At 46.8% G+C, this 57,671-nt stretch carries 44 protein-coding genes (1 of these 44 only partly in view); 26 read left to right on the top strand and 18 right to left on the bottom strand.

Annotated features, from left to right (window positions below; all coding sequences use genetic code 11):
• The 3 genes from EK374_RS12075 to EK374_RS12065 form a co-directional block, all read left to right on the top strand.
• Positions 1-738 carry the 3' portion of an ATP-NAD kinase family protein gene (locus tag EK374_RS12075; RefSeq protein ID WP_206099193.1) on the top strand. The gene continues 420 nt to the left of window position 1, outside the view, so the window shows 738 of its 1,158 coding nt (coding positions 421-1,158); the start codon falls outside the window, past its left edge; its stop codon occupies positions 736-738.
• 2 nt (positions 739-740) lie between these two features.
• Complete coding sequence (locus EK374_RS12070) at positions 741-1,019, top strand: YfcL family protein (RefSeq protein ID WP_127023819.1); 279 nt, start codon at positions 741-743, stop codon at positions 1,017-1,019.
• 87 nt (positions 1,020-1,106) lie between these two features.
• On the top strand, positions 1,107-1,727 hold the full coding sequence (locus tag EK374_RS12065) for an FKBP-type peptidyl-prolyl cis-trans isomerase (protein ID WP_127023816.1): 621 nt from the start codon (positions 1,107-1,109) through the stop codon (positions 1,725-1,727).
• Positions 1,728-1,787: 60 nt separating this feature from the next.
• On the opposite strand, the gene dsbB is transcribed toward EK374_RS12065, so the two are convergent.
• Positions 1,788-2,321, bottom strand: a complete 534-nt coding sequence (dsbB, locus tag EK374_RS12060; RefSeq protein WP_127023813.1) for a disulfide bond formation protein DsbB — start codon at positions 2,319-2,321, stop codon at positions 1,788-1,790.
• Positions 2,322-2,503: 182 nt separating this feature from the next.
• Here dsbB and fadR point away from each other — a divergent pair, with 182 nt between their 5' ends.
• Together fadR and EK374_RS12050 are read left to right on the top strand one after the other, a co-directional pair.
• Entirely contained in the window at positions 2,504-3,223 is a 720-nt protein-coding gene (gene fadR, locus EK374_RS12055; protein ID WP_127023810.1) for a fatty acid metabolism transcriptional regulator FadR, read from the top strand.
• 198 nt (positions 3,224-3,421) lie between these two features.
• Complete coding sequence (locus EK374_RS12050; protein ID WP_127023806.1) at positions 3,422-5,668, top strand: aminotransferase class V-fold PLP-dependent enzyme; 2,247 nt, start codon at positions 3,422-3,424, stop codon at positions 5,666-5,668.
• Between the two features lie 70 nt (positions 5,669-5,738).
• Here EK374_RS12050 and EK374_RS12045 read toward each other — a convergent pair whose 3' ends face one another.
• Positions 5,739-6,407, bottom strand: coding sequence for a ChrR family anti-sigma-E factor (locus EK374_RS12045; protein WP_127023802.1), 669 nt, complete (start codon positions 6,405-6,407; stop codon positions 5,739-5,741).
• Positions 6,391-7,041, bottom strand: a complete 651-nt coding sequence (locus tag EK374_RS12040; protein WP_206099191.1) for a sigma-70 family RNA polymerase sigma factor — start codon at positions 7,039-7,041, stop codon at positions 6,391-6,393. Before EK374_RS12040 ends, EK374_RS12045 begins: the two co-directional genes overlap by 17 nt.
• A 163-nt stretch (positions 7,042-7,204) precedes the next feature.
• On the opposite strand from EK374_RS12040, the gene EK374_RS12035 reads away from it, so the two are divergent.
• The 3 genes from EK374_RS12035 to EK374_RS12025 all read left to right on the top strand — a co-directional run bounded on the left by EK374_RS12035 (position 7,205) and on the right by EK374_RS12025 (position 13,034).
• Entirely contained in the window at positions 7,205-7,810 is a 606-nt protein-coding gene (locus EK374_RS12035; RefSeq protein ID WP_127023799.1) for an FMN-dependent NADH-azoreductase, read from the top strand.
• 423 nt (positions 7,811-8,233) lie between these two features.
• Positions 8,234-10,411, top strand: a complete 2,178-nt coding sequence (locus EK374_RS12030; protein WP_127023796.1) for a hypothetical protein — start codon at positions 8,234-8,236, stop codon at positions 10,409-10,411.
• 169 nt (positions 10,412-10,580) lie between these two features.
• Positions 10,581-13,034 carry a S9 family peptidase gene (locus tag EK374_RS12025; RefSeq protein ID WP_127023793.1) on the top strand — a complete coding sequence of 818 codons (2,454 nt, stop codon included), beginning with the start codon at positions 10,581-10,583 and terminating at the stop codon, positions 13,032-13,034.
• Between the two features lie 31 nt (positions 13,035-13,065).
• Here the strand turns inward: EK374_RS12025 and EK374_RS12020 are convergent, their stop codons facing one another.
• Positions 13,066-13,725 carry an RluA family pseudouridine synthase gene (locus tag EK374_RS12020; protein ID WP_127023790.1) on the bottom strand — a complete coding sequence of 220 codons (660 nt, stop codon included), beginning with the start codon at positions 13,723-13,725 and terminating at the stop codon, positions 13,066-13,068.
• A gap of 119 nt (positions 13,726-13,844) precedes the next feature.
• On the opposite strand from EK374_RS12020, the gene EK374_RS12015 reads away from it, so the two are divergent.
• Entirely contained in the window at positions 13,845-14,531 is a 687-nt protein-coding gene (locus EK374_RS12015) for an RluA family pseudouridine synthase (protein ID WP_127023787.1), read from the top strand.
• Here the strand turns inward: EK374_RS12015 and rrtA are convergent.
• Positions 14,494-15,138: a rhombosortase gene (rrtA, locus tag EK374_RS12010; RefSeq protein ID WP_233280240.1), complete on the bottom strand. Its 645-nt coding sequence runs from the start codon at positions 15,136-15,138 to the stop codon at positions 14,494-14,496. The two genes, EK374_RS12015 and rrtA, sit on opposite strands and share 38 nt — an antisense overlap.
• A gap of 103 nt (positions 15,139-15,241) precedes the next feature.
• Here rrtA and ggt point away from each other — a divergent pair, with 103 nt between their 5' ends.
• Both ggt and EK374_RS12000 read left to right on the top strand, forming a co-directional pair.
• Positions 15,242-16,978 (top strand): gamma-glutamyltransferase, encoded by a 1,737-nt coding sequence (ggt, locus tag EK374_RS12005; protein ID WP_206099190.1) that lies wholly within the window; start codon positions 15,242-15,244, stop codon positions 16,976-16,978.
• 23 nt (positions 16,979-17,001) lie between these two features.
• Complete coding sequence (locus EK374_RS12000) at positions 17,002-17,733, top strand: enoyl-CoA hydratase (RefSeq protein ID WP_127023784.1); 732 nt, start codon at positions 17,002-17,004, stop codon at positions 17,731-17,733.
• 53 nt (positions 17,734-17,786) lie between these two features.
• Here the strand turns inward: EK374_RS12000 and EK374_RS11995 are convergent, their stop codons facing one another.
• A complete protein-coding gene (locus tag EK374_RS11995) occupies positions 17,787-18,233 on the bottom strand; it encodes a hypothetical protein (RefSeq protein WP_127023781.1) in 447 nt (148 codons plus the stop codon).
• Positions 18,234-18,379: 146 nt separating this feature from the next.
• Entirely contained in the window at positions 18,380-19,312 is a 933-nt protein-coding gene (locus EK374_RS11990; RefSeq protein WP_127023778.1) for a GlxA family transcriptional regulator, read from the bottom strand.
• 131 nt (positions 19,313-19,443) lie between these two features.
• On the opposite strand from EK374_RS11990, the gene EK374_RS11985 reads away from it, so the two are divergent.
• A complete protein-coding gene (locus EK374_RS11985; RefSeq protein ID WP_127023775.1) occupies positions 19,444-20,001 on the top strand; it encodes a cysteine hydrolase family protein in 558 nt (185 codons plus the stop codon).
• Between the two features lie 60 nt (positions 20,002-20,061).
• Here EK374_RS11985 and cysK read toward each other — a convergent pair whose 3' ends face one another.
• Positions 20,062-21,033 carry a cysteine synthase A gene (gene cysK / locus EK374_RS11980; RefSeq protein ID WP_127023772.1) on the bottom strand — a complete coding sequence of 324 codons (972 nt, stop codon included), beginning with the start codon at positions 21,031-21,033 and terminating at the stop codon, positions 20,062-20,064.
• Positions 21,034-21,148: 115 nt separating this feature from the next.
• Here cysK and EK374_RS11975 point away from each other — a divergent pair, with 115 nt between their 5' ends.
• From EK374_RS11975 to EK374_RS11960, 4 genes are all read left to right on the top strand, one after another.
• Positions 21,149-21,994, top strand: a complete 846-nt coding sequence (locus EK374_RS11975) for an AAA family ATPase (RefSeq protein ID WP_127023769.1) — start codon at positions 21,149-21,151, stop codon at positions 21,992-21,994.
• A 1-nt stretch (position 21,995) separates the two neighbouring features.
• Positions 21,996-23,174, top strand: a complete 1,179-nt coding sequence (locus tag EK374_RS11970) for a vWA domain-containing protein (protein ID WP_127023767.1) — start codon at positions 21,996-21,998, stop codon at positions 23,172-23,174.
• Positions 23,175-23,231: 57 nt separating this feature from the next.
• Positions 23,232-24,281: an RDD family protein gene (locus EK374_RS11965; protein ID WP_127023765.1), complete on the top strand. Its 1,050-nt coding sequence runs from the start codon at positions 23,232-23,234 to the stop codon at positions 24,279-24,281.
• A gap of 93 nt (positions 24,282-24,374) precedes the next feature.
• Positions 24,375-25,493 (top strand): beta-ketoacyl-ACP synthase III, encoded by a 1,119-nt coding sequence (locus tag EK374_RS11960; protein ID WP_127023762.1) that lies wholly within the window; start codon positions 24,375-24,377, stop codon positions 25,491-25,493.
• A gap of 41 nt (positions 25,494-25,534) precedes the next feature.
• Here EK374_RS11960 and EK374_RS11955 read toward each other — a convergent pair whose 3' ends face one another.
• Entirely contained in the window at positions 25,535-25,843 is a 309-nt protein-coding gene (locus EK374_RS11955) for an isoamylase early set domain-containing protein (protein WP_127023758.1), read from the bottom strand.
• 431 nt (positions 25,844-26,274) lie between these two features.
• Here EK374_RS11955 and EK374_RS11950 point away from each other — a divergent pair, with 431 nt between their 5' ends.
• Complete coding sequence (locus EK374_RS11950; protein ID WP_127023755.1) at positions 26,275-27,495, top strand: efflux RND transporter periplasmic adaptor subunit; 1,221 nt, start codon at positions 26,275-26,277, stop codon at positions 27,493-27,495.
• Positions 27,495-30,683, top strand: coding sequence for an efflux RND transporter permease subunit (locus EK374_RS11945; RefSeq protein ID WP_127023752.1), 3,189 nt, complete (start codon positions 27,495-27,497; stop codon positions 30,681-30,683). The genes EK374_RS11950 and EK374_RS11945 overlap by 1 nt, the downstream gene beginning before the upstream one ends.
• Before the next feature lie 88 nt (positions 30,684-30,771).
• Here EK374_RS11945 and EK374_RS11940 read toward each other — a convergent pair whose 3' ends face one another.
• From EK374_RS11940 to pabB, 3 genes are all read right to left on the bottom strand, one after another.
• Entirely contained in the window at positions 30,772-32,151 is a 1,380-nt protein-coding gene (locus tag EK374_RS11940) for an L-serine ammonia-lyase (RefSeq protein WP_127023749.1), read from the bottom strand.
• A gap of 274 nt (positions 32,152-32,425) precedes the next feature.
• Positions 32,426-32,989 carry an NUDIX hydrolase gene (locus EK374_RS11935; RefSeq protein ID WP_127023746.1) on the bottom strand — a complete coding sequence of 188 codons (564 nt, stop codon included), beginning with the start codon at positions 32,987-32,989 and terminating at the stop codon, positions 32,426-32,428.
• A 4-nt stretch (positions 32,990-32,993) separates the two neighbouring features.
• On the bottom strand, positions 32,994-34,385 hold the full coding sequence (pabB, locus tag EK374_RS11930; protein ID WP_127023743.1) for an aminodeoxychorismate synthase component I: 1,392 nt from the start codon (positions 34,383-34,385) through the stop codon (positions 32,994-32,996).
• Positions 34,386-34,696: 311 nt separating this feature from the next.
• Between pabB and EK374_RS11925 the strand changes: the two genes are divergently transcribed.
• The 4 genes from EK374_RS11925 to EK374_RS11910 all read left to right on the top strand — a co-directional run bounded on the left by EK374_RS11925 (position 34,697) and on the right by EK374_RS11910 (position 43,340).
• Positions 34,697-36,217, top strand: a complete 1,521-nt coding sequence (locus tag EK374_RS11925; protein WP_127023740.1) for a fumarate hydratase — start codon at positions 34,697-34,699, stop codon at positions 36,215-36,217.
• 52 nt (positions 36,218-36,269) lie between these two features.
• Complete coding sequence (locus EK374_RS11920) at positions 36,270-38,291, top strand: S9 family peptidase (RefSeq protein ID WP_127023737.1); 2,022 nt, start codon at positions 36,270-36,272, stop codon at positions 38,289-38,291.
• Positions 38,292-38,402: 111 nt separating this feature from the next.
• Positions 38,403-38,759, top strand: coding sequence for an MmcQ/YjbR family DNA-binding protein (locus tag EK374_RS11915; protein ID WP_127023734.1), 357 nt, complete (start codon positions 38,403-38,405; stop codon positions 38,757-38,759).
• A 27-nt stretch (positions 38,760-38,786) separates the two neighbouring features.
• Positions 38,787-43,340: an EAL domain-containing protein gene (locus EK374_RS11910; protein ID WP_127023729.1), complete on the top strand. Its 4,554-nt coding sequence runs from the start codon at positions 38,787-38,789 to the stop codon at positions 43,338-43,340.
• 21 nt (positions 43,341-43,361) lie between these two features.
• On the opposite strand, the gene EK374_RS11905 is transcribed toward EK374_RS11910, so the two are convergent.
• The 3 genes from EK374_RS11905 to EK374_RS11895 form a co-directional block, all read right to left on the bottom strand.
• Entirely contained in the window at positions 43,362-45,239 is a 1,878-nt protein-coding gene (locus tag EK374_RS11905) for a M48 family metallopeptidase (RefSeq protein ID WP_127023726.1), read from the bottom strand.
• 139 nt (positions 45,240-45,378) lie between these two features.
• Complete coding sequence (locus EK374_RS11900) at positions 45,379-45,969, bottom strand: LemA family protein (protein ID WP_127023723.1); 591 nt, start codon at positions 45,967-45,969, stop codon at positions 45,379-45,381.
• 269 nt (positions 45,970-46,238) lie between these two features.
• Entirely contained in the window at positions 46,239-46,700 is a 462-nt protein-coding gene (locus tag EK374_RS11895; RefSeq protein ID WP_127023719.1) for a hypothetical protein, read from the bottom strand.
• 333 nt (positions 46,701-47,033) lie between these two features.
• Between EK374_RS11895 and EK374_RS11890 the strand changes: the two genes are divergently transcribed.
• Together EK374_RS11890 and EK374_RS11885 are read left to right on the top strand one after the other, a co-directional pair.
• A complete protein-coding gene (locus EK374_RS11890; RefSeq protein WP_127023716.1) occupies positions 47,034-47,729 on the top strand; it encodes a pirin family protein in 696 nt (231 codons plus the stop codon).
• 299 nt (positions 47,730-48,028) lie between these two features.
• On the top strand, positions 48,029-51,028 hold the full coding sequence (locus tag EK374_RS11885; RefSeq protein WP_233280239.1) for a di-heme oxidoredictase family protein: 3,000 nt from the start codon (positions 48,029-48,031) through the stop codon (positions 51,026-51,028).
• A 78-nt stretch (positions 51,029-51,106) separates the two neighbouring features.
• Here the strand turns inward: EK374_RS11885 and EK374_RS11880 are convergent, their stop codons facing one another.
• Positions 51,107-51,481 carry an IS1096 element passenger TnpR family protein gene (locus EK374_RS11880; RefSeq protein ID WP_127023713.1) on the bottom strand — a complete coding sequence of 125 codons (375 nt, stop codon included), beginning with the start codon at positions 51,479-51,481 and terminating at the stop codon, positions 51,107-51,109.
• Between the two features lie 574 nt (positions 51,482-52,055).
• On the opposite strand from EK374_RS11880, the gene EK374_RS11875 reads away from it, so the two are divergent.
• Entirely contained in the window at positions 52,056-54,068 is a 2,013-nt protein-coding gene (locus EK374_RS11875) for a GGDEF domain-containing protein (RefSeq protein WP_164731868.1), read from the top strand.
• Positions 54,069-54,208: 140 nt separating this feature from the next.
• Positions 54,209-55,000 (top strand): polysaccharide lyase, encoded by a 792-nt coding sequence (locus EK374_RS11870; RefSeq protein WP_127023707.1) that lies wholly within the window; start codon positions 54,209-54,211, stop codon positions 54,998-55,000.
• Between the two features lie 58 nt (positions 55,001-55,058).
• Here the strand turns inward: EK374_RS11870 and EK374_RS11865 are convergent, their stop codons facing one another.
• Both EK374_RS11865 and EK374_RS11860 read right to left on the bottom strand, forming a co-directional pair.
• A complete protein-coding gene (locus EK374_RS11865; RefSeq protein WP_127023705.1) occupies positions 55,059-55,307 on the bottom strand; it encodes a VF530 family protein in 249 nt (82 codons plus the stop codon).
• Entirely contained in the window at positions 55,270-57,288 is a 2,019-nt protein-coding gene (locus tag EK374_RS11860) for a hypothetical protein (protein WP_127023702.1), read from the bottom strand. Before EK374_RS11860 ends, EK374_RS11865 begins: the two co-directional genes overlap by 38 nt.
• Positions 57,289-57,671 lie beyond the last annotated feature (383 nt).

Below are 57,671 nucleotides of genomic sequence, written 5' to 3'. Positions count from 1 at the left end.
GAACGCTCCACTGTGCTTGGTGTACCGGCCGGTTGTAAAATTCATTCTGGTGTGTATGCCATCAGCCCTTCTGCTGCGGGTAAAGTTATAGCTCAATTGGTCAAAGGCGAATTAGTCACCTTAACCGAAGCCGCTGTGATGGATATAGACGAAACCGCTTTTCGCCAGGGCATAGTACGCGCCAAACGTTTTGGGGAAATGCGTATCCCGGCAGAGCTTAGGTATATCCAAAGTGTAAAAAACGGTGGCAAAGAGTCAGAAGAACTGGTGTTGGACGACTTAGCAGCCTATATCGCCAGCAACATGGAAGATGATGTGCGTTATGTGATGGGCTCTGGCTCCACAGTAGCCGCTGTGATGAAAGAATTAGGTCTGCCTAATACCTTGTTGGGCGTGGATGTAGTTGAAAATGGTAAGCTGATTGCGTCCGATGTCACAGCTACAGAGTTGCTGGCACTGGTGCAGGACTATCCAAGCAAGCTGGTGATCACGTTAATAGGCGGGCAGGGCCATGTATTTGGCCGGGGCAATCAGCAGTTAAGCCCTGCTGTTATTCGTGCTGTGGGCCGCGCTAATATTTGTTTAGTGGCCACTAAAACTAAATTACAGCAGCTTGAAGGCCGGCCTTTATTAGCCGATACCGGTGATACGAGCCTTGATCAGCAGTTACAGGGTCTGATCCCTGTGCTGGTCGGTTACAACGATTTTGTGATGTACAGACTAGGTCTGGAGGAGTAAAAATGCAGGATGTTCAGGCCTATATTCAACAGGTTGCACAGTTTTTTGATGCCATGGTGCAAAAAGCCAGTGATGACGAATTATTTGCCGGTGGTTATTTACGTGGCCACTTTGATTTAGCTGTGGGCCGTTTAGAGCTCACGGAGCAGCCATTTGAGCGGGCAGAACTGACCGACACTGTGCAACAAAGTCTGGAGTCAGCAATAGCAGGCGGAGAACTGACGGAGCAGGATCAGCATTTAGTGCTGGGCTTATGGCAGCAACTCCAACAACTTTCGTGATCTGATGATGCATCAGGTTGAAACTGAAGCCGAATTTGATTTGCGCTTCTACAACGCGCTTCGTGCGCCAAACTACAAGTGAACTTTATGTCTACTAAATTTACCAGCTTAGAGCAACACGCCAGTTATGGCATAGGTCTGCAAATGGGTCAGCAACTGGCTGACAACCCATTTGACGGTTTGGATATTCTGGCGGTTGCTGCAGGTTTAGCGGCGGCCTTCCAGGGTGACGAGCCAGAAGTATCTGAACAGCAGATTGGTGCTGCATTCCAGGTGATCAGCCAACGTATGCAGGAACAACAGGAAGAACAAGCCAAAGCTTTAGCTGGCGCTGGTGAAGCTTTCCTGGCTGAAAATGCGAAAAAACCAGGCGTGACTGTGACTGCCTCTGGTTTACAGTACGAAGTATTAGTGCAAGGTGAAGGCGAGAAGCCAACGAAAGCTTCTACAGTGCGTACGCATTACCACGGCACTTTGATTGACGGTACTGTGTTTGACAGTTCCTATGACCGTGGTCAGCCTGCTGAATTCCCTGTCTCTGGCGTGATCGCTGGCTGGACTGAAGCGCTGCAACTGATGCCTGTTGGCACTAAATTACGTTTAACTATCCCACACAACCTGGCTTACGGTGAGCGTGGCGCTGGTGGCAAAATTGCTCCATTCAGCACTTTAGTTTTTGATGTAGAACTGTTAGCTATCGTTAGCTAATCTGTTGTTTTGAAAAAGAAAAAGGAGCCTTCGGCTCCTTTTTCCTTTTAGGTTTAATTTTTAGTCGTATGGATTGTATTTTTTCTTCTTAAACTGGCTGAAAATTAACATCAGTGACAGCAGGGTATAGACCACAAAAATAACGCGAGTCCAGACTGGCATGGACAGATCCATAAAGCGCCAGGCTATATCTCCACACATACCTGTTGGATTAAAGATTTCCGGAAACCATTTATCTAAAGGTAAACCCAGTGGAAACTCAGGAAACAAACTGCAGGTATATAAGCCGCCGGATTGCACCAGTTCCTCTACACCTATGTGTTCCTGGGTGATCATAAAACCCCAGACAGAACTTGCCGCAAAAGTGAATAAAGCTATCCAGCGCAATAAACCGTTGGTTGGAGAGATCAACGCTATCAGGGCTGCCAAAATCACACCTGTTAATGCGGCTCTGGCGTAAACACATAACATGCAAGGTTGTAAATTCATCTGATATTGAAAGTACAACGCCAGACCTAACAACACCGTGGCTGACAGCGCTAACACAAGCCATGCCGATCGTTGTTTTGACCATTTTGCCAGACTGGATAACATTCGGATCCCTTTGTTTGATAAAACAAAACTATAAGTCGGTCAATCTAAGGCAAAAACAGCTGAAAGACAACCCACAGCACGTCGAACAGCTATTTTTAATCCATAGCTTGTTAACTGCTTTGTCTCTGGTACAATCAGTGCCATTTATCTGACATTATAATAATGACAACGGGCCCCTCCGCATGACTATGAATTTAATTAAAGCGCAAAGCCCAGCTGGTTTTGCAGAAGAATATATTGTTGAATCCATCTGGAATGGTAAATTTGCTCCAGGTTCCATTCTGCCAGCTGAGCGTGAACTGTCAGAGCTGATTGGGGTCACCCGTACGACTTTGCGTGAAGTATTACAACGTTTAGCCCGTGATGGCTGGCTGACTATTCAGCATGGCAAACCGACCAAAGTAAATAATTTCTGGGAAACCTCAGGTTTAAATATTCTCGAAACTTTGGCTCGTTTAGATGAAGAGCGTATGCCGGAACTGGTAGACGAACTGCTGTCAGCCCGCACCAATATCAGCGCCATTTATATTCGTGGTGCCATTAAAACTCATAAAGACCAGGTGATTGCGTCCTTTGCCGGCGCTGAAGATTTAGCGGACACGGCCGAAGCTTTTGCTGCTTTTGACTACAACCTGAATCATGAAATGGCACTGCACTCGTCCAATCGCATTTATGTGCTGATTTTAAATGGTTTCCGTGGTCTGTATAACAAAATTGCCCGTTTCTACTTCTCCTCGCCTGAAGCCCGCGAACTGGCACGTCAATATTACAATCAACTGAAGCAATATGCTGAAGCTGGTAAACATGACGAAGTAGTGTTTGCAGTGCGTAAGTACGGTAAAGAGAGTGGAAAAATTTGGGCAGGTTTACGCTCACAAATTCCAAAAGATTTAATTGAATAATCTGAAACCGCCGAAAGGCGGTTTTTATTTTTTGCATCCATGCAAAAAACTCCTGCGGAGCCTGCTCAAGCAGTCCAAAAACATTCCAGATGTTTTTGTATTCGCTTCCATTTAACAAAGCATAACCTTGTCACAGGGGGTGGGGCTGGTTATTATATTGCCATATATAATATAACCTTTAGTTATATGAGGCGAACTATGCAAAATCCTGCTACCCGGCCACAAGAAATTTATCTGGATAATAATGCTACCACTGCGGTATTAAGCTGTGCGGCAGAAGCTGTGCAACATACTATGCAGCAGTGTTTTGGTAATCCGAGCAGTAGTCACAGCACAGGTATTAAAGCCAAAGTCGAGCTGGAAACTACCAGACAATTGGCGCGCCAGCTGATTGGTGCAGGCTCTGGTGATATCGTCTTTACCTCTGGTGCCACTGAAGGTATTCAGAGTTCTATTTTCTCCGCTTTGTTGCATGCCCGGGTCGAAGGAAAAACCGGACCAGCTTTTAGCTTGCTGTACGGCGCTACTGAACACAAAGCCGTGCCTCAGAGTCTTGAACACTGGAACCATGTATTACAGCTGGGCGCCACTATTAAAGCTATTCCAGTCGATCAACATGGTCTGCTGGATTTTGATTTTATTCGCCAAGAATTGCCCAACACCCTATTGATATGCACTATGGCTGCGAATAATGAAACCGGTGTAAAGCAGGATTTAGCCGCTTTGCAGCAGCTTATTCGCAGCTTCGCGCCGCAGATTCTGTGGATGGTTGACTGCGTACAGGCGCTTGGAAAAATGCCATTGCAGCTTGAACAGATGACCATAGACTACGCACCATTTAGCGGCCATAAACTGTATGCGCCAAAAGGTATTGGTTTTTTGTATGTACGTAAGGGCACTCCTTATCAGCCTCTGTTGGCTGGTGGCGGACAGGAAAGTGGCTTACGTTCCGGCACTGAGAATCTACCCGGTATTGCAGCGTTGCAGGCTATTTTCAGGCAATTGAAATTAAAGGAAGGATCGGTATTTCAGTCTGAGCAACAACTTTGGACTTACCGTGATCAACTGCTGTGCGCATTACGTCAGGTTTTTCCTGATTTAGTACTCAATAGCGACCAACCTTATATAGTACCTACCACTATCAACTTTTCTGTGCCGGGTTTTGCCAGCAAAGACATTATGGATTTATTTGATGCAGCTGGTATTCGTGTCAGTTCGGGTTCGGCCTGCAGCTCTAAAATTCCGACCAGCTTTGTGCTCAATGCGATGGGCTTGCCGTTGTGGCGCAGCCAGGGCGCTATCCGTTTATCCTTTGGCCCTGCGATGACAACAGCTGAATGTCAGCAGGCTTGTCAGGCTATTCTGGCGTTAAAAACAGTAGTGAATTCCTGTTGTCTGGTATTGAGTGACGCCAGTAGTACGGAGCTTCAGCCAGTAAATGGTTTAGTGCAATTAAAACACGAAGATTTATGCAGTTATTTGCTGGTGTCTGCGGATACGTCAGAAGTTATCATTATTGATGCTGTGTTGCCTCTGGCCAGCCGTATAGCGCAGTTAGTGCAAGGGCACCAATTTAAAGTACGGGCTATCCTGGATACGCATTTACATAAAGATCATCCGTCAGCACGGCCTGAGCTTGTTACTTTGTTGGCTGATTTAATGGACTCTGCACATACGGATATGCTGGGTTGGCCTTCGCAGAACATTAGCTTACAAATGGGAGCATATCAGCTGGAAAGGCTCGCCACATCTGGCCATAGCCCTGAAGCTGTCACTATTCTGGTCAAACAACAGCAACAGCTAAAATTCGCTTTTGTTGGTGATTTTATTCTGCCAGGTGGCACAGGGCGGCTCGATTTACCAGGTGGCGATAGTCAAGAGTTCCGCCACAGTTTACGAGCCTTAGGTCAGCAACTTACACCTCAGACCTTATTGTTATCCAGCCATGACTATGCTCAGCGTTTTTTCACCCGCTGGGATCTAATGCTGCAGGAACAACCTGCACTGCAGCAGGTGCTCCATACAGAAGATACACCAGAGCTATGGCTGAGCGAATTGCAACGTCAGACTGACTGGCTGCAACAGCAATCTGGGCATTTTTGTGGTGTAGTTGAGGTTTGTGCCTCAGATGCGACTGCTGTGATTGATAAACATCAGATCGCCACTTTGATACAACAGCACCCACACTTACAAATCTGGGATGTACGTGAACCCCATGAACAAGCGGCTGGCGCCTTGTCTGTGTATTTACCCGACTTAGTCTGTAAAGAAGTTCCTCTGTCTGCACTGGTGCAGCAGGTTGCTGATCAACAAACAACAACGCCTCAACCTCTGTTGCTGGTCTGCCGTTCAGGTAATCGCAGTTTGCTGGCAGCAAAGGTGCTGAACAGGGCTGGGTTTGAGTTAGTATTTAATTTAAAAGGTGGAGTCGCGCTTTTAGCCTGATTACCCTTCGTGCTTAGCTGCGACGAAGAGACTGGCGACCATAAAGGTCGCCTCTACAGTCTGTGCTTGTTTAGTAAAACAGATGCTGCAATGGGTTTAATAAACGCGTTAAGCCTTTTTTAAACTTCAGCGGGGCGGTTAATACCGACAAACACAAACAATCTTCACTCATGGTGCGTGGCGTGTGTGTGTGGTCCGGCGTATTAATCAATAAATCTCCTTCACCATAACACCCTGATTCATCATAAATTTTACCTTTAAGTACTAAGGTGATTTCCAGACCAAGGTGAGTGTGCTGTGGCACTTCACTGTCTTTGCGGATATAAAGCAAAGAAACATTGTGCTGATCTTCACCAGCAAGCTTGGCTGTGCTGATCCCACCTAAATTGAACCACTTTAGCTTATTTTGCAGCAATGGTTTTAGTGAGGCTGGTAATAAGATTTCGCTGTTCTGAATCTGCAATGCAAAAGGTTGGCGCTTTTCCACCTTTGCTGCAATTTCTGGCTGAGCCGTAATAAAGTCCAACATTTGCTGCCAATCTGTTTCAGCAGTTTGCGCTTCAGGTAAGCTTGCCAATGCAGTTCCGGCTTCAGCTTCCAAATCCATTTTTATGCGCTGACAATGTGGGCACAGATCCAGGTGCGCAGCTATCGCCAGACTCAATTCTGGGGCGAGACTGGCTTCAATATATTGTTCCAGCAATTCCAGCGCCGGGTGGTGTTTAACTGCGTGGATCATCAATGGCCTCTCTTAATCTGTCCAGCGCCAAACGAATACGGGATTTTACTGTACCCAACGGGATAGACAGCTCTTCCGATACTTCCTGGTGCGATTTCTCTTCTAAATACACTTTTTCCATCACATCTCGTTGCGCCGCAGGCAATTTGGCAAAATGGGGCGCTACCTTTTCTGCCATTAACCACAGATCCCACTCGTTACTGTCTGTGCCTTCCTGCTCCGGATAATCACCATCGAAAAACAGGTCATCTGCACTTAATTCGTCTTTGCGACTTTGTTTTTTACGTAACATATCAAAGCGTACGTTACGGGCTATGGTAAAAATCCAGGTAGAGGCGCAGCCGCGGCTGGCGTCGAACAACCGGGCTTTTTGCCAGACATTGAGCATGGTGTCCTGCACCATCTCCATGGCTTGTTGCTCGTTACCGAACATTTTTAGACCAAAAGCTTTCAGGCGTGGAGCAAAATAACTAAACAATTGAGAATAAGCATGTTTATCGCGGTCCACTGCAATAAAAGTTAAAACTTGTTCCCACTGCGCATTGTCTGTTGGCTGAGCTGACATAGATCCCTGAATACCGAGCCTTTGATAATTGCTGACATCATGCCTTTGAACTGATGTTGGATCCAACATTATTCCATTCCTGCCTGTATCGTTTGTGAGATGGAAAGATTTACGCTGCAGTTCAGGTTTTGGATTGGCACAAAAAATAGAAAGGTTTGTTTGATTTATTCTGATTTATTATCTAAAAAATTAACGTTATTCTGTCATGACTAACTCGACAGGAGAAACTACCATGGCACATGTATTAGTAATTAATAGTTCTTTAAGCGGCGACAAAGGTCAATCGACTCAGTTAAGCCAACAGTTTTTAGCTTCTTTGCCAGCAGGTTTCACGACTGAAACTCTGGATCTGGTACAGGAAAGCTACCCACATTTAACTATGTCAGAAATTGGCGCCTGGATGACTCCAGAATCAGACCGTTCTGACGAGCAAAAAGCTTTAGCAGCTTTGTCAGACGATGCCATTGCTCAAATTCAAAAGGCTGACGCTGTAGTGATTGGCGTCCCAATGTACAACTTCGGTGTACCAAGCCAGTTAAAAGCTTACTTTGACCGCCTGGCGCGTGCCGGTATCACGTTCAAATACACTGAAAACGGCGCAGTAGGTTTGTTAGAGGATAAACCAGTATTTATTTTTGCAACCCGTGGTGGTTTATACCAGGGCACGTCAGCAGATTCACAAACTCCGTTTGTCAGTGCTTTCCTGAACTTCGTTGGTTTGAAAGATTTAAACTTTATCTACGCTGAAGGCTTAAACATGGGCCCGGAAAGCGCAGAAAAAGCCTTAACTGCTGCGAAAGCCCGTATTGCTGAATTAGCGCCAGCTGTAGCTGCCTGATAGCAAAACCGCGTTTTTCTCCGAAGGCATCCTCCTTCCTGCAAGCTTTGGCCACTTTATCAAGTGGCCTTTTTTATGTTTTACATCCTTGTAAAACACCCTCCGGGCCATCGTCGCTGCGCTCCAATGTTAAAAATCGCTCCGGGCGATTTTTTATGTTTTACATCCTTGTAAACAGTCCGGCTAGTGGGCAGAGCCACTGGCGCTTCGCCGGACATAGCCAAACTATTGGCAATGTTTTAACCGGCTTCGCCCTCCGGGCCATCATCGCTGCGGACCATTTTGGAGCCTTATGCCAGTGTGGAGCTACTTTTGTCTCCTGGTTGCGTTCATTTCGCCCATACTTTTTTGCTGTTATTTGAATACTTTATCAACTTAAGATTTGGTATCTGCTCTGCCTCTGAATTATGCTAGGTAAAACTTATGCCTCAGGGAGAGCAAGCTTTGGCAACTATTCAGTCTCAACATAAATGGCGTTTTTTCCGGTCCGGCGGTTTTGATCAGGTGGCTTTGGATTCTGCAGCAGATTTGCAGCATCTGCATGAACTGGATCCAAAACTCTGGACTGTGCTGAATTGTCCTACCACAGGCCTTGAATTTGATCATCGGACTGCAGCTTTATTAGATGCAGACAACGATGGTCAAATCCGCGTGCCAGAAATTCTTGCCGCTGTGCGCTGGTGCTGCGAGCGTTTGCAAGACGCGGAAATTATGTTTCAAGCACCGGGTTTACCACTAGCCGCTATTCGCGATCAAGACGCTGAAGGGGCAAACCTCAAGGCTGCGGCGCTTCGGGTGTTGGAAATTACCGGTAAAACCGAAACCGACTCACTACAGGTTGCCGATTTAGCTGATATGACGCTGCTGTTTTCTCCGCATCATTTTAACGGTGACGGCGTAGTGATGGCCGAGCTGACCTCTGATGCTGAATTGGCACAACTGATTTCTGAAATTATTCAGACTCAAGGTAGCCAACCGGATCGCAGCGGTGGCGAAGGTATTCACAGCGACAGCCTGGAAGCCTTTTATCAGCAAGCCGCAGCAGTGGTGGAGTGGCATGCCGCTGGGGGCACTGCTGATCTGGTGTTTAGTCCTCTGGGTGATAAAACCGCACAAGCTGTCGCTGCATTTGATGCAGTGAAAGCCAAAGTTGATGACTTTTTTGTGCGTTGTCAGTTGGCTGCATTTGACAATCGTGCCACAGACGCACTCAATCCAGCAGTTGCTGTGTATGACGTCTTAAGTAATAAAGCCATCAGTAGCAGCGATATGGATGTGGCCGCTTTACCTTTAGCTGCTATTGCGGCCGGACAGTCGTTGCCACTGGGTGATGGCGTCAATCCGGCCTGGGCTGAAGCCATTGCAGAGTTTAAACAAGCAGTGCTGGAGCCTTTATTGGGAGTCAAAGGCAAACAAAAGGCCGCGCATTTGACAGCAGAGCAGTGGCAGCAGATTTGTGAACAGTTAGAACCATGGCGTTTGTGGCAAGCAGCTAAACCTGATACCAAGCTGCATCAACTGGAGCTGGAGCGTTTGCAGGCTATTGTCGCAGGTGATGGCAAAGAACGACTGGAAGCGCTGATTGCTCAGGACATTGCGGCCTCTACTTTTGCTGATAATGTGGATGCTGTGGAACGCTTGGTCAGATATCAGCGTGATTTAGTTACTTTGCTGCGTAACTTTGTATCTTTAAGTGATTTTTACCAACGTAAGCACAAAGCTATTTTCCAAATAGGTACCTTGTATCTGGATCAACGCAGCTGCGAGCTGGTGCTGAAAGTTTCAGATATGGCGCGTCACGCTACTATGGCGCCTTTTAGTGGTTGTTATCTGGTGTATTGCACCTGTGAGCGTCAGGGCGAAGCTCCGTTACAGATAGTGGCAGCTCTTACCGCAGGCGATGTGGACGAGCTGATGGTGCCAGGTAGAAACGGTGTGTTTTACGACCGTCAAGGCCGCGACTGGCGCGCTATGGTGACCAAAGTGGTGGTTCAGCCAGTCAGTATCGGTCAGGCATTCTGGTCTCCTTATAAAAGAGTGGCGGCTTTTATTGAAGCTCAGCTGCAAAAGTTTGCAGCCTCGCGTGATAAAGATATTGAGGCAAAAACAACCACTGGAGTCACTTCAGCGACTTTGCCAATTCCGGCTACAACTCCAGGGGCAACAGCGGCCGCAGCTGGTTTTGATATAGCTAAATTTGCCGGTATTTTTGCCGCTTTAGGTTTAGCACTAGGCGCTATTGGTACTGCGTTGGCTGCGGTGATGGCCGGGCTTTTTTCGTTAGCCTGGTGGCAAATTCCGTTGGTTATTGTTGGGGTGTTGCTGCTTATTTCAGGACCTTCAATGCTGATGGCATTTTTGACCCTGCGTCGACGTAACCTCGGACCATTGCTGGATGCCAATGGCTGGGCCGTCAATACCAGAGCGAAAATTAATGTACCTTTTGGTGCTGCTTTAACTGGCTTAGCCCGTCTGCCTGCAGGAGCAAAACGCAGTTTGGCTGACCCTTTTGCGGAGAAAAAACGGCCATGGGGCAGCCTGCTGATTTTGTTGCTGGTTTTAATTGGCGCCGCACTATTCTGGTGGTTCAGACTGAACTAAAAGCCTGTTGATACTAAGCCTGCGACGTTAGTTCGCAGGCTTTTTTTTCACAACCTATCCGCTTATCGCCTGTCAGCAACCGTTAAACCTAAGCAGTGATCAGAGCTCTTGGTCTTTTGCGGATTTCTTTGTATAAAGAGCTTACAACCACCACTAAAAAAGAACATCAATGAAAACAAAACCATGGTTAGTAGCGGCTTTTGTCGCGGCAAGTTTTATCGGTTCTGCTGTTGCAGTTGAGCCTCAAACCTATCAGCTGAACTCTGTCAGCGTGAAAGCTCCGGAAAATGCGGCCCATGCGCCTTTTACTATGGAGCAGATTATGGCGCATCCGGATTGGTTAGGCCGTCCGGCAGAAGGTGCTTACTGGGCAGATAACAACAGTCAGTTGTACTTTCAGCAAAAACGTCAGGGTTCAGAAATTCGTGACTGGTATAGCTTAAAGGCAGAGCAGGGCGCTGTTGCAACCACTGTACCTATGGCGGACTGGCATTTAATGGGCTCAGCCCAAACGGTTTATAGTCAGGATGGCAAATCGCTGGCTTATCTGTTTGAAGGCAATGTGTTTGTTAAACATCAGGGCAAATTAACCCAGGTGACCCGCAGCTCGACCCGTTATGACGAAGTGCAGTTTTTAGCCGATGGTCGTCTGGTGTTCCGCTCTGGCTGGACTTATCAGGTGCTGGATTTAAATAGCGGCGCTGTGACTGAACTGGTCAGTTTAAAAAATGCCGATAAGCCTGCAGCAGCTAAAGTGGCTGACACTTATATGGCGCAGGAACAACACAAGCTGATTCAGTTTGTGGCCCTGACGCATAAAAACAAAACAGAGCGATTTGAACAACAAGAGCTACTTGCAGCGCAAAACCCTGCATTGGCAACGGCTGCTGTCTATCTGGATAAAACCAAGCGTATAGCCTCGGCCAGTTTGTCACCCAAAGGCGATATGCTACTGGTTGCTTTAGCGGATAAGAGCGAATGGCGTGATGAAACTGACATTATGCCGAACTACATCACAGCCTCAGGCAATATAGCTGCTGAAGAAGTGCGTCGTCGTGTTGCCGATCAAAAGCCAACGTCACAGCAGTTGTTTTTAGTGGATGTAAAAACCCAACAAGCAACAGAGCTGAAATATGACTCTTTGCCTGGTTTTGATGAAGATGTTTTGGCTAGCGTAAAAGCTGAAAATGCCAAAGCTCAAGGTAAAACCTATCAGTCGAAAAAGGCGCCTCGCGCTATCGAATTAATTAACGACTGGAGCTGGAACCAGTCTGCTATTCAGTGGCACAACTCTGGTTCACAGGTTGCTGTGATGCTCAAAGCCTGGGACAACAAAGACCGTTGGCTGGCGACAGTAGATTTTGCTAAAAAGCGTCTGGTCAGTCAGCACCGCTTGCATGACGATGCCTGGATCAACTACAGCTTCAACGACTTTGGCTGGTTAAGCAAAACAGACAGCTTGTATTATCTGTCCGAAGAGTCTGGATATGCCCATTTGTATGTCAAGCCATTAAAAGGCGAAGCGAAAAAACTGACGGCTGGTACTTTTGAAGTCAGCAACCCTCATTTGAGCAAAAACGATCAGTATCTGTATTTTAAAGGCAACGTCAGCCACCCAGGTATTTACGAAATTTACCGTGTGGCTTTAAGCTCAGGTCAACTGGAGCAAATGACTGCCTTAAAAGGCTCGGCTGATTACCAGTTATCACCGGATGAAAATAAACTGCTGCTAACCTGGTCCAACTGCGTGACTCCTCCTGAGTTATACCTGATGGACAATAAGCCAAAAGCGAAAGTAAGCCGGTTAACTCATACCGTATCAGCTGAATTGACAGCGTTAAATCTGGCAGCGCCACAAGTGATAGCTGTGCCTAGCAGTCATGGTAAACAGCCGGTTTTTGCTAAGTTGTATTTGCCAAAAGATTATCAACAAGGTGAAAAACGCCGCGCTGTTATTTTTAACCATGGTGCCGGTTATCTGCAAAACAGTGATTTAGGCTGGTCTGGTTATTTCCGTGAGTATCTGTTCCATAACCTGCTGATCCAAAAAGGTTATGTAGTACTGGATATGGATTACCGTGCATCAAAAGGTTACGGCCGTGATTGGCGTACCGCGATTTACCGCCAAATGGGCACGCCAGAAACTCAGGATTTAGTGGATGGTGTTAAATACCTGGTAGCCAATGCGCATGTGGATGAAAAGCGGGTAGGAACTTATGGTGGTTCTTACGGTGGCTTTATGACCTTTATGGCACTGTTCACTGAACCTGATTTATTCCAGGCTGGTGCTGCGCTGCGTCCTGTGGGTGATTGGGCTTATTACAACCATGGCTATACCTCAAATATTCTGAATACGCCTGATGTAGATCCTATCGCCTATCGTCGCAGCTCGCCGATTTACTTTACAGAAGGCTTAAAAGGCAAGCTGTTGATTAATGCACCTATGGTCGATGACAACGTCTTCTTCCAGGATACAGTGCGGGTGGTACAGCGGTTAATTGAGCATGAAAATGCCAATTTCGAAACTGCAATTTATCCGGTTGAACCACATGGTTTCCGTCAGCCAAGCAGCTGGCTGGATGAATACAAACGTATCTTCCGTTTATTCGAACAAGAGTTGTAACAGCATCAGGGTCAGAGCTTTTGCTCTGACCCTACTCAAAATCCGGTTCAAGCTCAAAGCGTAGTAATTGCGACGAGTAGGGCTGGTACACTTCTAAACACAAAGCCTGCAACAATAAACGTGGTGCTGCTGCATAAGCGTCATCATGGGCGTAAAAGGCATCACCTAAAATAGGATGTCCCAGACTTTGCATATGCACCCGCAACTGATGCGAACGTCCGGTCACAGGCCTAAGCTCTACTAAACTGCTTTGACCATCAAAACTTAAACGCTGAAAATAAGTCAGCGCCGCTTTGCCGGTTTTCAGACAGATTTTTTGCAGTGGAGGCTGAGTACTATCGGCAATCAATGGCGCATTGACCATACCTTGTTCGGCAATTTCTCCCCAGACCCGGGCGCGATAGATTTTTTTGACTGAGCGCGAGGCAAACTGTTGTTTTAACGCAGCTTCTGCCTTACGACGCAGGGCAAATACCACTAAACCTGAGGTGCTCATATCCAACCGATGCACCAACTGAGCTAACGGAAATTGTTGCTGCACCCGACTTAATAGGCAATCCTGCATATCTTCACTTCGGCCCGGATTGGTTAATAAGCCACTGGGCTTATTCACCACCAGAATGTCTTTATCCAGATACAAAATATCCAGCAAGGGATCTGCTGGTGGGTTATATACAAAAGGCCTTTGCATCCACTTACTCTTAGTTAGTTCAATTAGCTAGTACAAATGGTCAGTACAGATATAGCTACTGCAGTTATAGCTGCAATTCTGGCATACTAGCGCCAACTTTGTATCTAGTTATTTAGGCCATGAAAACTGCGATTGATGATTTGGCGATTTTGCCCGCCACAAAAGAGGCTTGGACTTTGGTGTATCAGGACGAATTCCTGCTGGTGGTGAATAAACCTGCGCATTTACTTACTGTACCTGGCCGCCATCCGGAGAATCAGGATTGCCTGATCAGCCGCGTACAACACGAGTTTCCCTCTGCTGCTGTGGTGCATCGTCTGGATTACGACACCTCAGGTTTGCTGGTGTTGCCTTTAACCAAAAAAGCCTTGTCGACGATCAGCAAAGAGTTTCAAAGCAGAGGGACAAAAAAGATTTATCAGGCTGTGGTCTCTGGTGTGCCGACTCCTGCAGCAGGCACTGTGGATAAAGCTATAGCAGCAGATCCGGAAAACCGACCTTTATATAAAATAAGTCTGGACGGTAAAGCCTCTGTCACGCATTACCAGGTGCTGAAACTCTTGCCTGAACACCGGGCCTCTTTGGTGCAGTTAGAGCCAGTGACAGGGCGCTCACATCAGTTACGTTTGCATATGCAAAGCATAGGACATGCGATTTTAGGCGACCCATTTTATGCTAGCCCAGCACAGCAACAACAAAGCAGCAGGTTATTACTGCATGCTGCTGTATTGGAGTTTACTCATCCACAAAGTGGTGAGCTGATGAGCTTTAGCGCTGAAGCTGATTTTCTGCAGGCTTTGTGCTAGTCACATAGACAAACACAAGCCCAAGCAGCAACCCACAGATCACGCCATACAAATGAGCATCTATGGCTACATTGGCATCAATTAATGCGGCCAGCTCTGTATCTGGCCCTTGCCATTGCTCGTAGGCCACTTTGGCAATCACACCCAGCAAAATAAGCCAGCCGGACTGGACCTTGTGTTTGATATCAAGCAAAGCACCGGCGGTAATAAAGCAATGCAACCAACCGGATAAACCAACATAGATCTGAATGTCAGGGCTGAACAGATACAAAAGTACGCTGATACCTATGCAACCAGAGACTAGCAAAAGCGCAAAAGAGTGCAGACTGTAATACAACTGATGCAGCATCAGCATCAACAGCAAAGCGCCCAGATTCATCACCAAATGCCAGTGGTTGCTGTGCAGCAAATGGCCCGTTACGGCGCGCCAGACTTGTTCTGGTTCAGCTCTGTGATATTCCAGTACAGAGCGAAGGCTCTCAGGCAGAAAATGCAGTATCACCAACAACAACACAAAAACCAGCATACCCCACTGAAAAGACGAAAAAGCGCGAAAATTCATCAACAGCATCACCAACAGAATCAAATTGCTGCTATGCAAAAGCATTCGTCGCTTCAGGTCAAGGCTTTTAGCGTGAAAAGGCTGATCAGTCATTGATCCAACTGGCCCGACTAGGTAAGGTAAGGGTCTGTCGTAGGTAGGAAAAATAATGATCATTACAAAGTTCACACTTCGGGTCCTGACAGCTGCGTTGCTGTTCAGTAGCTCCACTGCATTTGCCGCAATAACTGACCCTGAAGCCACTACTGGTATAGAACAAAAACAACTGGCCACAGCCAAACATTATATGGCATCAGCAGCCAATCCTTTGGCGGTAAAAGCTGGTGAGCAGATCCTTGCTAAAGGTGGCAGTGCTGTCGATGCAGCTATCGCGATGCAACTGGTGCTGGGGCTGGTGGAGCCACAAAGCTCGGGCATAGGCGGTGGTTTATTTTTGCTGCACTGGGATAAACAAAAAACCAGCTTAACCTCTATTGATGGCCGCGAAACTGCGCCATCTGCTGCTGGACCAGACTTATTTGTGCAAAACGGCCAGGTGATGAGCTGGCGTGATGCCTTTGTCGGCGGTAAATCTGTGGGTGTTCCAGGCGTGATCAAGGCACTGGAGCTGGCGCATCAGCGGCATGGGGTATTGCCTTGGGCAGAACTTTTTGCTCCGGCTATCCACATTGCAGATCAGGGTTTTGTCGTCTCGCCACGCCTGGCTGGTTTATTGAGTGGCGGCTGGACGCCAAGTGTTGAAAAATTCAGCGCCAGTCAGGCGTACTTCAAACCTGAAGGCCAGTGGCTTAAAGCAGGTTTTGTCCGGAAAAATCCAGACTATGCTGCTTTACTTCAAAAAATTGCCAAAGAGGGCAGTTCGGCCTTTTATCAGGGCGATAATGCCAAAGCTCTGGTAGCCGCAGTGCAACAGGCTCCAATTAACGCCGGTAGCATTAGTCTCAGCGATTTAACTTCATACAAGCCGAGGCAGCGAACACCTATTTGTGTACCTTATCGGCAGTTTAAAATTTGCAGCATGGCGCCGCCAAGCTCAGGTGGTTTAGCGGTATTACAAATGATGGGCATGCTGGCACATCAGCCGATGGCCAAACTCCAACCTAATTCGGTTGAAGCCATCCATTTAATCAGTCAGGCAGGTAAGTTAGCTTTTGCTGATCGTGAGCGTTTTGCTGCCGATCCGGACTTTGTCAAAGTGCCGGTGCAAGGCTTATTGGCCGCTGATTATCTGAAACAACGTGCCACCTTGCTGACCTCATCTGAAGGTGCGCCAGCTCAGGCAGGTGAGCCTGAAGGGGCTGAACCTCTGGCCTCGGGTAAAGCCATTGAATTTGCCAATACCAGTCACTTATCTGTGGTGGACAGTAAAGGCAATGCGGTCAGTATGACCACCAGTATTGAAAATGCCTTTGGCTCAGGACTATTTGTGAATGGTTATTTGCTGAATAACCAACTGACGGACTTTTCCTTGCAAGCGAAAATTGATGGATATTGGGTGGCCAACCGAGTGCAGCCAAACAAAAGACCACGTTCTTCAATGGCTCCTGTGATGGTGTTTGGCGAGGATGGTAAGCTGCTTTATATCACAGGCTCGCCGGGTGGCAGCCGCATTATTAATTACGTGGCGCAAAATCTGGTGGCGGTGCTTGACTGGAAAATGGATGTGCAACAAGCGGCCAATTTACCGCGTTTTACCCACAGAAATGACGGCTTAGTGCTTGAGCAGAACACCAACTTAAGCCAGCTGGTTCCGGCATTGCTTGAACTGGGTTACCAACCGAAATTGGCCGATTTAAATAGCGGTATTCATGCGATAGAAATTAAAAAAGATCACTTAGAAGGTGCTGCCGATCCGCGTCGTGAAGGCATAGCAGCTGGCCACTAAAGCAAAAACAGTCAGGACAACAGATGAGTATTGAAGTAGCAATAGAGCAGGGCGTGTTAACCCTGACCCTGAATAGGCCAGATAAAAAAAACGCATTGAACAAGCTAATGTATCAACAGCTGGTGCAACAACTTCAACAGGCAGCGCAAAATGACGATATCAAAGTAGTAGTGCTGCAAGGCTCTGCTGAATGTTTTTCATCAGGCAATGATTTAGCCGATTTTTTACAAAGTGGTGAACTCAACGACACTCATCCAACCGTGATGTTTTTGTATGAAATGGCAAAGTTTCCAAAGCCTGTAGTGGCCGCAGTGGCTGGGCTGGCAATAGGTATTGGTACTACAGTGCTGCTGCATTGTGATTTGGTGTATAGCACTGCTGATTGTCGTTTTCAGTTACCTTTTACTCAGTTGGGATTATGTCCCGAAGCGGGTTCGAGTCTGTTGTTGCCTTTGCTGATTGGCCATCAGCGCGCCAGCAGTCTATTACTGCTGTCTGAAGCCATAGATGGCAATGAAGCCTGGCGTATTGGTATAGTGAATCAACTGGTGGCGAAAGAGGACTTGCTTGAATTTGCTTTTAACAAGGCGAAAAAACTGGCGGCATTACCGGCAGATGCGGTGCAAAGCAGTAAAAAACTGATGAAAAGTGGCAGTGCAGTACAGCAGGCGATAGCGTTGGAGCTGGCTGATTTTAGCCGTTTATTGCAAGGGCCGGATTGCCAACAGGTGATCCAGCAATTTTTTAAACGTTAACTCTCCAGCCCAAAAACGTAGGGGCGGGTCTTGTACCCGCCCGTCTTGAATTCCTATAAAACCTCAGTTCTGGAATAAGGATTAGGCTTCACCCCTTCCACCAGCCAGCGGCCATCTTCTTTTACCATTTTGACAATACGCAGCTCTATCTTCTTATTGCCGTTGCTTTTGCCTTCAAACAACATGGTGATCTCTGCATGATTACCGTATTGTTCGCGCAGATTTTTACCTGTGCGGTCAATGCTGATATTTACTTCATCAAAACTCATATTGTACAAAGTCCGCACCACTCCCCGGGTATTGCCATAAGCATCCAGAATACGGGCATAGGACTCAGTGCTCAGCGCTTTAGCCCGCTCTAAATCTTTGGTGGTGTACAACGAGTGAAAAAACTCACCTGCAGCAAATTCGGGCGAACCTAAATCCGCATTAACTTTTGGTGCATCTTCAGAGCAAGATAACAACAGCAGTGAAACGATCAGCACGAAAAATTTTTGCATTAGTCCGGTCCGCATTAGCTCAATCCATAAAAAAATAATTTAGCCGACAGTGTGATTTTTTTCCGGCCAAAAGTAAAGAAAACCCTGCATCTGGCACAGGTTTTTGTCATGATGTAGCAACACTAATGCATTGAACTATAAGGTATTTAGCCTCGGCTAAAACGGTTGCGAAAAGCACTGGGGCTTAGTCCTGTGATCTGTAAAAACGCTTTACGAAATGCACTGGCGTCCTCATACCCCACCTGAAACGGCACTTGCCCTATTGGTGTTAAAGGCTGCTTCAATAATTCGCAGGCTTTTTGAATGCGTAGTCGTTGCAGGTAAAGTGAAGGCTTAAAGCCTGTTGCTTTGACAAAACGTCGCAAAAAAGTACGTTCAGTTAAAAAACAAAAAGACGCCATAGCGTTGGCGCTGAGTGCTTGCGCATAGTGTTGCTGCAAATGCTGCTGTAATTTAACGATTTGTTTATCTCCATGGTCCATCTGTGGACTAAAGCGTTGGTAATAGCGTTGTTCACGCCGCGCTGTATCAATGATCAGATAAGCGCCAACCGGATGAATAAGTGCAGGAGAAGCCAGTTGGCCTATCAGTTCCAGCCCTAAATCAACCCAAGCCATTAAACCGCCGCTACTTAATATATCTCCATCATTAATCAGATTTTTTTCAATCTGTAGTGTCACCTTGGGATGCTGCTTTTTAAACAGATCAGCCAAATCCCAGTGGGTGGTCATTTGCCTTTGTTGCATCAGGCCGGTGGACGCCAGAATAAAAGCACCGGCACAGGCGGAGCAGAGCAGGCTGCCGTTGCTGTGAGACTGCTTTAACCACTGCAGTACCAAAGCGTCGGGCTTCAGATAATAATCTCCCTCAATGCAAGGTGGCAGAATAATGGCCTGAAAAAACGGCGTGGGGGCGGTTAATAATGTATCAGGTGTCAGTTGGTGTAAGACAAAATGCTCCGGCCTGACTTGTTCAGTACAGATTTTGTTGCAAATGCCGAGCATTTCACTCAAACCAAATACAGCACTTAACATAGCTCCAGGGTAACTCAGAATAGCGATGTTGATCTCTGTACGCATTTGTCAGTTTGTGCCTGTTATGTGTCGGTTCAGACATGTAGTCTAGCAGGAGTTTTTTCGTAGACTGTGTTTGTCGTCAAACAAAGCAGTTCAAATCAACCACAGCCTGACTAAAACAACGGAGAGATATCATGAGCAAAACAGCATTAGTGTTAATTGACTTCCAAAACGATTATTACAGCAGCTTTCCAGGTGCCAAATGGCCGCTGGTGGGCACAGAACAAGCCGCAGCCAATGCTGCTTTAGTACTGCAAAAGTTTCGCCAGCAAGGGGATTTAGTGGTGCATGTACGTCACGAATTTGCGTCAGATGACGCGCCTTTTTTCCGCCCGGGTTCAGAGGGCGCACAAATTCATCAAAGTGTGGCGGCTCTATCTTCAGAAGAGGTGGTGTTAAAGCAACAAATCAACAGCTTTAAAGACACCAACTTAGCGCAAATTCTACAGAAAGCCGGAATAAAAAAGCTGGTAATCGTAGGTGCAATGAGTCATATGTGTATTGATGCGATGACTCGCGCAGGTAAAGATTTTGATTATGACTGCACTGTATTGCACGATGCCTGTGCCACTTTGGATTTAGAGTTTAACGGTGTCAAAGTACCAGCCGCACTGGTGCACGCCGCTTATATGGCTGCTTTAAGTTTTGCTTATGCACAAGTGATTGATACCAAAACTTATCTGAACAGCTAAGGTTAAATCAGACGAAAAAAACGGCTCAATTGAGCCGTTTTCCGCTAAGTAAAATGCAGGTTAAGCTTGTAATTCACTTTCGGTGAAGAAGTCTGCAAACAATGCGCTGGATAAATAACGTTCTGTTGAACTTGGAATAATGACCACAATGTTTTTACCGGAATTTTCTGGCAGCTCTGCTAAACGTTTCGCTGCAACTACGGCTGCACCAGAAGAAATACCAGCCAGAATACCTTCCTCTTTCATCAGACGGTGCGCCATTGCAATGGCATCGTCATTACTGACCCTTTCTACCGCATCAATAATGGATAAATCCAGGTTGCCCGGAATAAAACCAGCGCCTATGCCCTGAATTTTATGTGGACCTGGTTTAATTTCCTGACCAGCCAGCGCTTGAGTGATCACTGGCGAGTCTACAGGTTCTACCGCCACGCTAATCAGCGGGTGTTTTTTCTCGTGTTTTATATAACGGCTAACACCAGTAATAGTACCGCCTGTGCCTACACCAGCCACGAAGATGTCCACCTTGCCATCTGTGTCATTCCAGATCTCAGGGCCTGTGGTGTCAAAGTGAATTTGTGGGTTAGCAGGGTTTTCAAACTGCTGTAAAAACACGTATTTGTCAGGATCTGACGCCAGAATTTCTTTGGCTTTTTCGATAGCTCCTTTCATGCCTTTTGCGCCTTCAGTCAGCACTAAATTGGCGCCCAAAGCTTTCAGCAGCTTACGGCGCTCTAAGCTCATAGTGGCTGGCATGGTCAGAGTTAACGCATAACCGCGGCTGGCGGCAACAAAAGCTAAAGCAATACCAGTATTACCAGAAGTTGGTTCGATAATTTCTTTACCAGGGCCTAACAAACCTTTTTTCTCTGCATCCCAAATCAAGGCTGCACCTAAACGACATTTCACAGAAAAACTCGGGTTACGGGATTCGATTTTGGCAAATACATTGGCACCTGAAGTGACACGCTTTAAGCGCACCAGAGGCGTGTTACCAATAGAGAGTGAGTTATCTTCATAGATCTTTGACATAATAAAAAACCTTCAGGGTTTGATGAATGGTTATAAGAATACTCGGGCCTTGTCAAAACGAAAGAAAAGATTTGATATATGATATTCCCAACTTAAAACGACAAAGCAGTACAGCATGATTTTTCAAAGTACAGAACACTATATTTTATCGCCAGAGCTGGCATTGGCAGTAAACGCCGCAGTGACCTTAGAAAAACCTTTATTGATCAAAGGTGAGCCTGGTACTGGCAAAACCCGTCTAGCGGAAGAGCTGGCCACAAGTTTAGGCACTGATTTGATTAACTGGCAAATCAAATCCACCAGTAAAGCGCAGCAGGGTTTGTATGAATACGATGCAGTATCGCGTTTGCGTGATGGTCAGCTTGGCAGCGAGCGGGTGGCCAACATCAGCAACTACATCAAACCAGGCAAACTCTGGACTGCTTTTACCGCAGAAAAACGCCCTGTGCTGCTGATTGATGAAATCGACAAAGCCGATATCGAGTTTCCAAACGACTTATTGCATGAACTTGACCGGATGTCCTTTGATGTGTACGAAACCGGTGAGCGTATCAGTGCAAAGCAGCGGCCAATAGTGGTGATCACGTCGAATAACGAGAAGGAATTGCCAGACGCTTTTCTTCGCAGATGCTTTTTCCACTACATACGTTTTCCGGACAAAGACACTTTAACTCAAATCGTTTTGGCGCATTTCCCCACATTGCAGGCTGATTTACTGACGGCTGCACTGGAGGTGTTTTTTGACTTGAGAGCGGTAGACGCTTTAAAGAAAAAACCGTCGACCTCGGAGCTGTTGGATTGGTTAAAACTGTTGCTAGCCGAACAGATAGCGCCTTCGGTTTTACAGGATAAACAACATCAAGGCGGTTTAATGCCATTGTATGGTGCCTTATTAAAAAACGAGCAGGATGTAGCTTTGCTGGAAAAACTGGCCTTTATGGCCCGTCGCGCTGGCCGTTGATATGCTGATTTCGTTTTTTTTAACCTTGCGCAAATATGGCCTGAAATCCAGCATCACTGAACTGCTGGATTTACTGAAGGCGCTGCAGCAGCACCTTATTTTTGCAAGTACAGATGACTTTTATTTATTGGCGCGTTTGTGTCTGGTGAAAGATGAAAGCCAGTACGACAAATTTGACCGTGCTTTTGCAGAGTATTTTGACGGCGTTGAAAGTCTGGATTTAGCTTCACTTATTCCGGATCACTGGTTGCTGCCTGGGCTTATTCGTCAGTTGAGTGAAGAAGACAAAGCCAAACTGGTTTCTTTAGGTGGGCTTGAGCAGTTGCTGGAGCAATTTAAGCAGCGTTTAAAAGAGCAGCAAGAAAAACACGCAGGCGGCAATAAATGGATAGGTACAGGTGGTTCGTCACCTTTTGGTGCTTATGGTTATCATCCTGAAGGCATCAGAGTGGGCCAGCAGGGCAGTGGCCAGCGCCGGGCGGTTAAGGTATGGGATAAGCGTGATTTTAAAGATTTTGATCAACATGCAGAGCTGAACCACAGAGCTATGCAGCTGGCCTTGCGGCAATTGCGGCGTTTTGCCCGTACCGGACAAGCCACTGAACTGGATTTAAACGGCACTATTAAAGCCACAGCTCAGCAAGCGGGCTGGCTGGATTTAAAGTTTCAGAGCGAGCGGCATAATGCAGTCAAAGTGCTGATGTTTTTTGATATAGGCGGCTCTATGGATGATTATATTCATGAATGCGAGCAGCTATTTGCCGCTGCCCGCACTGAATTTAAACATCTGGAGTTTTTTTACTTTCATAACTGCCCGTACGAGCAGGTATGGCGCACTCATCAAAGACGTAATGCCGATGCGGTCTCAATCACTCAGCTGTTACAAACCTACCATAGTGACTACAAAGTCATTTTTGTTGGGGACGCCACCATGGGGCCCTATGAAATTACCTATCCGGGTGGCAGTGTCGAACACTTTAACCCAGAGTCCGGTGAAGTCTGGTTAAAACGGCTGTTAGCGCATTTTCCAAACGCGGTCTGGTTGAACCCACAACCTCAAGCCTGGTGGAGTCACTATCACTCTATTGAAATACTGCAAAAGCTGATGCAAAACCAGATGTATGGCATGACGCTGGACGGCTTAAGCGGTGCCATCCGGCATTTATCAAAGCGGCATTGAAAAGGTCAGACGAACTGATTAAAGTGGTTTATTCATCAGGCATTTACGGGACATGTAATGCAACACGAACAGCCGGATCATCAGGATATCAGAGAAGTAGCGCCTGACACTTTTGTCGACGAAACAGGGCATCAGCTGACAAAAAAAGAAGTTCGGCAAATAGTGACGCCCCATGCCTTTACTGTGGCTGATGAGTTGATAGGTCAGCCTTTGGCCAAGCCCTTGCGACGAGGAATTGCAATGGGCATAGACGGCTTAATTATCAGTGGTTTGGCATCTGCCAGTTTGATTTTTGTGTTCCCCACCATGCTGTATTTATGTTGGAACAGATACAAAACCCAAAACAGAAATCATCTGTTGTTGATGGTGTTTGCAACCTTAACTATGTTGGGTACTTTAAGTTGGGCACCTCAACTAGTGAAGGAACAGAAGCAGGATTCAAGTTCAGCCTCTGAGATGAATTTAACCCCGCATGCAGGCGCTGAACTGGCGAAAGTGTCGATAGAGTTATCTACCAACGAATGTGATGATGAGTGCGTGGAAGACAAAATAAAAGAGCTGGCGCTTGAGCTGCAAGAGTCTGGTGTCAGTACTGAACATCAGCGCGATTTGCTTGAAGGGGTGTTGGATATCACTCCACTTAAAGGCGCAAAAAAACGCGCTTTGTTGGATAAATATGTGGTTGAACCACAAGTGGTGACTGAGCCTGTGACGACTGCACCTGTTATAGCAGCACCAGTGACAGTGCCGGCCAAGGAAGAGACTTATTCAGTGCTTGATAAGCTAAAAAACTCCGATTACAGCCTGATCAAATGGGTCAAAGGTATATTGGCCGACTTTGGTTTGGGTTTTGGCTGGGCCATGTTTTATTTCACCTTTTATATCAGCTGGAACAATGGCCAGACTATCGGCAAGCTGCTGACCCGTATCCGGGTGGTGCAATTGGATAATCAGCCGTTGAGCTTATGGGCGTCGTTTAGCCGGCAAGGCGGTTATGGTGCAGGTCTTGCGACTGGCCTGATCGGGTTTGCGCAAATACTTTGGGATCCAAACCGTCAGGCCATTCAAGACAAGGTTGCAAGTACAGTAGTTCTATATAAGCAGTAACAATCTGGCTGATTTCAGCGAAATTAAGCTAGAATAGCGACCAATTCAGCAACTCATGAAAAGAAGTTGCACTTAATGACAAAGGTATTCTGAATGAAAAATGTGCTGATCAGCGGCTCAGGCCTGTTTACACCCACCGAAACTGTCACCAACGAAGAGTTAGTCGCTAGTTTTAATCAGTATGTCGATTTGTTTAACGAACAATATGCTGCTGACATTGAAGCCGGTGAATTAGCTGCTTTGGAGTATTCCAGTTGCGAGTTTATTGAAAAAGCCTCAGGCATTAAATCCCGTCATGTGTTGCACAAAGAGGGCATTTTAGACCCCGCTGTGATGATGCCGGTTTTCCCTAAACGTGGAGAAGATCAACATCCTGAAATGGTCGAAATGGCCATAGTGGCTGCACAGGAAGCTATGGCACAAGCCGGCAAAACCGCAGCAGATATCGATCTGATCATTTGTGCAGCGTCCAATATGCAGCGTCCTTACCCAGCTTTGTCTATCGAGCTGCAGCAGGCTTTAGGTGCAACAGGTTATGCTTTTGATATGAATGTGGCCTGCTCATCTGCTACTTTTGCCATCAGCAATGCAGTGAATGCTATTCGCGGTGGTATGGCCAAAGTGGTGCTGGTAGTCAATCCTGAATTTGCCTCACCACAAGTGAATTACACCAACCGTGACAGTCACTTTATTTTTGGTGATGTCTGCACCGCAACAATTATTGAAGCGGAGGACACTGTTACGTCCGACAATGCTTATCGCATTCTTGGCATGAGCTTAAAAACTGAGTTTTCTAACAATATCCGTTGTGATGTCGGATACACCGAACATTGCCATCCGGACACTGATCATGACGCGCCATTCTTTAAACAACAAGGCCGCAAAGTATTTAAAGAGCTACTGCCGATAGTGGCGGATGTGATTTTAAATGAGATGCAGCGTTTAGCTGTAGCTCCGGACGATTTAAAACGTTTATGGTTGCATCAGGCCAATATCAATATGAACCTGTTTGCTGCGAAGAAAATCTTAGGCCGAGACCCTTTGCCTGAAGAGGCTCCACTGGTGTTGGATACCTATGCCAATACGGCTTCAGCTGGTTCAGTGATTGCATTTCACAAAAACAAAGAAGGCATTCAATCTGGCGAAAAAGCCATTTTATGCTCTTTTGGTGCAGGCTACTCAGTAGGTTGCCTGGTACTGGAAAAACGCTAAGCGATTAATGGGGGGGCAGAGACTCTGCCCCCCATTCGTTTTTACAGCTGAACGACTGAATTTTGATCGTAACTGACCTGAGTCGGCGCATAAGCGTCCGCTTCATCGTCATTTAACCAGGTTTGCCCATCTACAACATATCTGAATTGATACTGCTTTTCTTTATCCAGATTTAAGCTGGCGGTGAAATCACCAGTTTTGGTTTTTTTCATCAACACAGCTTCCGGATCCCAGTTATTAAAGTCTCCCGCCAAAGCCACTCTTTGCGCTTCTGGGTATTGATGGCCTGCAAAAGTGAAGGTCACTTTGCATACAGGTTTGGTTTTTAAATACTGTTTACTAATACTCATAGCCGCTTCCTTCCTGAATTACTTTGGGTATACATAAAACTACAGTGTATTGCTTTGTGATGACAATGAAGTGTCTAAAAAACAACCTGATCTTGGTCTTCTCCACATTAACTAAGCTATGGCAGTCACCAAAATAACTTTCTGGAATGGATATAGATGATTTAGCTATTTAGCTGCTGATGTAAGGGGAAGTTGTAACCAAATATGTCGAAAGACCTTGTTTTTTTTGTGTTGGCTGGACGGTCTGCAGGTGTCAGATCTTCTGCAAGGCCTATGTTTCTTGGCTTTGGCAAAAATAAAAGCAAAGAAGCATAAAAAATAACAGGCAAATTCTACTTACGACAGATAAAAAAGCTAACAACTGCAGATACTGTTAAAGCGTATCGAACTGTAAGATAGCATCAGATAAATTTGTGACCAAAGGACTAAAAATGGCAGGCAAGTGGGTTAAAGCAGGGGTTCCGGTATTGATTGTGGTGGGCGCAGTCGTGCTCGCTTCAGCTTTGGTGGCGGGAAAAAAACCACCGGAGCAAAAAAAAGAAGAACGAAAAAACCTATTCGTTGAAGTAAAACCTGTCACCCCACAAAACCTGACCTACCAGGTCTGGTCTCAAGGCTCCGTTAAGCCCAAAGTGGTAACCAGTCTGACGTCTGAAGTAAATGGCGTCATAGTCAAAGTAGCGGATAACTTTATTGAAGGTGGTTTTTTCCGCGCTGGCGACTTACTTATTCAGGTTGAGCAATATGATTATCTGACGGCGGTAAAACTGTCTGAAGCGAATCTGGCTCGCGCTCAGGCGTTATTAGAAGAAGAAAAAGCCCGGGGCAAGGTGGCTGCCGAAGAGTGGAGTTCATTTAGTGCAGGTAAAGCTCCTGAGCTGGGTTTACGTCGACCACAACTGGCACAGGAATTGGCGAATGTACGCTCAGCTGAAGCTGAACTGGAAAATGCCCGTCGTAATTTGATCCGCACCGAAATTCGTGCGCCCTACGATGGCATAGTTAAACTGAAAAATGCCAACATAGGTCAGTTTATCAGCCGTGGTTTTAACTTAGGTACTATTTATGGCACTGAAGTGGCTGAAGTTCGGCTGCCTCTGTCAGATAATGATGTGGGCTATTTAAATATGCCGGGTTTAACGCCAGCAGAGCAGCAACAACCGGAAGTGTTGTTGTCTGCCGAAGTTGCGGGCCAGCAGTTGAATTGGAATGCCCGACTGGTGCGTACCGAAGGTATGTTGGATGATGAAAACCGCGTTATTTATGCGGTGGCAGAAATTAAAGATCCGTATCGCTTGAAAACCGATGGTCAGGCGCCGTTGCGTTTTGGCCGTTTTGTTAAGGCTCGTATCGACGGTAAAACCGGTAATAATCTGGTGCTGGTGGAGCGGCATCTATTAAAACCTGATCAAAAAGTACTGACGATTAGCAGTGACAATAAATTGCATATTCGTTCTGTCACAGTACAACGAATGGATGAAGAGTATGCCTATATCAGTGCAGGTTTAGAGTCGGGTGAGCAATTGGTGTTAACCGCTATAGCTAACCCGTTGGAAGGTATGGCGCTGCGTACTTCAGCCGATGCAGTACTGGATGACGCAGAAAAGGAAAAAGCGGCAATAGCTGCTACTGAGTCAGGAGATAAACGCTGATGCAGCAGTTGGATCAAACCCATAAAGGCTGGTTGGCCTGGTTTGCCCGCAACAGCGTGGCATCTAACTTATTGATGGTGATTTTACTCCTCGCTGGTATTGCCAGTGTATTCACCATCAAAAAACAAACTTTCCCTGAAATTCAGCTGGAGCAAGTGACCATTCGGGTGGCTTATTTAGGTGCCGCGCCGCAAGAGGTTGAAGAGGGGATAGTCGACAAAATTGAAGAATCACTACGCAGCCTCAACGGCATCAAAAAAATCCGTTCCACCGCTGTAGAGGGGATGGCAACTGTCAGTGTTGAAATTCAGTCTGGTTACGACATTCAGGAAGTGATGAACGAAATTAAGATGCAGGTGGATTCCATCTCGTCTTTTCCTGAACAAACGGAACGGCCTGTGGTGTACAACACCAAATTTCAGAGCAATGTATTGTGGTTGTCTGTCTACGGTGATACCGATCAGCGTGGCTTGAAAGAGTTTGCCAAAGATGTTCGGGATGAGCTGAAAAAGCTGCCCGGCGTGAGTAAAGTAGAAGTAGTGGGAGCCTTAGGCTACGAAGTATCTATTGAAGTGTCTGAGCACAAACTGCGCGAATACGGCCTTACCTTTGATCAAATGGTGGCCGCAGTGCGTGGCAGCTCAGTCGATTTGCCGGGAGGGTCCATTAAAGCCGACAACGGCAATATCTTATTACGTGCCAAAGGCCAGGCGTATCGTCAACAGGACTTTGCCGACATAGTGCTGATTAACAGAGCAGATGGTACCCGTTTGCTACTGGGCGACATTGCCAAAATTAAAGATGGTTTTGTCGAAATGGAATCGTACTCTACGTTCAATGGCAAGCCTTCAGTTTCGATAAAGGTTGATGCTGTAGGTGAAGATAACACCTTAAAAATTGCTGCTGCGGTCAAAGACTATGTCGTGAAGAAAAAGACAGATTTACCTGACAGCATGAACATAGATTATTGGGGAGATTCCAGTTATTACCTGCAAGGCAGGCTGGACTTGATGACAGACAATATGTTGATGGGCGCTTTGCTGGTGCTTATCAGTTTAACCTTGTTCCTGGAGTTTCGAGTCGCCTTTTGGGTGATGGTGGGTATTCCGGTCTGCTTCTTGGGCACTATAGCGCTGATGCCTTTGTCGATGTTTGATGTCTCTATCAATATGATCAGTTTGTTCGGCTTTATTCTGGTACTGGGCATTTTGGTGGACGATGCCATTATCATAGGGGAAAGCGCCTACACAGAAATAGAGAAATACGGCAAATCGGCCGAGACTGTGATCCGAGGCGCCCAACGTGTGGCTATGCCTGCAACTTTTGGTGTAATGACCACTATCGCAGCCTTTATTCCTATGCTGATGGTGGGGGGGCCGCAAGGGCCTATCTGGGAATCTATCGCCTGGGTAGTTATTTTATGTCTGATTTTCTCCATGGTGGAATCCAAGTTTATTTTGCCTGCTCACTTAATAGCGATGGACAGCAAGCCTTGGGATCAGCATAGAAAAGGCTTGTTCTATGGTTTAGGCCGTTCCTGCAGCAATGGTTTGAAATTTGTCCGGCTGAAAGTATCTGGCGCGACAGACAGCTTTGTATTTGGCCGTTATAAAAGAGCTATCGAATGGTGTATTGAATACCGCTATATCACCGCCACCAGTTTTTTCGCCATGATGGTGCTGATGATTGGCTTAATGGCAGGTGGTCATGTGCGTTGGGTGTTTTTCCCTAATATTCCAAGCGACTTTATCAACGCTAATTTAACCATGATGGAAGGCTCATCCGGCAAGGCTACAGTGCAGGCGATGCAACAATTGGAAGCGGCTCTGGTGAAAACCAATCAACAGATCGTGGCCAAAGGTGAAGAAGGCTTAATGAAACACCGCCTGACCTTTACTCAGTCTGATACCAGTGGCCAGTTTGTGATTGAGCTGGAAAAAAGTGAGGGTCGTACTATAGACGCCAATGAATTTGTGCGTTTGTGGCGTGAGCAAATACCAGAAATTGCCGGTGTAAAAACACTGCAAATTTTTTCCTCGACCAGTGGCGGTGGTGGTGGTGATATTTCGTTTCAGCTCAAAAGCAAAGAGCTTGACCAATTACGTTTAGCCACTGAAGAGCTTAAAACGGCCATGCTGGAGTATCAGGGCGTTTATGATCTCCAAGACAGTATTAGCGGCGGTAACGACGAAATAGTGCTGAAAATTAAACCTCAAGCGGAGGCGTTGGGTATTACGTTATCGGATTTAGCCACACAAGTGCGGCATGGTTTTTACGGTGCTGAAGCGCAGCGTATTCAGCGTGATGGCGAAGAAGTGAAAGTGATGGTGCGCTATCCAAAAGAAGAGCGTCGCTCAGTTGGTAATCTGGAGAATATGAAAATCCGCACTTCGACAGGCGCCGAAGTACCGTTTTCTCAGGTGGCTGAATACAAAGCGCAACCAAGTTATTCGGCCATCAACAGGGTGGATGGCGAACGTTCTGTCACTATCAGTGCTTCAGTGGATAAAGCTTTAGCTGAACCCATGAAAATCACCAAAGAGTTGCAGGAGAAAGTGCTGCCGAAACTTGCGCAAAAATATGGTATTGAAACTGCGCTGGAAGGGGCAAGTCTGGAGGAAGCTGATGCAATGACTGACTTAGCCATGGGTTTCCTGCTGGCGTTGTTTGTTATTTATGCACTGCTGGCGATCCCTTTGAAGTCCTACACTCAGCCACTGATCATTATGTCGGTGATCCCTTTTGGTTTAATTGGTGCCATTTTAGGCCATATGCTGCTGGGGTTAAGTGTTAGCATCATGTCTTTGTTTGGCCTGATTGCGCTGGCTGGTGTGGTCGTCAATGACTCCTTAGTAATGGTGGATTTTGTTAATGAATCTCGTCGCAACGGGATGCCACTAAAAGAAGCTGTTGTTGGGGCCGGAACCCGTCGGTTCCGACCTATTATGCTGACCTCTTTAACTACTTTCTTAGGTTTGGCGCCTATAGTGCTGGAAAAAAGCCTGCAAGCACAAATTGTAGTGCCTATGGCTGTATCTTTGGCCTACGGTATTTTATTTGCAACTGTGATTACCTTGATTTTAATCCCGGCTCTGTATGTGATTTTGGATGACTTTCTGGGGTTGTTCAGAAGTAAAACACCGGAAGACAGCAGTTATCCAATTGACGAGTTACCACTGCAGAAGTGAAGTGACTGAAGTATAAAAACCGCCGAAAGGCGGTTTTTTTTATGGGGCACACAGCCAACACAGCTGCAGCATCAAGAACGCAGGGGATTTAACATTCGATGATGTTGACGGCTAACCCACCACGCGACGTTTCTTTGTATTTGCTTTGCATATCACGGCCTGTATCCCACATGGTTTTAATGACTTTATCCAGCGATACTTTGTGTTCGCCTGTGCCACGCAAAGCTAAACGTGATGCGTTGATAGCTTTAATAGAACCCATGGCATTACGCTCAATACAAGGCACCTGGACCAAACCGCCCACCGGATCACAAGTTAAACCTAAGTTGTGCTCCATACCAATTTCGGCGGCGTTCTCCACATGATCAACAGAGCCACCTAAAATTTCGGTTAAAGCACCGGCAGCCATAGAACAGGCCACACCCACTTCACCCTGACAACCTACTTCAGCGCCAGAAATCGATGCATTCTTTTTATACAAAATACCTATAGCAGCTGCCGTGAGCAGGTAGCGGCAATAGATATCAGGCGTCACAGGCTGAATGTATTTGTCGTAATACATCAAGACTGCAGGAATAATACCGGCTGCACCATTGGTTGGTGCTGTGACTACGCGGCCACCAGCGGCATTTTCTTCGTTCACTGCCAAAGCAAACAAATTCACCCAGTCCATCACTTGCAGAGGATCTGAGCTTTTTTCTGCCATTAATCGTTTATGCAGGGCAGGGGCGCGGCGTTTTACTTTTAAGCCACCAGGTAAAATGCCCTCAGTACGAATACCCCGTTGTACGCAGTCGTACATGGTTTGCCAGATTTTGCCCAGCTCGTCCTGAATTTGTTGTTCACTGCGCAGCACCTTCTCGTTTTCCATCATCAAACCTGCGATGGATAAACCGTTTTCTTTGCACAGCTTCATCAGCTCAGCACCACTTTCAAATGGGAATGGTGGCGGATTATCGGCAGCAAACTGGCTGGCGGCTTCTTTTTCTTTGGCAAAGTCTTCGGCTTTGACAATAAAACCACCACCAATAGAAAAATAAATTTCGCTAAACAGCACTTCATGACCAGCATAGGCAATCAATTCCATGCCGTTGGAATGCTCTTTTAAGGTTTTACGGCGATGAAAAACAATGGCGCCTTCGCGTGGGAAAGCGACAGAGCGTTGTTGATCCAGCTGTATAGTCTGGCTTTCATCCACTTTCTTTAATAAACCAGGGATAGCATCGGGTTCGATGTTTTCTGGTAAAAAGCCGGATAAACCTAAAATCACCGCTTTGCCTGTGCCGTGGCCAATACCGGTTTGACCTAAGGAACCAAACAGCTCAGCTTTGACGCTGGTGACCTGCTCAAATAAACCCATGGCTTGCAGGTTTTCACAGAATTTTTTGGCAGCACGCATTGGGCCTACGGTGTGAGAACTGGATGGGCCAATACCAATGCTAAACATATCAAAAGCACTAATAATCATTCGGATCCTGCTTTTAGTTATAAGAATTGGGCGCCATTCTAACGGAAGCGAATTAATTTCGTAACTCACCTGGTAACTGGTCGGTGCTTATTACAGCAGATGTGTAACCGGTAGTGTGCGGAATTGATTACAGTCAGACGTTTGGGTGTAGGGGCGCGGGCTTGTCCCCGCCCGTCTCAAATGCAAATCCGATGCCAGTCAGTCTTGTCCCCGCCCGTCTAACGACACCGCGGTGCGTATAAAAGGGCCGGGACAAGCCGCGGCCCTTACGAAATTAATAATGTAGCTGCTGTTTGAGTGAAAAGAGGATAGCTGCCGTTGCTCCCCAAATCAGATGTGGACCATAAGGCATAAAATGCATTAAGTGAGACTGCCCATGCATCGAAAAATACTCGCTGTGGGTGTTTTGTGGATCAAATACAAAAGGCAAAGGCAGCCAAAACGCCGATTCAACTTCAGACAACTGCAATTGCAGCTCAACTTCTTCGGTTAAAAAGGCGATCCAGGGGTGAATTAAAAAACCTGTGCCAGTGGCATAACTGGGCAATTGCCCAATCAGTTGCAGCTGTTTTGGCGCTATACCGGTTTCTTCATAGGTTTCGCGTAGCGCTGCCTGATGGCTTTGTTCATCGGCTTCAATTTTGCCACCCGGAAAACTGATTTGGCCCGGATGATGGCGTAACTCAGAGCTGCGTTTGGTCAATAATAACTGCAGTTCGTCTTCGTGTTGCCGCAACACCACTAACACAGCTGCAGCTTTACTTTTTTCCACCTGCAGCAACACAGACTGCCTGGCTGGCTGAAGGAAAAAACGTTGTAAAAACTGCTGCCGGTTCATGCTGTTAGTCCGTGGATGCCGAGCGACTTACCTGAGTCAGCAATGGCAAAATCTTATTCACCTTATGAAAGGTTTCTTCGTATTCAGCATTCACTTCTGAATCAGCTACTATGCCTCCACCAGCCCAGCAAAAGGCTTTGCCTTGGGCCATCACCAAAGTACGGATAGCAATATTGGTATCCATATCGCCGCTGCTGTTAATGTAACCCACTGCACCACAATACACAGAGCGGCTGTTGGGTTCTAATTCGGCAATAATTTGCATAGCCCGCACTTTAGGGGCTCCTGTGATAGATCCACCCGGAAAAGCGCCGCGCAATAAATCACAGGCATCGGCATTAGGGCTTAAAGTGCCTGTAATAGTGCTGACCAGATGATGTACTGCAGGGAAAGATTCAATAGCAAACAAAGCCGGGACTTTGACTGTGCCTGGTACACAATGTTTGCCCAAATCGTTTCGCAGTAAATCCACAATCATGACATTTTCAGCCCTGTCTTTTGGGGCTCTTTGCAGCTCTTCTGCACTTTGCTTATCAAGTTGTGCATCAGCAAAACGGGGTCTGGTGCCTTTAATAGGTTTGGTTTCGACCTGACCTGCTTTGAGTTGTAAAAAACGCTCCGGTGATAAACTTAACACCGCGCCTTGTGGTAAACGCAAAAAGGCTGAAAAAGGGGCGGCATTTTTACTGCGCAAGGTTAAATAAGCTTGCCATTCATCACCACTGTAACTGGCTTCAAAACGCTGGGCTAAATTAATTTGATAACAATCGCCACTTTGCAGGTAGTTTTGTACCTGCTCAAACTTCTGGCTATAACCGGCCTTGTCCATATTGGCCTGCCAGTCAGAGGTTAATTCAAAAGCTACGGTCTGTGCTGCTGCAGTAAAAAGCTCGCTGGTTTGTGGCCAGTGGCTTGCTGCATCACCGCGGTAATCTGCATACCAAAGTTGCTGCTGTTGTTTATCCAGAATCAGCGCCCAGAGGTAAATCCCCACCGCCATATCAGGCAACAAAGCTCCTGTATCTGCGGCTTGTGGCACAGGTTCAATCACAGAACCCAGGTCATAGCCAAAATAACCTAAAGCGCCGCCGACAAAAGGTAAATCAGGGGTATCTGATAACTTTGGTTTATCCGGAAAATAACGGCTGGTTAGTTGCTGCAGTGCACCAAAAGGGTCCATTTGCAGCAGTTGGCTTTGGCCTTGTTCTGTTTGCGTTAACTGACCTTGCTGATAGACCAGGGTCGCGACAGGGCGAGCCACCAGAATATCAAAACGACTATTGACGTGATGGCTGGCGGCTGAGTCGAGCAACATGGCCCATGGCTCTGCTGCTATAGCAGCAAAATACTCCAGCAGATGCGGCGTTTTGGCATCTAACTTTAAATACTGTGACATAGCTTGTCTCATAAAACGGGCTAATTCCGGCAAAAATATGCTTGTTGACTAGCCGCTGGATCTGTTGCGCTGTATCATATCAGCATTAATTCACCTGAACATAGAAAATGCCTTTTGGTTTGGATGCAGAACAGCCAACAGGATAATTCACAATCATAGAACTTATATTACCCTAAGTCATTGGAGTTGCAGCGCGACGACAAGCGAGTGAGTCCACGGGAGCATAGGCCACTATGTGACCGGGACGAAGAGCGCAGTCAACAAAGCTGCGGCTTCAAGAACGACGGGGAAAACGGAAGGGCACAGATCACATGACCGTCATTCGCCAGCAAGACTTTATCGACAGCATCGAAGATGCACTGCAGTACATCTCTTTTTATCATCCGCTGGATTTTGTCCAGGCTCTGGAAAAGGCCTATCACAAAGAACAAAACCAGGCGGCCAAAGACGCTATAGCGCAAATTCTGATTAACTCCCGTATGTCGGCCGAAGGCAACAGACCTATCTGTCAGGACACTGGTATTGTCACTTGTTTTGTGAAAATAGGTATGGATGTCAAATGGGATAAAACCGATATGACAGTGCAGCAAATGGTGGATGAAGGCACACGCCGTGCTTATCTGAACCCACATAACCCGCTGCGTGCTTCTATTGTGGCTGACCCTGCAGGTGCCCGCAAAAATACCCAGGACAACACACCTTCTGTAGTGCATATCGATATGATCCCGGGTCACCATGTTGAAGTGGCTATTGCGGCTAAAGGCGGCGGCAGTGAAAACAAAACCAAAATGGTGATGCTCAACCCATCAGACTCAGTGGTTGAATGGGTGCTGGAAACCTTACCAAAAATGGGCGCTGGCTGGTGTCCGCCAGGCATGTTAGGCATAGGTATTGGCGGCACGGCTGAAAAAGCTGCAGTGCTTGCCAAAGAGGCCCTGATGGAACCTGTAGATATTCAGGACCTGCTGGAAAAAGGCGCTGAAACTGCCGATGAAAAGCTGCGGGTTGAACTGTACGACAAAGTGAACAAACTGGGTATTGGTGCTCAGGGTTTAGGTGGTTTAACCACAGTGGTGGATGTCAAAATCAAATCTGTCGCCACTCATGCTGCTTCAAAGCCAGTAGTGATGATCCCAAACTGTGCCGCGACCCGTCACGTGCATTTTCATTTAGATGGTTCAGGTCCTGCGGTGTTAACGCCTCCTAAGCTGGAAGACTGGCCTGAAGTGACCTGGGAGCTGGGTGCCAATGTACGTCGTGTCAATTTAGATACTGTGACTCCTGCTGATGTGCTGGACTGGAAAGCGGGCGAAACCGTTTTATTGTCAGGCAAAATGTTGACGGGCCGTGATGCTGCACATAAACGTATTGCCGACATGCTGGCTAAAGGTGAAGCTTTACCTGAAGGCGTTGATTTTAAGAACCGCTTTATTTATTACGTCGGCCCTGTGGATGCAGTAGGTTCTGAAGTGGTAGGCCCAGCAGGCCCAACCACAGCGACCCGAATGGATAAGTTCACAGATATGATGTTAGGCCAAACTGGTCTGCTTGGCATGATTGGTAAGTCTGAGCGTGGCGACAAAACCGTTGAAAGTATTAAAGAGCACAAAGCAGTGTACTTAATGGCGGTTGGCGGTGCGGCGTATTTAGTCTCCAAAGCTATTAAAAAGTCCCGTGTTGTCGCTTTTGCCGACTTAGGTATGGAAGCGATTTACGAGTTTGACGTAGAGGACATGCCAGTGACTGTGGCGGTTGACAGTCAGGGAAATAACGTGCATAAACAAGGACCTGCTATTTGGAAAGTGAAGATAGCTGAACTTGCCAATAACTAAAAATGATTAACAACGCCCTGAACCTCAGGGCGTTTTTCTACTGGGAGACATTATGAAAGCCTGGATCTTTCTCACCGCTGCTTTGTTAAGTGGTGCAGCAGTTGCAAAAACCCCGCTTACTATTGAACACTTAAATAAATTAAATAAAGTCTACGATGTAGTCGTATCCCCTGACGGTCGTTATCTGGTTTACGGCCAAAAGAATGGCGGTCTGGCTCCTGCGGATCTCAGTGCGGATTTGTATTTAGTCGACTTACAGCAAAACAATAAAGTTAGTCGTTTAACCTTTAATGATGACAAAGAACACAGCGTCGCCTGGAGCAAAGACAGTAGTGCTTTGTATTTTATCGCAGGCCGCTCAGGCAGTTCGCAGGTCTGGCGTTTACCAATAACAGGTGGCGAAGCGCAGCAAATCACAGATTTGCCTTTGGATGTCGATGGTTTTTTAGTTTCAGCGGACAACAGCAAAATTGTACTGCAAATGGCCGCTAAGCCAGGTTGTGAAACTTTATCCTGCACTGTAGAAGCCAAACAAGTCAAAGCAGGTCAGCAGGACAGTGCCATGGTCTACGATCAGTTGATGGTCAGGCATTGGGATACCTGGGCAGATGAATTCAGAAGTCATTTGTATGTCGCCGATTTAACCGCTAAGAAAGTGACAGACGCTAAGGATTTATTGCCAGAATGGAATACAGACATAGCGGGCATCAACGAAGTGTCTTTTACTCCTGACGGTAAAAACCTGGTGTTCAGTGCCAAAATCCCAGGTGCAGACCAGGCCTGGCACACCAATTTTGATATATTCCAGGTGTCGCTCAAAGGTGGGGAAAAAGTTAACTTAACCCGAGATAACGCCGCATGGGATGCCAAACCGTCCTTCTCCAGCGACGGTCGTTTTATGGCCTATTTAGCCATGAAAAAACCAGTGTACGAGGCGGATCGTTTTGGTTTGATTTTATTGGATATGGTCACTGGTCAGCGCAAAGAACTGGCGCCAGAGTGGGACAGATCCATCAGCGACTATAAATTTGGTGCGGACAACAGAACCATTTATGTCACAGCGCAGGACACTGGCCAGCATGGTATTTTCTCTATTAACACCAGCTTTGGTGATATCAGCAAAGTTTATGCTGACGGCACTGCCAATGACTTAAATGTCGCTGGCAACAAACTGATTTTTACCAATCACAGTCTGGACAAACCTACAGATATTTATCAGATCACTGCTGAAACCGGCGCGCCTACGGCCTTAACTCAAATCAACAAAGAGGCTTTGGCTGATATTCAGTTTGCTGAATTTGCTCAGTTTAATTTCCCCGGAGCCAATGACGAAACAGTGCATGGCTACTGGATGAAACCCGTCAATTACAAAGAAGGCCAGAAATACCCGATCGCCTTTATCGTACACGGTGGTCCACAAGGCAGCTTTGGCAATATGTTTAACTATCGCTGGAATGCGCAGTTATGGGCAGCTCAGGGGTATGGCGTGGTGATGATCGACTTCCACGGCTCTACCGGCTATGGTCAGGCATTTACCGACTCTATTGCCCGTGACTGGGGTGGTAAGCCATTGGTTGATTTACAAAAAGGCTTGGCTTTTATTACCGAAAAAGAAAAATGGCTGGATGGTAATAACGCCTGTGCTTTAGGTGCGTCGTACGGCGGTTACATGATGAACTGGATTGCTGGCAATTGGCCTGAAGGCTTTAAATGTCTGGTTAACCATGCCGGTTTATTTGATATGCCAAGCTTCTACGGTAGCACTGAAGAGTTATGGTTCCCTGAGCACGATATGGGGGGGCCAGTGTGGAACAAAGAGGGTGATTATCAGAAGTTTAATCCGTCAGCTTTGGTCGATAACTGGAAAACACCTATGCTGGTGATCCATGGCTTAAAAGACTACCGTGTGCCTTACGCTCAGGGTTTAGGTGCTTTCACCACGCTACAGCGTAAGGGTATTGAATCCAAACTGGTGATTTTCCCGGATGAAAACCACTGGATTTTAAAACCGCGTAATGCTGAGCGTTGGTACAACGAAGTTTTTGACTGGATGAAATTACATACCCGCAAATAATGTGTCGCAAAAGGCGACCGAAAAATGTAGGGGCGGGCGAAGGGCCGGTGCAAGCCGCGCCCCTACGATATCCGCCCGTCTAATGAAACCGCAGTGTTGGTGGATGTGTGAATGCAATTTTCTGATGTACGTGACTACTGCCTTGAATTGATGAGCACTGAAGAAGACTTTCCTTTTGGTCCCGATTTCTATGTCTATAAAGTAAAAGGGAAAATCTTTGCTATCCTTGGCACAGACCAAGGCGAAGGGCGGCTGAATTTAAAATGTGATCCGGATGAAGCTCTGGCATTACGTGATATTTTCCCTGCGATCCTTCCTGGTTACCATATGAATAAAAAGCACTGGAATACATTGCGTTTAAACAACACTGTGCCAGAGCAGGAAATCAAACGGCAAATAGATCAGTCCAGATTTTTGGTCATTCAATCCTTACCAAAAGTACAGAGACAGACGTTACTCGCTGAATAGACTAAAAATAAACAGATACGGATACACATGGCCACACCTGCTTACCCTTTAACTGCTATTCGTATAGTGCTGCTGTATTGCAGTTTTGCGTTGTTATGGATTTTTGGTTCTGACCATCTATTGCATTTAACTGTGAGTGATCCACAAACTGCCGCATTGTTAGGCACAGTCAAAGGTGTCGCCTTTGTTTGTATCAGTGGGTGCTTCATTTACCTGTTGCTTGCCACCTGGCGTAAACAGCAGTTTTTTGATTCGCCTGTGTCGGTGCGTTATAAGCAATTACGACTGATAGTGCTGATCACGGCTTTTCTGCTGGCGATTCCTGCTATGGCTGTTATTACCAAGTGGGTGCACGGTAGCCAACTAAAAGCAGAAGCTTTAGCAGATTTACGAACCATCACTGATATTAAAAAGCAGCAACTTGAGCTTTGGTTGGCTGAGCGCCACTACGATATCAACGGGTTGTCCCGTGACAGTTCATTCCGACAAAAGCTGCAACAGTATCTGGAGTCTGGCGATGAAAAGCAGCAACTTGATATCCGCAACCGCCTTGCGTCTATGATTGCAAAACATTCCTTTAATTCTGTGCTGTTGTTTGATGCGAAAAAGCAGCTATTGATGTCGCTTGGCGCTGAAATCAAGTTTAATCTGCTGTCGTTGGATTTTAACGTGTCGCAACCTGCAGTGCAGTGCGAAAGAAAAAGCATGGAGCGCTATTGCCAGTTAACCTGGTTTTTACCACTAGCACTTGGACAAAACATTTATCAGTTGGTCTTTGTGGTCGACACCGGTCAGTATTTATTTCCCGCTATACAAAACTGGCCTGTCTCCAGTCCCACTGCTGAAGTCATACTAGTGCAGCAACAAGGCAGGTCTGTAACTTTTTTAAACCCGCTGCGTCTTCCTCAGCAAGCTGTAGTGAAAACTGCAGATATAGATGGTCCTTTGTTGGCCGCTAAAGCGCTGAGGCAAAGGCAGTTTAATACAGCGGAAGGCCTGGATTATCGCGGTCAGGAGGTACTGGGCGCTTTTACACCAGTGCAGCATACAAACTGGATGCTGGTCAGCAAGCTTGATATTGCGGAGGTCTTGTTGCCGCTTAATACCTTGTTGTTGTGGATGTCTGTCATCTCTGGTGCTTTATTGATGTTGCTGGTGCTTGGTGCTCTTTTCTATTGGCGTGAGCTGATTCAGTCTCACCAGTTGGCATTAGCCGCCAAGCAAACAGAGCAGGACAAAACAGTACAGGCCTTTTTTGACTTGCCCTTTACCGGTATGGCAATTTTATCCCGTACTCATCAGCCTTTTATCAGAGTAAATAAAAAACTGCAGTCTATATTGGGCTATTCAGAGCAAGAGCTGCTGGCCATGTCGCTGCGCGATTTAGCTCATAGTGCAGACCAGTTTATGGCGACTGGTTTTGTCTCCAGAGAACAAAATGGTGTCGAATCCGACCTGAAGCTTCGTCACAACTCTGGCCGGGTTCTGACCATTAAACTGATGATGCAAAGATTCAGTCAGGAAGGCCAGCCAGATCTATTGCTTGCAACTTTTGATGACGTAACTGAAAAACGCCAATTATATGCCGATTTAAACCGAAGCCATCAGCAATTGCTGCAAAACACCCAGCAACTGGACACTATTCTGACAGCCAGCTCCACTTTATTACACCGGATTGAGTTGGATGGTATCAGTTGTAAAACCACCTGGGTCAGCAGCAACATAGAGCGGCTTTTAGGATACAGTGTTGAAGAATCGCTGCACGAACACTGGTGGGAAAATGCCGTTCATCCCGACGATAAATCTCAGGCTAGCACTGCAATAGAGCAAACTTTATTGCATGGACATTATCGTCACGAATATCGCTTTTTTGATGCATCCGGTGCAGTACGTCATATTCGTGATGACTTACGGCTACTGCCTTCGCTATTAAATGATCACCAGCAAATTATCGGTGCCATGGTTGATATTACCGAACTGAGGTGGGCGAGGTCCGAGCAGGAAGCCAGTAACGATAAGCTCAAAACCTTATTTAATACCATGTCAGAGGGCCTGATTTTACATGACAACACCGGTGCTATTGTGGATGCTAACCCTGCCGCTGAACAGATGCTCAATACCAGTCTGGCCGAGATGCAAGGTAAGATCCCTCAAGCCGAACACTGGAACACCATTTATGAAGATGGTTCCGAGTTTCCTGCGGAACTTTATCCCAGTAATGAAGTACTGCGCACAGGCTTGCCCGTCCGTGATGTAGTGATGGGAATAGAGAAATCTAAAGTACAACGTTGGTTAAAAGTAAATGCAGAGCCTTTATTTGAGCAAGAGCAGCTATCAGGAGCTTTAGTCACAGTCGATGACATCAGTGCTGAAGTGGCCTTTCGTCGTGAATTGAAGCAGCGTGCTTTGGTGATGTCCAATCTGGCGGATATGGCAGCGCGGTTTTTGCAGCACAGTGACTGGCAACAATTGCTAAGAAGTATGATGCCGTCTGTTAGTCGTGCCTTAGCTGTGGATGCTATTTATTTGTATCAGATCAGCATGCAGCACGAGCTGGTGACCGGTACTTTGTTAACGCAATGGCGACGGGATCAAAAAGAACATGTTCGAACCTTTAAGGAGCTGAATAACAAAGTATCCCGCTGGTATCCGGCTATACAGCAACTAGTGAAAGGCTCGCTGGTAGCAGGCCTTGCCAGGGATATGGACAGTATGTTGCAGCCTGTACTGAAACGTTTTCGGATCCAGGCGATAGCCCTGGTGCCGGTGATGGTCGATGGTGTCTGGTGGGGATTGCTTGGTGTGGAGCAACATCAATCCTGTCGGGAGTGGAATCAGGTGGAGCTGGATGCGTTAAAAATGTTGGCTACGGCTTTAGGTAACGCAGTAAAACGCCAACAGTTTGAATCCTCATTGCAACAGGCCGCTGCAGTATTTGAAAGTACCCGCGAAGGGATTATGGTGACCGACGCCTCCAATCGTATTATTCAGGTGAATCAGTCGTTATTACAGATGTTGGGGTATGAAGAAGCAGAGGTTTTGGGCAACACGCCTGCTATGTTCAGTTCAGGCCGGCATGAGCCAGGCTTCTATCAGTCGATGTGGCAACAACTAAGTGAGCGAGGCCACTGGCAAGGGGAAGTCTGGAACAGACGCAAAAACGGTGAAATTTATCCTGAATTGCTCAGCATCAATACCATTCTCGATGCCAGCCAGCAAATCAGCCACTATGTCGCTGTATTTGCAGATATTACTCAACTCAAAGCCTCGGAGCAGGAGTTGGCTTATCTGGCGCATCATGATGTATTAACGGACTTGCCTAACCGTCTGTTGATGAGTTCAAGGTTGCAAAATGCGGTGGATTTGGCGAAACGCGATCAGCATCAGTTTGCTGTACTTATGATGGATTTAGACCGCTTTAAGTACATCAACGACAGCTTTGGTCACCCCGCAGGTGATGAATTGCTAAAACTGGTAGCGGCCTCGCTGAAGCAGCGTTTAAGAGACATTGATACTGTAGCCCGTTTTGGCGGCGATGAATTTATCATTCTGCTTGAACAGTTGCATCACAGTGAAGATGCGGCCCGTTTTGCCACTGAATTAATTAATGACATGAGCCAGCCCTGGCTGTTGAGTAACAATGCTGAAGTGCGGATTGGTGCCAGTATTGGCATTTCTATTTATCCGGACCACGGTACAGAAGGTGAAACCCTGCTCAGCAATGCAGATGCGGCTTTGTACAGAGCGAAGGAGCAGGGCCGTGGCCGTTTTGCTTATTATTCGGATGATTTAACTCTGTACGCCCGTCAGCGTATCGACTTGGAAGCCCGTTTGCGTGGCGCTTTAGCGCTGCAGCAGTTTTTAGTCTATTACCAGCCACAAACGGATATCAAAACCGGCCGTATTGTCGGGGCAGAAGCGCTGGTGCGCTGGAACGATCCAGTGGAAGGGCTGATAGCTCCGGGGCGCTTTATTCCGATAGCCGAAGATACAGGGCTGATTGGCGCTATTGGTGATTGGGTACTAGCTGAAACCTGTCGTCAGGGGGCGCTGTGGCGTGCTGCTGGTTTACCTGATTTAAAACTGGCGGTGAATTTATCCTCACATCAGTTTAGCCATGGGGATATTGGTGCACAAACTGCGCAGGTACTTCGGGACACTGGTTTTCCGGCTGAGTTTTTGGAGCTGGAGCTGACCGAAAGTGCCATTATGTCGCGGGAACAACAAGCCGAACTGGTGTTGTCTGATTTACATAAGATGGGGGTCAATCTGGCGATTGACGATTTCGGCACAGGTTATTCGTCTTTCGCCTATTTGCAGCGTTATCAGTTGGATGTGCTGAAAATTGATAAGAGCTTTATCGACGATGTAGCCAACAACAGTGAAAGTCAGGCCATAGTTACAGCTATTATTTCGATGGCGCATATTCTGGGGTTAGAAGCTTTGGCTGAAGGTGTGGAGCAGCAAAATCAGCTGGATTATTTGCAACAACAAGGTTGCGATTATTATCAGGGCTATTTATGCAGCAAGCCTTTGCCTGCAGCGCAGTTTGAGGCTCTGGTCCGCAGTCAGATGATCTGACTGCGGTTTGTTCCTGATCAGTTAATGATTGAATTCATTGGGGCTAACAGGTACTTCCAGTAGTAAGGCTAAAGCACGCAGCAGCATTTCTTCCTGTTCATTCACCTGTTCATCAGCTCGCACAGCAGCTTTTAACATCTGCCATAACTGCTTTTTAACTTGTGGTGCACTGTGCATCAGCTCTGGCAAATAGTGTTTTAATTGCTCAAAGCTGATGCTTGGTTTGGCTGTAGTGATATCGAGCCCCAGCGCCTGAAGGCCAGCTTGCCAGGCTTGCTGTTGCAATTGCTGATGCTGCGCCTGATCGGCGCACACAGCCAATAAGGCCAGAGCTGCAGGTTCAATAGCGCTAAGCTGACTGCCAATGTCTTTTTTGTGCAGCAACAGAGGGTCAAACTGGCTGCCAACACAATGTTGCAGCCAGCGGAGTACAGTCCATTCCAGCAAATCTTCTTCGCCATCGGTTTGACTCAGTGCTTCGCACAGCTGCTGAAAATCTTCAAATTGCTGTTTAGTTAATTGCTTTAAACCAGGAACCGCCAGTTGTACCAGTTGCAATTTTTGCACCGGTGCCAGTTTACTGACTTCGTCATACAATTTGTCCACATTGTGCAACAATCCAGCCTGGCCAAGGTTTTTAATCAGATCCCACTGTTTTTCCAGATAGTCTGGCTGCACCAGACAAGCACAGCACAGAGCCGGGGCTGAAGCCGCATGACGGCTGCTATGCAACAGCAGCGCTGGCAGGGCTGCAAGCAAAGTTGCTGCTACCTCTGCTCCTGCCCATTGGTGTTGTGGTTTTCGGCCTGTTGTCTCTGCTGCGGGAGCTGTACTTTGGCGTATTAATTCAGCTTCAGTTGGGAAACTACCAGCCCAGCTGGGGTCAATACGTTTTATCCGTTCTTTTAACGGCGGATGTGTTGCAAATAAACTGCTCCAGCGGCTGATGGCTTCACCAAAAAATAAGTGACTCATTTCATCGGCATTCGGGTTTTTTACCTTACTCCCTGAATGAGCCCCCCCTATGGCTTTGAGTGCGCCAGCTATACCAGCGGGGTTGCGGGTAAACTGTACTGCACTGGCATCGGCTAAAAACTCACGCTGGCGGCTGACCGCTGCTTTTATCAGGCTGCCAAAAAAGGTGCCTAAATAACCCAAGACCATCAGACCCAGAGCCAATCCCAAAATACCACCGCCATTGTCTTTTGACTTGGAGCTGCTGATCACTACAGCTGTTCTGCGGCTGCCGCTTCGAAGCAGAAAATAACCGGCATGACCAATAAATTCAATGCCATGCAGCAAAGCAATCAGGCGGATATTCATTCGCATATCGCCGTTTAAAATATGGCTGAACTCATGCGCTATCACACCTTGCAGCTGATCGCGGTTTAACAGATCCAGACTACCCTGAGTAATACCTATCACCGCATCGGCCGGTGAGTAACCGGCAGCAAAAGCATTGATAGAGGATTCAGACATTAAATACACTGGTGGTACCGGCACACCTGAAGCTATGGCCATTTCTTCCACTACATTCAGCAGTTGCCGCTGTTTTGCATCAGCACTAGCGTGATCAAGGCGACTGCCGCCTAACGCTTTGGCAACCACCTGACCACCCTGACTTAACTCAGCCTGTTTAATACTGACCACAGCAGCTATTACCACAAACACAGCTAAACTGACCCAGCCCATCATCGACCACGGCAGTTGACTTAGCCAGTTGGGGTCTTGTGGATGAAGCAGTAACTGGTAGTGTTCTGACTCCATAAACCCCAAGGTCACCAGCAACAAAAGGTTGGTTAACACAACAAGACAAAACACGGCCAGGCTGAATAACACCACCAGCAATTTGGTATTGCTACGTGCTTTGTCCTGTGCGGCAAAAAAATCAACAGCCATATTGTTATACCCAATGTGAATGACACTGCCGGGCTAAGACAGCGTAGGGGCAGGGGTCAGCCCTGCCCGTGGTTCCAGGTCCAGGTTGGACGAAGTGAAAAAGTGAAACGAACGAAGCTGCAGCTTCAAGGACGAAGCGTTAAAAGCTCACTTTAGGTGCGGCTTGGATGGCTGCGCTATCCGCAAACTCCAGCAGTTTGGCATCTTGCTGATGGCCAAATAAACCGGCAAAAACCACAGGCGGAAAGCTTTGTTTGTAGCTGTTGTATTCAGTCACAGCGTCATTAAAGGCCTGACGGGCAAAAGCCACTTTGTTTTCAGTGCTGGTCAGCTCTTCGGTCAGCTGCATCATATTTTGATTGGCTTTTAAATCAGGGTAGGCTTCCATCACCATGCTGAATTTAGTCATAGCGCCTTGCAGCGCAGATTCAGCACCGGCCAGTTGACTGATTGCGGCTGCATCGCCAGGCTGGGCTGCAGCTGCTGTTAATTGCGTCATAGCACTGTTGCGCGCTGCAATCACAGCTTCCAGCGTTTCGCGTTCATGCGACATATAGGCTTTGGCAGTTTCGACCAGATTAGGAATTAAGTCGTAGCGGCGTTTTAACTGCACTTCAATTTGAGCAAACGCATTTTGAAAACGGTTTTTCAGTTTCACCAGTTGGTTATAAATACTGACAATAAAAAACAGCACAACGGCGGCAATCACTAGGGTAATAATGGTGGTCATGGGATTTCCTTTTACCAATGATGGAATTCAATCAACACCACTGTAGCATTGTAAAAATTAGTTGAATAGAGTTAGTAGCTTGTGGTTTTTAGATTCACTGAGTCAGTTCACAGATGGAGCCGGCGACAGGAGAGAGTGACTTAGTCTATTGTTAAATAAGAAAAATTAGCAGGAAATTGAACAATTGAAGAAAATTTTATGCGCTTAGATTGTTCAATGGCCCCTGATTCTGCCGGTTGATATGCTGAGGTTCAATTTTAGAATGAAGGTTATTTTTCTTCTTCACTTAAAATAATAGCGGCCAGAGCCGGGCGTATGACCGTAAGAATTAATACAATCAGCACCAGTGTCCCCATCACCAAGCGGATCATCCTCAAAAACCACGATTGCTGGTGTATTGGTGCGTTGTTGTTTGCCTCCTCCAGACTTCGGCTGAGTTCTGCATATGCCTTTTGCAAATCAGGTTCTTTTACGACTCTGGGGTACTCGATAACAATGCCGATTTTAGCCAGCTCAATACGTGCCTGTACAGACTGTTTCTGGTTCACATACAGCATATGGCTTTCAACGTCAGCAAAATAGTCGATAGAGTTTTGGTCTAGTACATCTGCAATTTCAACTGCATCCACCAGCCTCATATCTTGTAGAAGAGGTCTGAACTCAGGTTCATCATCTCTTGCCCATTTCACTATAAACACTGCAAATGTTATGGAAATAAAAATGATAGCCATCAGTTTGTATTCTTTAGTGAGATACCTGCTAATAATGATTGCTCCCAAACTGGAATAAAAACAAAGGATTCCACTTCCTGGCTCAGGATACAATGGGTAAGTTTAGGGTGTAAAGGCTTCAGGTACAGTCTGAGTGACTCTGTCAGGGGTATTTTCAGGCATCACTCCAAGCGAATTCAAAGCTCCCCTTTCTCTGCGTAGCACGGATCTCAATAGGTTTTACTTTATTCAAAATAATTGAACTTAATTGTCAGTTTTCTCCGTTTTTTGCCACGTCTTTTTCGTTCTATAGTGAGCTTATTCAAGATTATTCGAATGCAGAGGGAATACAAAATGTTTGAAATTATCCGCTCAGCAGAACGGGGTCGCGCTCACTTTGGCTGGCTGAAAAGTCAACATACCTTTTCTTTTGGTGATTACTACAACCCAAAACAAATGGGCTTTTCAGAATTGCGAGTTATTAATGACGATGAAGTGGCAGCAGGTGCTGGTTTTCCTACTCATGGTCATAAAAATATGGAAATCATCAGCTATGTGCTGGAAGGTAAAATTGCGCATAAAGATTCAGCAGGCAATGAAGAAATATTACCTGCAGGTGAATTTCAACTGATGAGCGCGGGTAAAGGTATTTCACACAGTGAATACAATGCCAGCAACACAGATCGGCTGAAGTTTTTGCAAATTTGGATCCAGCCAAACCAACTCAATGGCGCACCTGGTTATCAACAAAAAGACTTCGGTCAGGCTGTGGGTTTAACAGAAGTGATCACAGCTGATGGTCGTAACGGCACTTTGACTATCAAGCAGGATGCCAGTTTGTCTCAGTTGATTTTACTGGCGTCACAGCAACAAGAGATACAGGTAAAACCGGGCAGGGCTTATTACCTGCACCTGATTAATGGTGAACTGACAGTCGCGGAACAACTGCTCAAACCGGGTGATGGTATCAAGCTGACTCATTTGACTGAGTTAATCGCCAAAGCAGGAGCAGAGCCTGTCAGAGCACTCTGGTTTGATTTGCCCGGCTAATCAGTCCGGTATTTCAATAGATGGAAAATGAAAAGGATGCAGAACATGCATCCTTTTTTGCGTATGCAATAACAAGCTGCTTTATTCAGCAATGGTACGACCAAGAAGCCTGATAGCGAATTCAGCTGGTAAGATGCACAAGTATTGAAGTGCGAGCAATGAACAATTAATTACACAAGAGAACCTGTTATTGCCTCATGATTTAACCACATGCAGTCGCTTTGATAATAAATCGGCGTATTTGTCACTGAAATGCAATTCAGTGACATTCTGTTAGGGGTAATTTGGGAGTGATTGGTATGAGCCCTTGTTCTGTTGTGTTATCAGATGCAAACAGGTTACAGCTGAAGAGTTGGCTAATGGTGCCCGCACTGGCGTTAGCCGTTGCAGCTTGTGGCGGTGGCGGAGGCAGCAGTGTTGTACCTGATGATTCGGGCTCAGGAGCTCCTCCTGTAATAACGCCGCCTCCTGTGGTTATTCCACCGCCTGTCGTCACGCCTCTCCCTGTTGAGTTACCAGAACCAGAACTTGAAGCTGCACCTGATGCGAAAACCGCACCGCTGCCTAAAGTTGGTGGGCCTTCTTTACCTTCGCCGCCTGCGGCACTGCGCATTGACACCAGTTACGACAAAACTCAGGTCAGTCAGCCTGTCCTTGCTGTCACTGCCAGTTCTTCCGGCGACGAGAATGACAATAATACTGCTGCCAAAGCCATAGATGGCGATTTGGCCAGTCGCTGGGAAAGTGCCTGGGGTGACGATGTTACTGATGCAGATAACGCCTGGCTGCAGTTTGACTTTGGTACCAAAACCGCATTAGGCACGATGAAACTCTATTGGGAAAATGCTCATGCCAAAGAGTACGCTATTTATGTGTCGGATGACGGGCAAAACTGGTATCAGCTGCGTTATGTGGTGGGTTCAGAAGGCAAAACCGAAGAGTTTCTGAATCTGGATACCAATGCGCGTTATCTGCGTTTTCAGGGTATCACCCGCAGTACTCAGTATGGCTATTCATTATTTGAAGTTGAATTCAGAACACCGGGCAGCGATAGCTCCATGCCAGTGCTGAGCACTTCTGCTTTGTCTTATCCCCTAAGTGGCGCTGGTCGCGTGCCATTGCCTGCTCCGGCAGAACCTATAGAAACCGTTAGCTTTACTCTGGCAGATGGCACCTTAGTCACCCGCTTTAGCATGGTAGGGCGCTCCCGTCATGCCCGTGAGCGTGGTGAAGACTGGAATGAAATTGGTTTTGGCGTCAATGACACCGTAGATGCAGCAGGTAAACCTTTGGATAAAGGCCCTGGTGCGCATTTGAATTTTATTGCCAACTACTTTAAAAACCGTACCTGGGGTGTGGAGTTTATTGATAACAGTAATGTTGCTGGTGTGACTGAACCCCGTATTGTGGTGAACCAATATTACCAGCAAGCCCAAAAAGGTGGAGGCCACTCTTTTGTCCGCCGTTTTGATGAGCCTGGTGTCACAGGTTTTGGCTGGATGAGCCCTGGTGATTTACTGGATGACTCGACTTACCAGGATCCAGGTGCTGCTTGCCCCGTGATCGCCAAACCAGCCAATGGCGTTTTGTTGCGCCCGGACAGTGGTTATAACGGTGTGATTGGCGCGAATGACGGGTGCAGTGTAGTGTTTGACCGCTATCCTGGTCACAGAGCACTTTCTGCCAATGCGGATGGCGTGCTGGTACCTAATGGCAGTTATGTGGACTCCCGTGTACTGAAAAAGGGGGATGTGATTGAGTTCACAGGTTCGTTTTTCTCTACCCGCGAAGCCATGGACGCTATAGGTGATAGCGGAGCATTTCGCTATTACACCAACGAGCTGACTTATGTGATGGGCAAAGGCTTAAGACCCTGGTACGGTGTGCAGCCTCGCCTGATGAACGAACCTTTGCCAGAGAGCACGCTGCAAGGAGGCTTGGGGTCTGTTTCTTATGATTATGCCGACAATCCAACGTTTATGTTTCAGCAGCCGCATAACACTATTGGTATGCAGAATATGCAACGTTTTATGGAAGGGCGGCGTTGGCTTCATACCAACTTATGGACAGGTATTCATAACGAAGATGGTAATGATCGCAATGACGCGGGTCGCCAACTGCAAGGCCCACGTTTTAACCAATCCTCCTGTTTTAACTGCCATGTAAATAATGGCCGCAGTGTGGCGCCTACAGTGCGTAACCAACGACTGGACACTATGGCTGTGCGGGTAGGTGCAACAGGTACAGATGCCAATGGCCACTATCTGCCTCATCCTATTTATGGTCAGGCGCTGCAAATGAATGGCCGCTCTGTCACGACTGGTGCGCTGCAAAACTGGGGCAATGGTGCCTGGGTTGCTGATTTTGTCAGCAGTACTGTCAGCCTGGCCGACGGCACACAAGTTGAACTGCGTAAAGCCGCTATTGCCTTTGAAGGGCCAGAACCTGAAGTACATTCTATACGTCAGGCCCAGCCATTGATTGGTATGGGGTTACTGGAAGCGATTTCGGATGAAACTATTTTATCCAGAGTGCGCACCACACCTGATGCCGACGGTGTATTAGGTACGGCGAATTATGCGTACGACCCTGAAACCGGAGAAGTGCGGTTAGGCCGCTACGGCTGGAAAGCAAGTAAAGTCAGCTTGCGTCATCAGGTGACCCATGCTGCTCTGCTGGATATGGCAGTGACTTCTTCTGTTTATCCTAAACTGGCTTGTCTGGCGGGCCCACAACGGTGCGACCCGGTCACAGCAGAGCCAGGTTTACCAGATGAAGCCGTAACCGCCATGACGCAGTACCTGCATTTGTTAGCCGTACCAGCGCAGCGAAGTGTGGTTAGTGGTTTCCCTAAAGGGGTATCGCCTTTGGCATATCTGGATGTCGACCCTGCCCAAATAGCGGCTGGCGAGAAAGTCTTTAAAGATATTCGCTGTGTCACTTGCCACGTCAGTGAAGTGAAAACCAGCGCCCGCTCTGAATTTGATGAAGTGCGCAATCAGACGATTAAACCTTACACCGACCTGCTGCTGCATGATATGGGCCCAGGCCTTGCGGATAACTTCACTGAAGGCCTTGCCAGCGGCAGCATGTGGAGAACACCGGCGCTGTGGGGCATAGGCTATACCCAGTTTGTGGCTGGAGGCACTGTGGCTGGTTATTTACATGATGGTCGCGCCCGTACTTTAACCGAAGCTATTGTATGGCACGGTGGCGAAGCAGAAGTGATCAAAAACCGCTTTGTAAATCTGCCTACCGCTGAGCGCGAAGCATTATTGGCCTTCCTGAAGTCCTTGTAATACGGATAAAAAAGGCCCAGCACAGGTTAACTTCGCCGGGCTTTTTTTATGTCTTAATTTATCCCGGGTTCAGGTAACTTAGTATTGCCTTGGGTTTCGGCCCTCAGACTCTACCACTCGCGGGTATTTTACCCTGGGTTGTTTTTCAGCTTTTTTGCGTAATTTTTTAAACTGAAATAACCAGCAATCACCGAAATCAAACAAATAAAACACCTTGCTACCCACCAGCGGATACACCTCATTTAGCATTTTTCCATCATCAATACGTTGCGTATTTCTGCCAGGGGTTTTGGCGATATGAAACTCATACAAGTGATCATTATCAAACTTCACCATCGTCTGAATAAAGTAATGCAACTCAAAAAAGGGCGTGTTGTCTTCCACTTCAATCACACGCCGCCATGGCGTTTTGGCTTTAAAGGGAAGGGTGATTTCTATGGTGTATATCTCCAAACTGCTGGTCCTTTTATGATGGAGTTTGTTTCGGCCTTCGTTATACCTTATCTGATATGTAAGGCATCAGCGCTGTGCGTCTGATCGCGGAAAATAAGCTGACAACAGACTAAAGCGCGGATCCAGATGCTTTGGAAAATAAACATTCCAGCTTCGGACTGCACAGAGCTAAGCGTCAGCCTCAGGGGGGGGCAACCGCTCACCATAAAGCCTGCAGAGAATCGACACCTTAGGCATGCTTTTCGAATGCAATGCCCTGCATTTCAACCTTGCAGCGAGAATAGCCCTGTTCATACAATGGATCAGGTTCAGGCGTGTAGAGGCTCAGCACAAAAGGCACTGACTGACCTGCATTCTGCTACTACAAATCGAAGTAAAAGTTACGGGCCACAAAGCCACGCAACATGATCAGCTTTATCACAATTCCGCACACTTAAATTCAGATTGGGCACTTATCAATACTGAAAAAACTGATAGTATAAATTCCGAATTTTGTGGGAAACCCTACGCGGAATGAATGACATTGAAAACAGGCACGCTGCAGCACTTCTTTTTTAGACCTCTGGTTTTACTTATGTTTTTGTTTGCTGGTATTAGCCATAGCCATGCTTCAGCTCAACAAACAGACCCGGCTCTTGAACAGAAACTGGATCAGCTTGCAGGCGTAGCCGATTACCCGCAAGACAAAATCAAGCTTCGTAGTATTGTTGATGCATTAACTGAGTCTGTTCCTGTCGAGAGTTACGCCAGAGTAAAAGGTTACCAAAGTCTGTCTATGGCATTCGATGAGCACAAGGTTGATGCAGCATTGGAATTGACCGACTCTGTTTTGGCGATGCCAACTATTCAGTCCTCGCCGGCAGCGACCGCTGAATTGCTGGCCGTAAAAGCGGATATTTATTTAAACACCAATCAAGTCGATGAAAGCCTAGCGCTTATTGCTGCTATTGAGCATCAATTAGCTGCAGTTGAAAATCCACGCATAGGGTATTACTGCCATAACGTGATTGGCAGAGTATTGCAGGCGAACCGGAAATTTGAGTCTGCACTGGAGCATTTACTCAAGGCGCATACCGCCGTTGGTGATACTGATGATGCAGCCACCCATAGTCGCCGCCAATTTTTAAATCTGCATATTTCCAGAGTTCAGTTGTCGTTGCAGAATTTTAAAGTGGCGCTGGAGTTGTTGGATAAAACCATTGCTGAGGCCAGTAAATACAATTTACCCAAGCGGTTACCAGAGCTTTATTTGAACCGGGCTTATGCGGCGAGAGAGCTGCATGGTCTTTCTGCACAAAGTTCCGAAGACTTTATACAAGCGGCCAAATTGGGTAAGGAGCAGGGCAATAAACGCGTTGAACTGGCAGGATACAATAATGCCGGAGCCGGATTGTTGCTGCTAAAAAACTACCAGCGGGCCGAACAGTATTTGACTCAGGCCAGAGCCATAGCCAGCTCAATCAATAACAGTTCTGAAGGCACAGTAATTGATTTTAACCTGGGTTATATCAAAGTGATGCGGGGGGATTTTGACACTGGGCTTGCCGAAATGCGTCGTGCCGCTGAACAATTCAGCACTTTTGCCCCAGCCAGTCAGGTGGCACAAATCCAGGGGCTTCTGGCTGATGCATATGGCGTGGCCGGGCAGTATCAGTTGCAAGCGCAGGCATTAAAAGAACAGCAGCGCCTAAAAGATGAATTTTTTCAGTCGGAGCGGGATAAAGTATTCAGTGAGTTGCAGATTAAATATCAGGCTCAGGAAAATGCCTTACAAATTAAACTACTGGAACAGCAAACTGAGTTACAGCGGCAGGAGCTGGATAACCGTACCCTGACGCAGCGTTTGATCCTGCTGGCTGTGTTACTGGTGCTGGTGATTGCAGCCTTGCTGTTTTTTGCTTATGTCAGCAGTCGCAAAGTGAATCAGTTACTAAGTAAAAACAATCAAATACTGCAGCAACAATCTGTGCATGATCCGCTAACAGGGCTATTGAACCGCAGGGCAGTGCAGCACTATATGGCCGATGCTATAGCTGACACTACGTCTGCAGTAGCTGGCAAAACCACAGGGGAGCAAGCCATTTTCCTGCTGGATATTGATCATTTTAAGCAGATTAATGATGGCTTGGGTCATGCTGCCGGTGATGAAATCCTGATTGCTGTGGCACAAAAACTAAAGGCCTTGTGCCGTACTGATGATTTAGTGATCCGCTGGGGAGGTGAAGAGTTTTTGCTGGTGCTGCAGCACAGCCACCCCGATACGCTGCCTGAACTGGCTAAACGTATTCTGCAGGAAATCGCCAGCCAGCCGCTGCAGACAGAGTTTTCGCCGAACAGAGTCACGCTGAGTGGCGGTTATATCAGCTTGCCAGTGAAACAAAGTGGAAAACAAAACATCCATTGGGAAACGGCCTTGAAACTGGCGGATCACTTGCTGTATCAGGCAAAAGCAAAAGGCCGTAACCAAATTATTGGGCTGGAGTCATTTGATGTTGCTGATGACCAGCCGTTGTTATCTGAGCAGGAGTTGTTACAACGTCTAATCAGTCAGCAATGCAGCACTGTGACCGTTCTGGGGCCGGTTTAATCAGGTTTGCCCGGCATGTTGGCTGAACGAAAAAGCTTGACGTATCAACAGCGTAGTAAGCCCGTTTGATCAAACTAATGCAAAAGGAGCTGTCTGGAACCTTATGCTTGTGAATGAACCGGGCAATAGGTGAAGGTGTAATGAAAACAACAGTATTGATCACAACAGCGCTTTTTCTTGTTGGGTGTGGCGGCGATGATGCGGAGGCTGAAAATTCCAGAGAGCAGGAAGTTTTCGTGGAGAACTTCGACGCTAAGTTATCTAAGTTTGGGCATTTGTTAGCAAATAAGCGCTACGCAGCCTTGGTTAAAAACGAAGGGCTGTATGGTTCGAATGCTATTAAGGTTACGTATCAGGGTTTTGAGCAAGGCAGCCACAGAGTTTATGCCGCTGCTAATCTGCCTGAGGCTGCGCGACAATACCAAATGAGTTTTGCGGTGAAATTTTGTGACAATTTTGATTTTGTGAAGGGGGGCAAATTGCATGGTTTGGGACCAGAAAGTCCTGTAACCGGAGGCGCCCCTATCACTGCGGAAGGTTGGAGTGCCCGCCTGATGTTTGGACCTGAAGGAAGGCTTAAAACCTATGTGTATCATCAGGATATGAAAGGTAAGTTTGGCGATAGCAAAGTTGCACAGAATTTCCGTTTTATCTCTGGTATCTACCATCAGGTGAAGATGCTGGTCAGTTTAAATACTGACGTTCATTTAGCCGACGGCAAAGTCGTGGTATCTGTGGATGGGGCTGAAGTGATTTACCATGACAAAATCCGTTTTCGTGGCAAAGATACAGCCGCATCATTAATCCACAAAATGTTATTCATTACCTTTCATGGTGGAGCTTCACCAGAATGGGCTCCCAAGTCTGAAAATGGGAGTTACAAAGCGGAATGTGCTTATTTTGATGATTTTATTGTCACCAAACCGCTTTAACGTCGTTTTATGCCAATGCGGGAAAAACGCATTGGCTATAAGTTTCATCCCGTTGCAACTAGCTCTTTTGATAGAGTTTCAGCTTGATAAAAAGCTCTTCCACCTGGGTTCTGGCCCAGGCGGTTTTGCGCAAAAACGTCAGGCTGGATTTGATGCTGGGGTTGGAGCTAAAGCATTTAAGCGGAATTTGCTTTGCTAAGGGCGCAAAACCGCTGTAGTGCTCAACAAGCAGCTCCAGAATTTGCTGCAGGGTAAATCCATGCAGCGGATTATTTTGTTGTGGCTGATTTGGGGTTTGGGTTGCCATAAGGGCTTTGCTCTGTTGTCGCTAAAGGCCGGAACTGGCCGTGATAATTTTCATCGTCTGTGCCCATCATCAGAGCCGCACCTGGGATCAACGGGCTTGGGCTGGCTAAGGCTTCTACTTTAAAACCGTCGATTTGCCATAACACTGGCCGTTCAGCCATTAAGCTGATGGGCTGTTTTGCTGTTGGGTTTACCAATGCAAGTGGATAAACCGCACTGCTAAAAGGGCCGTTGTCTGAACTATCGAGCACTGCGCTGGCCCAAAGTACGTCGGCTTCTAAATGCAAATCTGCGATCACTCTGTTGTAGTTACGGTTTTTAAGTTGTGTTGGGCCTGTCACCTGAATTTTCTGGCTGTTCCATTGAATGTTAACTGCAGCCATATCCAGTTCACCCCATTGTAAAAATCCGGCTGTTGTGGCTGTTCCGCGCTCGCCTAAAATGACCAGATAACGGTTCACATCTTTTTTGGCACAAGCTAAACCTTCAAAGTTATCGCCGTCCTGCTCCGGGCTGCTGTCACGTTCAACAGGTAATTCAAAGGTGTTGAGTACCTGCGCATAAGTAGGGAATACTTTGATATGAAACAGTCGGCCAAAAGCACCTTGCCAGGTCCCACTTTCTGCAATCAAAAACTCATTATTAAGGCCTGGCAGGGCACAGACTGCTTCTAAATCATTAGAAGCCTGACCAGAGGGCCAATTAGTAACAAATAAGCTTTGTGCTGTCAGTTGTTGATCCTGATTGACCTGAATTAAGGTTAAGCGATCACCCTGGCGTTGAATTTTTTTGTCCTGCACCGCCAAGTAATGATTTTGGTCCAAAGCTGCTAAACCACTGATCGCAGGTAAGGCGGTTTGAGTTTTAGGCCGATATGGAGTGTACCAGCGTGGGTCAACCGGCATTTTAAATAGCAGCGGTGACATGCGTTTAAATTTATCGGTATGGGTGCCGCACTGAATATTGTCGCCGTAGTGCTGTTTCCACGGGTCGTTAATTAAATACACTGTGCCTTCGTGAATAGTTACGGCTTCCAGTGCCGTTTGCACCAGCTTGTCATAGGCAGGACAGAGGCCGCTGTCGTCTGTACTGACATAAAAACTCAGTTTTTGCACAAAAGGTGGAATACGGTTGGTTAAATCGAATACCCACAATTCGTCGTCATTACGCGCCACGGCCACTAAATAACCAGGGTGGCCTAAAATCGGGCTTGGTAAAAACTCGATACCATTAATTGGATGATCGTTGTCATCCAGCACGGGCAGGGTCAGGTTGGCGTCTATCACTTTGACAAAGTTATCGCGCAACCAGAAATCCTGAGTTAACCGGGTTTTAAATAACTTAGGTTTGTTGGCAATGTCTTGTTCGAGTGCCAGATATAAATTCTGGTGATCATCAACAGCTAAACCTTCTATGCCGTCATTGGGAAAATTACCTACTTTGGCTTCAAGCGGAAATTGCACGGGCCGCACTGCTACTATTTCGGCACGGGTTAAGGCACTGTCGACCTGAATTTTTAACAGCAGAGTAGGGTAAGCCGTTGAATTAGATTGATTAAACTTTTTTGAACATTCGTTACTTAATTGATAAGCCGACGCATCTTCGGTCACTGTAATTAAAGTGGTGTCGTCCAGTCTGTCCCATGTTAAGGCTTCTAAATCGGGCTTATCGGCTAAATAGTTGTAAAAGCAGCTGTTTTTTAAGCTGTCTGCCACAGTAATTTGAATGGGCTGAGTAATAGCTGTTGCCGTAGCCGGGTCGATACGAAACAGTTTCATCCGGGTGCTTTCGTTTGCACTTTGATCGCCCACGACCACCAGCTCACCTTTTCGGAAAGTGACGCCTGAAGTTTGTGGGTCGAGTAAAGTTTGCTTTTCTAAGTCGGTCAGCCATTGACCTGTCAGAGCCGTTTCTGCATTCAGATCCCCACTGAAGCTGGCAAGCAGCATTACAGCGAACAAGGATTTGGATAAATTGATCACAGTCTTAGATCCATAATTCAGGGCATATTCAGATGGCGCCTAACATACGATCTACCGGACTATTTCGCCAGAGAAACCCGATAAAAACGCATTATTCGCCGAAAAAAAATACAATAAATTGAGGAATAGCAGAGGATAAAAAGAAAAGCCACAGAAAGGCAGTACTTAAACGTAAGACGGATTCAAATGTTGGGGCCCTGGCTTGTCCAGGCCATTCCATTAGTAACGTGGTATTTTTCCAATAACATCGCGGTATCACAAGACGGGTGGGGACAAGCCGCCCCCCTACAGTATTGAACGCAGGGTCAATACCCAAAGTAATTGATGTTGCAACGAGGCGACAAGCGAGCAAGACCCCAGGAGCATAGTTGCCTATGCGACTG

This window comes from Rheinheimera mangrovi (genome assembly GCF_003990335.1).
Taxonomy (GTDB): domain Bacteria; phylum Pseudomonadota; class Gammaproteobacteria; order Enterobacterales; family Alteromonadaceae; genus Pararheinheimera; species Pararheinheimera mangrovi.
Note: the sequence above shows the minus strand (reverse complement) of the source record. Positions and strands in the feature narration are given on the sequence as shown.

Excerpts from the sequence above, each read along its gene's own strand:
- EK374_RS11925 (WP_127023740.1), top strand. The coding sequence starts at position 34,697 with ATGACCGTCATTCGCCAGCAAGACTTTATCGACAGCATCGAAGATGCA.
- EK374_RS11940 (WP_127023749.1), bottom strand. The coding sequence starts at position 32,151 with ATGATTATTAGTGCTTTTGATATGTTTAGCATTGGTATTGGCCCATCC.
- EK374_RS11890 (WP_127023716.1), top strand. The coding sequence starts at position 47,034 with ATGTTTGAAATTATCCGCTCAGCAGAACGGGGTCGCGCTCACTTTGGC.
- EK374_RS11905 (WP_127023726.1), bottom strand. The coding sequence starts at position 45,239 with ATGGCTGTTGATTTTTTTGCCGCACAGGACAAAGCACGTAGCAATACC.
- EK374_RS12020 (WP_127023790.1), bottom strand. The coding sequence starts at position 13,725 with ATGCAAAGGCCTTTTGTATATAACCCACCAGCAGATCCCTTGCTGGAT.
- EK374_RS11865 (WP_127023705.1), bottom strand. The coding sequence starts at position 55,307 with ATGGCAACCCAAACCCCAAATCAGCCACAACAAAATAATCCGCTGCAT.
- EK374_RS12025 (WP_127023793.1), top strand. The coding sequence starts at position 10,581 with ATGAAAACAAAACCATGGTTAGTAGCGGCTTTTGTCGCGGCAAGTTTT.
- EK374_RS11910 (WP_127023729.1), top strand. The coding sequence starts at position 38,787 with ATGGCCACACCTGCTTACCCTTTAACTGCTATTCGTATAGTGCTGCTG.
- EK374_RS11975 (WP_127023769.1), top strand. The coding sequence starts at position 21,149 with ATGATTTTTCAAAGTACAGAACACTATATTTTATCGCCAGAGCTGGCA.
- EK374_RS11870 (WP_127023707.1), top strand. The coding sequence starts at position 54,209 with ATGAAAACAACAGTATTGATCACAACAGCGCTTTTTCTTGTTGGGTGT.
- EK374_RS12000 (WP_127023784.1), top strand. The coding sequence starts at position 17,002 with ATGAGTATTGAAGTAGCAATAGAGCAGGGCGTGTTAACCCTGACCCTG.
- pabB (WP_127023743.1), bottom strand. The coding sequence starts at position 34,385 with ATGTCACAGTATTTAAAGTTAGATGCCAAAACGCCGCATCTGCTGGAG.
- EK374_RS12045 (WP_127023802.1), bottom strand. The coding sequence starts at position 6,407 with ATGATCCACGCAGTTAAACACCACCCGGCGCTGGAATTGCTGGAACAA.
- EK374_RS12065 (WP_127023816.1), top strand. The coding sequence starts at position 1,107 with ATGTCTACTAAATTTACCAGCTTAGAGCAACACGCCAGTTATGGCATA.
- EK374_RS12030 (WP_127023796.1), top strand. The coding sequence starts at position 8,234 with ATGCCTCAGGGAGAGCAAGCTTTGGCAACTATTCAGTCTCAACATAAA.
- EK374_RS11995 (WP_127023781.1), bottom strand. The coding sequence starts at position 18,233 with ATGCAAAAATTTTTCGTGCTGATCGTTTCACTGCTGTTGTTATCTTGC.
- ggt (WP_206099190.1), top strand. The coding sequence starts at position 15,242 with ATGATCATTACAAAGTTCACACTTCGGGTCCTGACAGCTGCGTTGCTG.
- EK374_RS11990 (WP_127023778.1), bottom strand. The coding sequence starts at position 19,312 with ATGCGTACAGAGATCAACATCGCTATTCTGAGTTACCCTGGAGCTATG.
- EK374_RS11950 (WP_127023755.1), top strand. The coding sequence starts at position 26,275 with ATGGCAGGCAAGTGGGTTAAAGCAGGGGTTCCGGTATTGATTGTGGTG.
- EK374_RS11955 (WP_127023758.1), bottom strand. The coding sequence starts at position 25,843 with ATGAGTATTAGTAAACAGTATTTAAAAACCAAACCTGTATGCAAAGTG.
- EK374_RS11895 (WP_127023719.1), bottom strand. The coding sequence starts at position 46,700 with ATGGCTATCATTTTTATTTCCATAACATTTGCAGTGTTTATAGTGAAA.
- EK374_RS11920 (WP_127023737.1), top strand. The coding sequence starts at position 36,270 with ATGAAAGCCTGGATCTTTCTCACCGCTGCTTTGTTAAGTGGTGCAGCA.
- EK374_RS12040 (WP_206099191.1), bottom strand. The coding sequence starts at position 7,041 with ATGTTGGATCCAACATCAGTTCAAAGGCATGATGTCAGCAATTATCAA.
- EK374_RS11915 (WP_127023734.1), top strand. The coding sequence starts at position 38,403 with ATGCAATTTTCTGATGTACGTGACTACTGCCTTGAATTGATGAGCACT.
- EK374_RS12015 (WP_127023787.1), top strand. The coding sequence starts at position 13,845 with ATGAAAACTGCGATTGATGATTTGGCGATTTTGCCCGCCACAAAAGAG.
- EK374_RS11965 (WP_127023765.1), top strand. The coding sequence starts at position 23,232 with ATGCAACACGAACAGCCGGATCATCAGGATATCAGAGAAGTAGCGCCT.
- EK374_RS11945 (WP_127023752.1), top strand. The coding sequence starts at position 27,495 with ATGCAGCAGTTGGATCAAACCCATAAAGGCTGGTTGGCCTGGTTTGCC.
- EK374_RS11970 (WP_127023767.1), top strand. The coding sequence starts at position 21,996 with ATGCTGATTTCGTTTTTTTTAACCTTGCGCAAATATGGCCTGAAATCC.
- rrtA (WP_233280240.1), bottom strand. The coding sequence starts at position 15,138 with ATGCTTTTGCATAGCAGCAATTTGATTCTGTTGGTGATGCTGTTGATG.
- EK374_RS12035 (WP_127023799.1), top strand. The coding sequence starts at position 7,205 with ATGGCACATGTATTAGTAATTAATAGTTCTTTAAGCGGCGACAAAGGT.
- EK374_RS12070 (WP_127023819.1), top strand. The coding sequence starts at position 741 with ATGCAGGATGTTCAGGCCTATATTCAACAGGTTGCACAGTTTTTTGAT.
- EK374_RS11935 (WP_127023746.1), bottom strand. The coding sequence starts at position 32,989 with ATGAACCGGCAGCAGTTTTTACAACGTTTTTTCCTTCAGCCAGCCAGG.
- EK374_RS11875 (WP_164731868.1), top strand. The coding sequence starts at position 52,056 with ATGTTTTTGTTTGCTGGTATTAGCCATAGCCATGCTTCAGCTCAACAA.
- EK374_RS11985 (WP_127023775.1), top strand. The coding sequence starts at position 19,444 with ATGAGCAAAACAGCATTAGTGTTAATTGACTTCCAAAACGATTATTAC.
- EK374_RS11885 (WP_233280239.1), top strand. The coding sequence starts at position 48,029 with ATGAGCCCTTGTTCTGTTGTGTTATCAGATGCAAACAGGTTACAGCTG.
- fadR (WP_127023810.1), top strand. The coding sequence starts at position 2,504 with ATGACTATGAATTTAATTAAAGCGCAAAGCCCAGCTGGTTTTGCAGAA.
- EK374_RS12050 (WP_127023806.1), top strand. The coding sequence starts at position 3,422 with ATGCAAAATCCTGCTACCCGGCCACAAGAAATTTATCTGGATAATAAT.
- cysK (WP_127023772.1), bottom strand. The coding sequence starts at position 21,033 with ATGTCAAAGATCTATGAAGATAACTCACTCTCTATTGGTAACACGCCT.
- dsbB (WP_127023813.1), bottom strand. The coding sequence starts at position 2,321 with ATGTTATCCAGTCTGGCAAAATGGTCAAAACAACGATCGGCATGGCTT.
- EK374_RS11960 (WP_127023762.1), top strand. The coding sequence starts at position 24,375 with ATGAAAAATGTGCTGATCAGCGGCTCAGGCCTGTTTACACCCACCGAA.
- EK374_RS11900 (WP_127023723.1), bottom strand. The coding sequence starts at position 45,969 with ATGACCACCATTATTACCCTAGTGATTGCCGCCGTTGTGCTGTTTTTT.